The organism is Marinobacter sp., from assembly GCF_035268745.1.
In the GTDB taxonomy this organism is placed as follows: domain Bacteria; phylum Pseudomonadota; class Gammaproteobacteria; order Pseudomonadales; family Oleiphilaceae; genus Marinobacter.
The window spans coordinates 57,672-115,342 of sequence record NZ_DATFKH010000053.1 but is presented as its reverse complement, the minus strand read 5'-3'; the positions used below and the strand labels follow the sequence as shown (position 1 = coordinate 115,342).

At 57.4% G+C, this 57,671-nt stretch carries 52 protein-coding genes and 2 tRNA genes (2 of these 54 cut by a window edge); 17 read left to right on the top strand and 37 right to left on the bottom strand.

Annotated elements, in window-relative coordinates; genetic code table 11:
- Window positions 1–212, top strand: the end of a protein-coding gene (locus tag VJ956_RS04630; RefSeq protein WP_324082136.1) for a FecR domain-containing protein. 1,267 nt of this gene lie to the left of the window's left edge; the window shows 212 of its 1,479 coding nt (coding positions 1,268–1,479); the start codon falls outside the window, past its left edge; it ends in the stop codon at window positions 210–212.
- A gap of 23 nt (window positions 213–235) precedes the next feature.
- Window positions 236–2,791 carry a CHASE2 domain-containing protein gene (locus tag VJ956_RS04625; protein WP_324082134.1) on the top strand — a complete coding sequence of 852 codons (2,556 nt, stop codon included), beginning with the start codon at window positions 236–238 and terminating at the stop codon, window positions 2,789–2,791.
- Window positions 2,792–2,851: 60 nt separating this feature from the next.
- On the opposite strand, the gene VJ956_RS04620 is transcribed toward VJ956_RS04625, so the two are convergent.
- The 4 genes from VJ956_RS04620 to VJ956_RS04605 form a co-directional block, all read right to left on the bottom strand.
- Entirely contained in the window at window positions 2,852–3,280 is a 429-nt protein-coding gene (locus VJ956_RS04620; RefSeq protein ID WP_324082132.1) for a fibronectin type III domain-containing protein, read from the bottom strand.
- 228 nt (window positions 3,281–3,508) lie between these two features.
- Window positions 3,509–5,689, bottom strand: a complete 2,181-nt coding sequence (locus tag VJ956_RS04615) for a malate synthase G (RefSeq protein ID WP_324082130.1) — start codon at window positions 5,687–5,689, stop codon at window positions 3,509–3,511.
- Between the two features lie 146 nt (window positions 5,690–5,835).
- On the bottom strand, window positions 5,836–7,218 hold the full coding sequence (gene cysS, locus VJ956_RS04610) for a cysteine--tRNA ligase (protein ID WP_324082128.1): 1,383 nt from the start codon (window positions 7,216–7,218) through the stop codon (window positions 5,836–5,838).
- A 172-nt stretch (window positions 7,219–7,390) separates the two neighbouring features.
- Window positions 7,391–9,067 (bottom strand): glutamine--tRNA ligase/YqeY domain fusion protein, encoded by a 1,677-nt coding sequence (locus VJ956_RS04605; RefSeq protein ID WP_324082126.1) that lies wholly within the window; start codon window positions 9,065–9,067, stop codon window positions 7,391–7,393.
- A 133-nt stretch (window positions 9,068–9,200) separates the two neighbouring features.
- Between VJ956_RS04605 and VJ956_RS04600 the strand changes: the two genes are divergently transcribed.
- Both VJ956_RS04600 and VJ956_RS04595 read left to right on the top strand, forming a co-directional pair.
- Window positions 9,201–9,710, top strand: coding sequence for a peptidylprolyl isomerase (locus VJ956_RS04600; protein WP_324082124.1), 510 nt, complete (start codon window positions 9,201–9,203; stop codon window positions 9,708–9,710).
- Window positions 9,707–10,432: a UDP-2,3-diacylglucosamine diphosphatase gene (locus tag VJ956_RS04595; RefSeq protein WP_324082122.1), complete on the top strand. Its 726-nt coding sequence runs from the start codon at window positions 9,707–9,709 to the stop codon at window positions 10,430–10,432. The genes VJ956_RS04600 and VJ956_RS04595 overlap by 4 nt, the downstream gene beginning before the upstream one ends.
- Window positions 10,433–10,486: 54 nt before the next feature.
- Here the strand turns inward: VJ956_RS04595 and VJ956_RS04590 are convergent, their stop codons facing one another.
- The 8 genes from VJ956_RS04590 to VJ956_RS04555 all read right to left on the bottom strand — a co-directional run bounded on the left by VJ956_RS04590 (window position 10,487) and on the right by VJ956_RS04555 (window position 18,111).
- The gene (locus VJ956_RS04590) at window positions 10,487–11,197 is read right to left on the bottom strand and encodes an amino acid ABC transporter ATP-binding protein (RefSeq protein ID WP_324082187.1); all 711 of its coding nucleotides are present in this window, start codon (window positions 11,195–11,197) and stop codon (window positions 10,487–10,489) included.
- 98 nt (window positions 11,198–11,295) lie between these two features.
- Complete coding sequence (locus VJ956_RS04585) at window positions 11,296–12,381, bottom strand: amino acid ABC transporter permease (RefSeq protein ID WP_324082120.1); 1,086 nt, start codon at window positions 12,379–12,381, stop codon at window positions 11,296–11,298.
- A complete protein-coding gene (locus tag VJ956_RS04580) occupies window positions 12,381–13,568 on the bottom strand; it encodes an amino acid ABC transporter permease (protein WP_324082118.1) in 1,188 nt (395 codons plus the stop codon). The genes VJ956_RS04585 and VJ956_RS04580 overlap by 1 nt, the downstream gene beginning before the upstream one ends.
- Before the next feature lie 95 nt (window positions 13,569–13,663).
- On the bottom strand, window positions 13,664–14,689 hold the full coding sequence (locus VJ956_RS04575; protein WP_324082117.1) for an amino acid ABC transporter substrate-binding protein: 1,026 nt from the start codon (window positions 14,687–14,689) through the stop codon (window positions 13,664–13,666).
- A gap of 300 nt (window positions 14,690–14,989) precedes the next feature.
- Window positions 14,990–15,820 (bottom strand): hypothetical protein, encoded by an 831-nt coding sequence (locus VJ956_RS04570; protein WP_324082113.1) that lies wholly within the window; start codon window positions 15,818–15,820, stop codon window positions 14,990–14,992.
- A complete protein-coding gene (locus VJ956_RS04565; RefSeq protein ID WP_324082111.1) occupies window positions 15,807–16,910 on the bottom strand; it encodes a hypothetical protein in 1,104 nt (367 codons plus the stop codon). The genes VJ956_RS04570 and VJ956_RS04565 overlap by 14 nt, the downstream gene beginning before the upstream one ends.
- A gap of 13 nt (window positions 16,911–16,923) precedes the next feature.
- A complete protein-coding gene (locus tag VJ956_RS04560; protein WP_324082109.1) occupies window positions 16,924–17,250 on the bottom strand; it encodes a DMT family transporter in 327 nt (108 codons plus the stop codon).
- A 90-nt stretch (window positions 17,251–17,340) separates the two neighbouring features.
- Complete coding sequence (locus VJ956_RS04555; protein ID WP_324082107.1) at window positions 17,341–18,111, bottom strand: ferredoxin--NADP reductase; 771 nt, start codon at window positions 18,109–18,111, stop codon at window positions 17,341–17,343.
- Between the two features lie 132 nt (window positions 18,112–18,243).
- On the opposite strand from VJ956_RS04555, the gene VJ956_RS04550 reads away from it, so the two are divergent.
- Window positions 18,244–19,125 (top strand): LysR family transcriptional regulator, encoded by an 882-nt coding sequence (locus VJ956_RS04550; protein WP_324082105.1) that lies wholly within the window; start codon window positions 18,244–18,246, stop codon window positions 19,123–19,125.
- Window positions 19,126–19,271: 146 nt separating this feature from the next.
- Here VJ956_RS04550 and VJ956_RS04545 read toward each other — a convergent pair whose 3' ends face one another.
- Window positions 19,272–19,877: a tRNA-(ms[2]io[6]A)-hydroxylase gene (locus tag VJ956_RS04545; RefSeq protein WP_324082103.1), complete on the bottom strand. Its 606-nt coding sequence runs from the start codon at window positions 19,875–19,877 to the stop codon at window positions 19,272–19,274.
- Between the two features lie 194 nt (window positions 19,878–20,071).
- Between VJ956_RS04545 and VJ956_RS04540 the strand changes: the two genes are divergently transcribed.
- Window positions 20,072–22,666 (top strand): bifunctional aconitate hydratase 2/2-methylisocitrate dehydratase, encoded by a 2,595-nt coding sequence (locus VJ956_RS04540; protein WP_324082101.1) that lies wholly within the window; start codon window positions 20,072–20,074, stop codon window positions 22,664–22,666.
- 143 nt (window positions 22,667–22,809) lie between these two features.
- On the opposite strand, the gene putP is transcribed toward VJ956_RS04540, so the two are convergent.
- The 11 genes from putP to VJ956_RS04485 all read right to left on the bottom strand — a co-directional run bounded on the left by putP (window position 22,810) and on the right by VJ956_RS04485 (window position 32,817).
- Complete coding sequence (gene putP, locus VJ956_RS04535) at window positions 22,810–24,300, bottom strand: sodium/proline symporter PutP (protein WP_324082100.1); 1,491 nt, start codon at window positions 24,298–24,300, stop codon at window positions 22,810–22,812.
- Between the two features lie 479 nt (window positions 24,301–24,779).
- Window positions 24,780–25,409 carry a dTMP kinase gene (gene tmk, locus VJ956_RS04530; RefSeq protein ID WP_324082099.1) on the bottom strand — a complete coding sequence of 210 codons (630 nt, stop codon included), beginning with the start codon at window positions 25,407–25,409 and terminating at the stop codon, window positions 24,780–24,782.
- The gene (gene mltG / locus VJ956_RS04525) at window positions 25,406–26,482 is read right to left on the bottom strand and encodes an endolytic transglycosylase MltG (protein WP_324082098.1); all 1,077 of its coding nucleotides are present in this window, start codon (window positions 26,480–26,482) and stop codon (window positions 25,406–25,408) included. The genes tmk and mltG overlap by 4 nt, the downstream gene beginning before the upstream one ends.
- A gap of 5 nt (window positions 26,483–26,487) precedes the next feature.
- Window positions 26,488–27,306, bottom strand: coding sequence for an aminodeoxychorismate lyase (gene pabC, locus VJ956_RS04520; protein ID WP_324082095.1), 819 nt, complete (start codon window positions 27,304–27,306; stop codon window positions 26,488–26,490).
- 8 nt (window positions 27,307–27,314) lie between these two features.
- Entirely contained in the window at window positions 27,315–28,562 is a 1,248-nt protein-coding gene (fabF, locus tag VJ956_RS04515; protein WP_324082093.1) for a beta-ketoacyl-ACP synthase II, read from the bottom strand.
- A 110-nt stretch (window positions 28,563–28,672) separates the two neighbouring features.
- The gene (gene acpP, locus VJ956_RS04510; RefSeq protein ID WP_012136033.1) at window positions 28,673–28,906 is read right to left on the bottom strand and encodes an acyl carrier protein; all 234 of its coding nucleotides are present in this window, start codon (window positions 28,904–28,906) and stop codon (window positions 28,673–28,675) included.
- 133 nt (window positions 28,907–29,039) lie between these two features.
- The gene (gene fabG, locus VJ956_RS04505; protein WP_324082079.1) at window positions 29,040–29,777 is read right to left on the bottom strand and encodes a 3-oxoacyl-ACP reductase FabG; all 738 of its coding nucleotides are present in this window, start codon (window positions 29,775–29,777) and stop codon (window positions 29,040–29,042) included.
- Between the two features lie 74 nt (window positions 29,778–29,851).
- The gene (gene fabD, locus VJ956_RS04500) at window positions 29,852–30,781 is read right to left on the bottom strand and encodes an ACP S-malonyltransferase (RefSeq protein ID WP_324082077.1); all 930 of its coding nucleotides are present in this window, start codon (window positions 30,779–30,781) and stop codon (window positions 29,852–29,854) included.
- A 170-nt stretch (window positions 30,782–30,951) separates the two neighbouring features.
- Window positions 30,952–31,977: a phosphate acyltransferase PlsX gene (gene plsX, locus VJ956_RS04495; RefSeq protein WP_324082075.1), complete on the bottom strand. Its 1,026-nt coding sequence runs from the start codon at window positions 31,975–31,977 to the stop codon at window positions 30,952–30,954.
- A gap of 35 nt (window positions 31,978–32,012) precedes the next feature.
- Window positions 32,013–32,192: a 50S ribosomal protein L32 gene (rpmF, locus tag VJ956_RS04490; protein WP_292049765.1), complete on the bottom strand. Its 180-nt coding sequence runs from the start codon at window positions 32,190–32,192 to the stop codon at window positions 32,013–32,015.
- A gap of 70 nt (window positions 32,193–32,262) precedes the next feature.
- Complete coding sequence (locus tag VJ956_RS04485; protein ID WP_324082071.1) at window positions 32,263–32,817, bottom strand: YceD family protein; 555 nt, start codon at window positions 32,815–32,817, stop codon at window positions 32,263–32,265.
- 116 nt (window positions 32,818–32,933) lie between these two features.
- Between VJ956_RS04485 and VJ956_RS04480 the strand changes: the two genes are divergently transcribed.
- Window positions 32,934–33,542: a Maf family protein gene (locus VJ956_RS04480; protein ID WP_324082070.1), complete on the top strand. Its 609-nt coding sequence runs from the start codon at window positions 32,934–32,936 to the stop codon at window positions 33,540–33,542.
- A gap of 74 nt (window positions 33,543–33,616) precedes the next feature.
- On the opposite strand, the gene VJ956_RS04475 is transcribed toward VJ956_RS04480, so the two are convergent.
- The 3 genes from VJ956_RS04475 to rluC are packed head-to-tail and all read right to left on the bottom strand — an operon-like array spanning window position 33,617 to window position 36,450.
- Window positions 33,617–34,654, bottom strand: coding sequence for a S49 family peptidase (locus VJ956_RS04475; RefSeq protein WP_324082068.1), 1,038 nt, complete (start codon window positions 34,652–34,654; stop codon window positions 33,617–33,619).
- Window positions 34,655–34,698: 44 nt separating this feature from the next.
- Entirely contained in the window at window positions 34,699–35,346 is a 648-nt protein-coding gene (locus VJ956_RS04470; RefSeq protein WP_324082066.1) for an HAD-IA family hydrolase, read from the bottom strand.
- Window positions 35,347–35,406: 60 nt separating this feature from the next.
- The gene (gene rluC / locus VJ956_RS04465; protein WP_324082064.1) at window positions 35,407–36,450 is read right to left on the bottom strand and encodes a 23S rRNA pseudouridine(955/2504/2580) synthase RluC; all 1,044 of its coding nucleotides are present in this window, start codon (window positions 36,448–36,450) and stop codon (window positions 35,407–35,409) included.
- A 609-nt stretch (window positions 36,451–37,059) separates the two neighbouring features.
- Between rluC and rne the strand changes: the two genes are divergently transcribed.
- Both rne and VJ956_RS04455 read left to right on the top strand, forming a co-directional pair.
- Complete coding sequence (gene rne / locus VJ956_RS04460) at window positions 37,060–40,296, top strand: ribonuclease E (protein WP_324082062.1); 3,237 nt, start codon at window positions 37,060–37,062, stop codon at window positions 40,294–40,296.
- Window positions 40,297–40,299: 3 nt separating this feature from the next.
- A complete protein-coding gene (locus VJ956_RS04455; RefSeq protein ID WP_324082060.1) occupies window positions 40,300–40,839 on the top strand; it encodes a YecA family protein in 540 nt (179 codons plus the stop codon).
- Here the strand turns inward: VJ956_RS04455 and VJ956_RS04450 are convergent.
- A complete protein-coding gene (locus tag VJ956_RS04450; protein ID WP_324082058.1) occupies window positions 40,836–41,702 on the bottom strand; it encodes a PHP domain-containing protein in 867 nt (288 codons plus the stop codon). The two genes, VJ956_RS04455 and VJ956_RS04450, sit on opposite strands and share 4 nt — an antisense overlap.
- Before the next feature lie 81 nt (window positions 41,703–41,783).
- Here VJ956_RS04450 and VJ956_RS04445 point away from each other — a divergent pair, with 81 nt between their 5' ends.
- The 3 genes from VJ956_RS04445 (at window position 41,784) to VJ956_RS04435 (ending at window position 43,236) form a co-directional block, all read left to right on the top strand.
- The gene (locus VJ956_RS04445; protein WP_324082056.1) at window positions 41,784–42,083 is read left to right on the top strand and encodes a YciI family protein; all 300 of its coding nucleotides are present in this window, start codon (window positions 41,784–41,786) and stop codon (window positions 42,081–42,083) included.
- Window positions 42,084–42,283: 200 nt separating this feature from the next.
- The gene (locus VJ956_RS04440; protein WP_324082054.1) at window positions 42,284–42,877 is read left to right on the top strand and encodes a TIGR04211 family SH3 domain-containing protein; all 594 of its coding nucleotides are present in this window, start codon (window positions 42,284–42,286) and stop codon (window positions 42,875–42,877) included.
- Window positions 42,878–42,945: 68 nt separating this feature from the next.
- Complete coding sequence (locus VJ956_RS04435; protein ID WP_324082053.1) at window positions 42,946–43,236, top strand: PilZ domain-containing protein; 291 nt, start codon at window positions 42,946–42,948, stop codon at window positions 43,234–43,236.
- Window positions 43,237–43,254: 18 nt separating this feature from the next.
- Here VJ956_RS04435 and rraA read toward each other — a convergent pair whose 3' ends face one another.
- The gene (rraA, locus tag VJ956_RS04430; protein WP_414674379.1) at window positions 43,255–43,737 is read right to left on the bottom strand and encodes a ribonuclease E activity regulator RraA; all 483 of its coding nucleotides are present in this window, start codon (window positions 43,735–43,737) and stop codon (window positions 43,255–43,257) included.
- Window positions 43,738–43,764: 27 nt separating this feature from the next.
- Window positions 43,765–46,158: a phosphoenolpyruvate synthase gene (gene ppsA, locus VJ956_RS04425; RefSeq protein ID WP_414674378.1), complete on the bottom strand. Its 2,394-nt coding sequence runs from the start codon at window positions 46,156–46,158 to the stop codon at window positions 43,765–43,767.
- A gap of 94 nt (window positions 46,159–46,252) precedes the next feature.
- Between ppsA and ppsR the strand changes: the two genes are divergently transcribed.
- Entirely contained in the window at window positions 46,253–47,068 is an 816-nt protein-coding gene (gene ppsR / locus VJ956_RS04420; protein WP_324082049.1) for a posphoenolpyruvate synthetase regulatory kinase/phosphorylase PpsR, read from the top strand.
- 9 nt (window positions 47,069–47,077) lie between these two features.
- Here the strand turns inward: ppsR and VJ956_RS04415 are convergent, their stop codons facing one another.
- The gene (locus tag VJ956_RS04415) at window positions 47,078–50,032 is read right to left on the bottom strand and encodes an insulinase family protein (RefSeq protein WP_324082048.1); all 2,955 of its coding nucleotides are present in this window, start codon (window positions 50,030–50,032) and stop codon (window positions 47,078–47,080) included.
- Window positions 50,033–50,131: 99 nt separating this feature from the next.
- Between VJ956_RS04415 and VJ956_RS04410 the strand changes: the two genes are divergently transcribed.
- Complete coding sequence (locus VJ956_RS04410) at window positions 50,132–50,647, top strand: hypothetical protein (protein WP_324082046.1); 516 nt, start codon at window positions 50,132–50,134, stop codon at window positions 50,645–50,647.
- A 34-nt stretch (window positions 50,648–50,681) separates the two neighbouring features.
- Here VJ956_RS04410 and VJ956_RS04405 read toward each other — a convergent pair whose 3' ends face one another.
- Window positions 50,682–51,296, bottom strand: a complete 615-nt coding sequence (locus VJ956_RS04405) for a nucleotidyltransferase family protein (RefSeq protein ID WP_324082044.1) — start codon at window positions 51,294–51,296, stop codon at window positions 50,682–50,684.
- A gap of 130 nt (window positions 51,297–51,426) precedes the next feature.
- Here VJ956_RS04405 and VJ956_RS04400 point away from each other — a divergent pair, with 130 nt between their 5' ends.
- On the top strand, window positions 51,427–52,293 hold the full coding sequence (locus VJ956_RS04400; RefSeq protein WP_324082042.1) for a 6-pyruvoyl trahydropterin synthase family protein: 867 nt from the start codon (window positions 51,427–51,429) through the stop codon (window positions 52,291–52,293).
- Window positions 52,294–52,366: 73 nt separating this feature from the next.
- Here VJ956_RS04400 and VJ956_RS04395 read toward each other — a convergent pair.
- From VJ956_RS04395 to gltX, 3 genes are all read right to left on the bottom strand, one after another.
- Window positions 52,367–52,442: transfer RNA gene (locus VJ956_RS04395), tRNA-Glu, on the bottom strand.
- An 8-nt stretch (window positions 52,443–52,450) separates the two neighbouring features.
- Window positions 52,451–52,526: transfer RNA gene (locus tag VJ956_RS04390), tRNA-Ala, on the bottom strand.
- 116 nt (window positions 52,527–52,642) lie between these two features.
- Entirely contained in the window at window positions 52,643–54,127 is a 1,485-nt protein-coding gene (gene gltX, locus VJ956_RS04385; RefSeq protein WP_324082040.1) for a glutamate--tRNA ligase, read from the bottom strand.
- 173 nt (window positions 54,128–54,300) lie between these two features.
- Here gltX and VJ956_RS04380 point away from each other — a divergent pair, with 173 nt between their 5' ends.
- Complete coding sequence (locus VJ956_RS04380) at window positions 54,301–55,245, top strand: zinc ABC transporter substrate-binding protein (RefSeq protein WP_324082038.1); 945 nt, start codon at window positions 54,301–54,303, stop codon at window positions 55,243–55,245.
- A gap of 270 nt (window positions 55,246–55,515) precedes the next feature.
- Here the strand turns inward: VJ956_RS04380 and VJ956_RS04375 are convergent, their stop codons facing one another.
- Window positions 55,516–56,433, bottom strand: coding sequence for an AEC family transporter (locus VJ956_RS04375; RefSeq protein ID WP_324082183.1), 918 nt, complete (start codon window positions 56,431–56,433; stop codon window positions 55,516–55,518).
- A complete protein-coding gene (locus tag VJ956_RS04370; RefSeq protein ID WP_324082037.1) occupies window positions 56,424–57,191 on the bottom strand; it encodes an SDR family oxidoreductase in 768 nt (255 codons plus the stop codon). Before VJ956_RS04370 ends, VJ956_RS04375 begins: the two co-directional genes overlap by 10 nt.
- A 175-nt stretch (window positions 57,192–57,366) precedes the next feature.
- On the opposite strand from VJ956_RS04370, the gene dusA reads away from it, so the two are divergent.
- Window positions 57,367–57,671, top strand: the 5' end (the start) of a protein-coding gene (gene dusA / locus VJ956_RS04365) for a tRNA dihydrouridine(20/20a) synthase DusA (protein WP_324082035.1). 754 nt of this gene lie beyond the right edge of the window; 305 of the gene's 1,059 nt are visible here — the first part of the coding sequence; it begins with the start codon at window positions 57,367–57,369; the stop codon falls past the right edge of the window.

Sequence of the window (57,671 nt, the reverse complement as noted above, 5' to 3'; positions counted from 1 at the left end):
TCTGGCAGAATGTCGACACTGCCAACGGGTACCTGATTCAACTGTCCGAAGAGCCTGGTTTCCGCAACATTATCAAAGAGGCGGAAATTGCCGATACCACAGCGGCCTTGCGACTTATTCCCGGAAGGCGTTATTTTGTACGCCTGAAAGCACAGTCGGATGGTCCGCTGGAAAGTCGCTGGGGACCGGGGCGTGAACTCTTCCTTGAATAGTAGTCCTCATGACACGGAACTGGTTGCCAATCAGAACGAACCCATGGACGCTGGGACTACCGCTGCTGCTGATGCTGTGGCTTCTTAACGCCTTCGACGTCCCCCAGCGCCTGAACTTCTGGACTTACGACACCCTCATTACCAGCTTCCCCGGCGAAATGCGCCCGGACATCGCCCTGGTTGCCATTGACGAAAAGAGCCTCGATCTCCTGGGACGATGGCCCTGGAGCAGAGCTGTGCACGGCAGGCTGATTGACAAGCTCGAAGCCGCCGGAGCCCGCACGATTGTTCTCGATATTCTGTTTGCCGAGCCGACACCGGACGATTCCTCCCTCGCTTCTGCCATGCGCGCCCATGGCGGCGTGATTCTGCCCTTACATCTGTCACCAGCCTCCGGGCCGCTGCTCACCACTCACTTGCCCGCGCCGGAACTGGCAGAAGCTGCCGCTGAGCTGGGTCATACTCACGTTGCACTGGACCGGGATGGCATCGCACGAGGCACCTACCTGCGCAGCGGATTGGGCAACCGGCTCTGGCCCAGCCTGGCCCTGGCAACGGCAGGGGGCAGCCTGGTCGCGGACACGGACCTACAGGCTGCCCCCTATGTCAACATCCGCCAGGGTTACCGGGCGGTGCCCTTGGCCGGCCCGGCAGGATCCGTGACCACCTACTCCTATGCGGATGTCTTGTCGGCGCCGCCGTCACCGGACCGATTCCGCAACAAGACCATCTTTGTGGGTGCCACTGCGGCCGGCCTGGGCGATATCCTGCCAACGCCCTTTGCGGGATCCGGGCAACCGCTTTCCGGCGTCGAGTTTCATGCTAACGCCTACTCGGCCCTCGCCGACAACACCTTGATAAGCCGGGCACCGCTGGGCCTGTCCCTGTTACTGGCGGCCGCTGCATTGGTCGCTCTGGTGCTGACATTGCCCAGGGTCTGGCCGGGGCAGGCGTTCGGGCTCTGCCTGTTGCTGGCGTTTTCACTACTTGCGGCCCAGGCCACTCTGCTTGTTACCGCCAACCTCTGGCTATCGGTTGCCCACGCTGTGATCATCGCCATTCTGGCCATTCCGGTATCCACCGCTCTGCGCCTTGCCATGGCCAACCGCTTTCTGAACCGGCAACTCGACGAACTGGCCCTGGGCCCCGCGGTGGCATTGCCGTCACCTGCCGCCAGACATCCGGAGCAACTGATGTCTGATTTTCGGGCCCTGCTGCAGCCGCGGAGCTGGCTGCTGGCCAAGGATGAGCAAACCGTTCATGGTGAGGGGCTGAGCCTGTGTGAAGCGCCGGAACTCGAATCACCGGGGCACTGGGTCCACCGCAACAACGAAAGCTGGGTCCGCATTGACCGCGACGGCCAGCACTACACCCTGGGGCTGAGGTTTGCCAACGATCTTAACCGCGAAGCCGTCCAGCGCTACCTGCAGAAGCTCCACCTGGCTGAACCCGATACCCGGGCTCCCGACAGCCATCCCCGGGAAAAAATGTCCGCCCAGATTGAACGGGTCCGCAAGGCAACGGCGCAGATGAGCCAGATGCAGCAGTTCATCCACCGTAGTTTTGAGAGCATGCCTGACGGCATTATCATCACCGACGAACTCGGGGTTATCCGGTTTGCCAACAGTCACATCAAAGCATGGTTCGGCGAACCCACACCGAGCCTGAACGGCCTGCCCCTGGCCCGCCTGCTGGATGGCCATGACCCGCGGGAAAGTGCGCCCTGGCACGAAACCGTATCCGAAACCCTTACTCTGGCGCAGGCGCGCACCGTCGACCTGCAACTGGCCAGCAAGGCATTCCTTATCCATTTTGCCCCCTTCGCGCTGCCGGGTAGCGACCAGAGCGGCATTATTGCCAATGTATCGGATGTGTCCGAACGCTGGGAGCAACAGCGTCAGCATCGCGAGGCCATCGACTTCATTTCCCACGATGTGCGTTCTCCGCTGGTCTCCCAGCTTGCGCTTATCGAACAGCTCAAACGCCATCAGGGCCAGATTGAAAGCGGGCAACTGGACCAGCTCGGCAAGCTGGCCCGCCGCAGCTACCATCTGGCAGAGGAGTTCGTGCAGCTTGCCCGGGCCGAGCAACTCACCGAAACACGTTTCTATGAATGCGAATTCCTGGCCATCGTTGAAAACGCCCGGGACAGCGTCATTGAGCAGGCCGCCGAAAAGGATATACAGCTGGTGCTGAGCGGCGAGGAAGAGCTGTGGCTGAAAGGCAATGCGGAATTACTGGAACGGGCGGTGATCAATCTGATTACCAATGCCGTCCAGTACAGCCCCTGCGGTTCGGTGGTTACGGCGCAGGTATTCAGTGCCGGTCACGAAGCGTGTCTGACCATCGCCGACGAGGGTGAAGGGATCGCCGAACATGAACTACCGCATCTGTTCAGCCCTTACTGGCGTCAGAGGAGCAACGAGCTTTCCGGCAATCACGGCACCGGTCTCGGCCTGTCTTTCGTGGCTGTTGTGACCGAAAAACATCATGGTGTGATTGCCGTCGATTCGCGGCTGGGAGAAGGCTCAGCGTTCAGGCTGAGACTGCCAATGATAACCCGGGTAAACAACTCATAACCGGAACAGCCAGCGGACTGACCGCTGGCTTTCGAGTCCCGTACTGCCCTGCCCCGAAACTCAGCTCTCAATGGTTTTGCTGACCACTTCCGACGGGGGACTCAGCAGGCCATTGTTGTCCTCTGCCTGCACGCTGAAATACCACGTCCCCGCGGACAGGTTCTCCACGGTATACTGCAGGGTCGCGGGATAGTTATTACCCTGATCACTGCTCACATGGACAGTCTGGTCAAGATTCGCGGGGTCCTGACCATAACTTATGATGTAACTGGTCAGATCGTAAAGTTCCAGCGAATCCCCATTCTGGCGCTGACCGGGCGCATTCCAGCTCAGTGCCGCCGAACGTTCGGCAGCCTGGGAGCCTGAGGCCTGGGAACCAGCCTGGGGGTCTGACCCCGGTGAATCGGAACCGCCACCACATCCGGTCAGGACGATCCCGAATACCAACGCGGCAATCCATACCTTTGACAGGTTAATGATGCGTTTCATAGTAGTTCCACACCGAGTTATCGTTGAGTTCGTAAAAGTCTACAAAACCTACGACTCGAAGGCTGTGAAACCCATCATCCGGCGCGCTATTTTTCCGCCAATTTCTTGACAGATCAGGGCGCTCAAGCTGGCAACCGCAAGATATTTGCGGGCCGTCCCTGCGCCATGCCTGAGCCAGCACTGAAAAACCCCGCGACCAGGGCGGGGTTCCAGCAGTCCAACCACAGGTTACTGGCCGAATTTCGCTTTCGCTTTAAGGCGGTAGGCGTGCAAAAGCGGCTCGGTATAGCCATTCGGCTGTTCGCGGCCTTTCAGCACCAGATCCATGGCGGCCTGGAAGGCAATGCTGCTGTCGAAGTCCGGTGCCATGCTGCGGTAGGACGGGTCCTTCGCGTTCTGACGATCCACAACCGCCGCCATGCGCTTCATGGTCTCGTGGATCTGCGCTTCGGTGCAGATACCGTGATAGACCCAGTTGGTCAGCAACTGCGAGGCGATACGCAGGGTGGCACGATCTTCCATCAGACCGACATCGTTGATATCCGGCACCTTGGAACAGCCCACACCACTATCGATCCAGCGCACCACATAACCAAGAATACCCTGGGCGTTGTTGTCCAGTTCCTGCTGGATATCTTCCGCTGACAGGGACTTCGGATCGTCCATCACCGGTACGGCCAGGATGTCATCCAGGTTGGCGCGGGTGCGGCTTTCCAGTTGTTTCTGGAGATCGGCAACGCTGACCTGGTGATAGTGGATTGCGTGCAGGGTAGCAGCGGTCGGCGATGGTACCCAGGCGGTGTTGGCACCGGCCTTGGGATGGCCGATTTTTGCTTCCAGCATGTCCGCCATCAGGTCCGGCATGGCCCACATGCCCTTGCCGATCTGGGCGACGCCACGGAAACCTGTTTCCAGGCCGACATCCACATTCCATTGCTCGTAGGCCTGGATCCAGGTGGCCTGCTTCATAGCGCCCTTGCGCATGAACGGCCCGAGCTCCATGGAGGTATGAATTTCATCGCCAGTGCGATCGAGGAAGCCGGTGTTGATAAACACAGCGCGTTCTTTCGCGGCCTTGATACAGGCCTTGAGATTAACCGTTGTGCGACGCTCTTCGTCCATGATGCCCACTTTCAGGGTGTATGCCGGCAGACCGAGCGCGTCCTCGACGCGGCCGAAAAAGTCGTTGGTAAACGCCACTTCGTCAGGGCCATGCATCTTCGGCTTGACAATGTAGACCGAGCCGGTGGTGCTGTTCCGAAGCTTGCCGGTGCCTTTCAGATCGTGAATCGCCACCAGCGCTGTCACGATGCCGTCCATCAGGCCTTCAGGCACTTCACTGCCATCTTTCAGCAGGATGGCCGGGTTAGTCATCAGATGGCCGACATTGCGCACAAACATCAGGCTGCGGCCCTTCAGGACCAGCTCACCGCCTTCAGGCTTGTGGTAGCTGCGGTCGCTGTGCATCTTGCGGGTCATCTGCTGCCCGCCTTTTTCAAAGCTTTCTTCCAGATCGCCCTTCATCAGGCCCAGCCAGTTGCGATAGGCCAGTGCCTTGTCATCGGCGTCTACAGCGGCGACGGAGTCTTCGCAGTCCATTATGGTGGTCAGAGCGGATTCCATCAGCACGTCTTTCACGTGCGCACCGTCGTCTTTACCGATCGGATGGGTGGCGTCAACCTGGATTTCGAAGTGCATGCCGTTCCTGACCAGCAGGATACCGGTAGGCGCATCGGCATCGCCGGTGTAGCCGACAAAACCGGATTCGTCTTCAAGGCCAGTGGTTTCGCCATTCTGCAGTTTTACTGCCAGCTTGCCACTCGCAACGCTGTACAGAGCCGCATCTTTATGGCTGCCGGAGGCCAGTGGTGCCGAGCTGTCCAGCAGATCACGGGCAAATTCAATGACCCTGGCACCGCGCACCGGGTTGTATTCAGCGGTTTTCTCCGCACCGTCTTGTTCAGAGATAACATCAGTGCCGTAGAGCGCATCGTAAAGACTGCCCCAGCGCGAGTTGGCGGCATTCAGGGCAAAGCGGGCATTCATCACCGGCACAACCAGCTGGGGACCGGCCATAGTGGCTACTTCCGGATCGACATTCGAGGTGGAGATTTTGAACTCGCCCGGCTCATCGACCAGGTAACCGATCTCCTTCAGGAAGCTTTTATACTCGGTCATGTCCAGCTTCTGACCCTTGTGGTCACGGTTCCAGCTGTCCATCTTCTCCTGAATCGTGTCGCGCCTGGCGAGCAGCTCTTTATTCCTGGGCGCCAGGTCGTGGACGATCCTGTCAAAATCCGCCCAGAATTTGTCGGCGTCAACACCGGTACCGGGAATCGCTTCGTTGTTAATGAAGTCAAGCAGGTTCTTTGCAACCTGCAGGCTGCCGATCTGTACGCGTTCTGTCATTGTTGTGTGCCTCGATAAGTGACTTTTCAGCTGACCTGCTCCCGGTATTTCCGGGCAGACCCTTATTATTGGGAGCGAGTATTGTACGAGAAATTGTCAATCAGGTCATTCCCGTGCCCGGGCCTGAGCGGCTGCGACCATAACATTCAGCCGCGACGCCAACTGGTTCCTTCCCGGCTATCGTCCAGAATCACACCTTTTTCCAGAAGTTCATCGCGGATACGATCTGCTTCGGCGAAATCCCTGTTCTTGCGGGCGTCGGTTCTGGCCTGGATCATCGCCTCAATGTGCTCTGCACTCAACTCTCCGGCAAGCCCTGCCTGGAAGTATGCTTCCGGGTCCTGCTGAAGCAGCCCGAGAACGCCGCCGAGTCGGACCAGAACCGCAGCCTTTTCTGCGGCGGCCACGTCATTCCCGTCGCGCCTGTGCTGATTGATCTCGTTGGCGGCACTGTGCAGAACCGCCATAGCACCTGCGGTGTTGAAATCATCATCCATGGCATCAGCAAATTCCCGGTCATGGGCTGACTCGGGCACATCTTTGGCCGGAACCAGCCCACGCAATGCCTGGTAAAGCCGGTTGAGCACGCGCCCTGCTTCCGCCAGATTCTCTTCTGAATAATCGACCTGACTGCGGTAATGGCTGGACACCAGAAAATATCGAACCACCTCCGGCGAGTAGTCTTCGAAGATCTCGCGAATGGTGAAGAAATTGCCCAGGGACTTGGACATTTTTTCCTTGTTCACGCGGATGGCGCCAGCATGCATCCACAGATTCGCGAAGGTACAGCCGTTAGCGCACTCGGACTGGGCAATTTCATTCTCATGATGAGGGAACAGCAGATCCGGTCCGCCCCCATGGATATCGAAGGTCTCACCCAGGCAGGAATTCGACATCGCCGAGCATTCAATATGCCAGCCCGGCCGGCCGTCTCCCCAGGGCGATGGCCAGCTCACCTCGCCTGGCTTGGCGGCCTTCCAGAGCACGAAATCCGCCGGGCTGCGTTTGGCTTCCTGAACATCCACCCGGGCACCGGCGACAAGGTCTTCGAGCTTTTTCTTGCTGAGCTTGCCGTAATCGGGATAGGAGTCCACCGAGAAGTACACATCACCGTTATCAGCCGCATAGGCATACCCGGCAGTCACCAGCTTCTGGATCATTGCCAGCATTTCGTCTATATAAGCTGTCGCACGCGGCTCTTCCGTTGGCGCCCTGACACCCAACTTACCCTCGTCCTCGTGCATGGCCGTGATCATCCGATCCGTCAGATCGGTATAAACTTCTCCGTTCTCCTCGGCTCTGCGCAAAATCTTGTCATCAATATCGGTGATGTTCCGAATGTATTGAACGTCAAACCCCTGATGGCGCAGGTAACCCGTGATCACGTCAAAAGCCACCAGCACCCTGGCGTGGCCAAGATGACAATAGTCGTAGACCGTCATCCCACACACATACATGCGAACCTTTCCCGGCTCTATGGGTTTGAATTCTTCCTTTTCCTGACTGAGGGTGTTGTAAATTTTAATCACATTACGCTCGTTCAAAGATCAAATGAATGTATCACCGGAGTATGACGGGCCGGGCGGGCAGGGTCTTCCGGGAACGTAAAAAACAGGGATGTTTTTTCCGAGCCTACAGGGATGTATCTACGGCGTGTCCCGGAAGGCCCTGCCCGCCCGGACCCTGCACCGCTGCCTGACTTTATTTGCCCTTGCCCCAGGAGTCACGCAGGGTCACCGTGCGATTGAACACCGGCCGACCGGCGGCACGGCTCAGTTCCTGATCACAGAAAAAATAGCCCTCGCGCTCGAACTGATAGGGCAAATCCGTGTTCGGAGTGGCGAGGCTTTTTTCCACTCTTGCGCCCTTGAGGACCACCAGCGATTGCGGATTGATCGACTCGACGAAATCCGTGTCTTTATCACCATCCGGGGACTCGTTGTTGAACAGGCGGTCATACTGATTGATATCAGTGGCAACGCTGTCCGATGCCGACACCCAGTGCAGGACACCGTTGGGTTTGTAGCCTTCGGGGTTCACCCCCAGAGTGGCGGGATCATACTCACACTTGAGCTCGACGATCTCGCCGCGGTCGTCACGAATAACCTCGCGACAGGTCATCACATAGCCACCACGCAGCCGCACCGCCTGATCCGGAGCCAGGCGTTTCCATTTCCGGGGCGGGTCCACCGCAAAGTCTTCATGGTCGATATACAGGGTCTGGCTCCAGGTGACTTCCCGCTCACCCATATCCGGGTTCTGGGGATGGACCGGCAGTACCAGGGTCTCGGTCCGGTCTGCCGGGTAGTTGGTCAGCGTCACTTTCAGCGGGCGCATCACACACATGGCGCGGGGTGCGCGGATGTTCAGATCCTCGCGGATGGCGTGCTCCAGCATGCCCATATCGACGGTGCCACCCGCCTTGTTCACACCGATCATGTCACAAAAAGTCCGGAGCGATTCCGGGGTATAGCCACGACGGCGCATGCCCGAGATGGTGGGCATACGAGGGTCGTCCCAGCCGTCTACAAAACCCTCATCCACCAGTCGTTTCAGTTTCCGTTTGCTGGTAATGGTGTAATTCAGGTTCAACCGGGCGAACTCAATCTGCCGTGGCTGGCAGGGTGCGGATATGTTTTCCAGCACCCAGTCGTAGAGCGGGCGATGATCCTCAAATTCCAGGGTGCACAGGGAATGGGTAATCCCTTCCATGGCATCGGAGATAGGGTGGGTGAAGTCGTACATCGGGTAGATGCACCACTTGTCACCGGTCTGGTGGTGATCGGCGTAGCGAATCCGGTACAGAATCGGGTCCCGCAAATTGATGTTCGGAGACGCCATGTCGATTTTTGCTCGCAGTACCAGCTCACCATTGTGATACTTGCCGTCACGCATGTCTGCGAAAAGCTGAAGGTTTTCTTCCACGGGCCGATCCCGGTACGGGCTGTTCTGCCCCGGTTCTTTCAGCGTGCCGCGATACTCGGCCATCTGGTCTGCCGATAGCGCGCACACATAGGCCTTGCCCTTTTCGATCAGTTCGACGGCAAAGTCGTGAATACTGTCGAAATAATCGGAGGCATATCGCACCTCACCGGCCCACTCAAAGCCCAGCCAATGGACGTCCTTTTTGATGGCGTCGATATATTCCTGGGATTCCTTTTCCGGATTGGTATCGTCAAACCGCAGGGTGCACACGCCATTAAAGGTTTCGGCAATGCCGAAGTTCAGGCAGATCGACTTGGCGTGGCCGATGTGCAGGTAACCGTTAGGCTCCGGAGGAAACCGGGTCACCACCTGACCTGTGTGCTCGCCTCTGGCAACAGCATCGGCAATCAGGCTCTGGATAAAATTATGGGCTTTCTTGGACTCAGCGCTCATACAGTCTCAATTGTCGGGTTGTCTCTGAAACCGCGTATTATACGCATAAATGCAGCTGCAGCTCATGCATAGCCGCAAACTCTTGCGTACAATAAAGTCAAACCGCTATCCCTTAAATTGACAGGAAGCCCAGATGATTCTGCTGAAAACCTCGCACGGTGATATCAATATCGAACTGGATTACGACAAAGCCCCGGAAACCGCCAGAAATTTCGAACAGTACGTTCGCGACGGTTTTTACGACGGGCTGATTTTTCACCGCGTTATCGGCAATTTCATGATTCAGGGTGGGGGTTTTGAGCCAGGCATGAGACCGAAAAAAACCCGCGAAGCCATTCGCAACGAAGCCAACAATGGCCTCAGCAATATGAAGGGCACCGTTGCCATGGCCCGCACCATGGACCCACATTCCGCCACCGCCCAGTTTTTCATCAACGTGGAGAACAACGGCTTCCTGGACCATACCGCCGAAAATGCTGAAGGCTGGGGTTACTGCGTGTTCGGAAAAGTGGTGGATAGCACGGACACAGTGAACGCCATCCGCTCAGTCCCCACCATCATGCGGGACGAACATCAGGACGTGCCTGCTGAAGATGTGGTTATCATCAGCGCTGAAGTTTCCGGGGATGGAGAGCCCGCGTGACCACGCTGTTTATTTCCGACCTGCACCTGGAAGAATCCCGACCGGATATCACCGGGGCCTTTCTGGACTTTGTAAAAGCCAGGGCCATGGGAATAGATGCCCTCTATATTCTCGGTGATTTTTTTGAGGCCTGGATCGGAGACGACGAGCATACGCCCTTGCAGGAAACGGTGGCCGCAGCATTGAGCGAAGTGAAAGCCAGTGGCACGGCGATTTATTTCATGCACGGCAACCGCGACTTCCTGATTGGCGAAGACTACTGCAACCGGGCCGGCGCTGTGCTGCTGGACGACCCCTCGGTGGTTGAGATTTATGGCACCTCTTACCTGCTGATGCACGGCGACAGCCTCTGTACCGCCGATGTGGAATATCAGAAGTTCCGCGCCAATATGCGCAACCCCCAGTGGCAGCAGATGATGCTTCAGCGACCGCTGGAAGACCGCAAGCAGATGGCGCGCCAGCTGCGGGAAATCAGCATGGCAAAGAATCAGGGCAAGGAAGAGTCCATTATGGATGTGACGCCGGAGGAAGTGGTGCGTGAACTTGAGGCCCATGGAGTCCAGAACATGATTCATGGCCACACCCACCGCCCGGCGGAACACGATCTGATGGCAAACGGAGCACCGGCCAGGCGCATCGTGCTGGGGGACTGGCACGAGAATGTCTGGTGGCTGGAAGCAGAGCCGGATCAGAAGCCGATTCTGAAAAAGTATCCGCTATAAAAAAAGCCGGTGCTGTCCGGCTTTTTAACACTCGCCTGCTTCTGTCCTGGCTGATCAGTGAGCCAGTATCTGCTGCAGGAAGGACTGGGTTCTGGGCTCCTGAGGATTGGTAAAGAACTCGTGAGGCGGAGCCTCTTCCACAATTTCACCACCATCCATAAAGATCACACGGTCTGCCACGGTTTTCGCAAAGCCCATTTCGTGAGTTACGCAAATCATGGTCATACCGCTACCTGCCAACTCGATCATGACATCAAGCACTTCCTTGATCATTTCCGGGTCGAGGGCCGACGTTGGCTCGTCGAACAGCATGATCTTTGGCTTCATGCACAGTGCACGGGCAATCGCGACACGCTGCTGCTGGCCGCCCGATAACTGACCGGGATACTTGTTCGCCTGGTCAGGAATCTTGACGCGCTTCAGGTATTCCATGGCATCTGCCTCGGCTTCCTTTCTCGGCGTTTTACGAACCCAGATTGGCGAAAGACAGCAATTTTCAAGCACTGTCAGATGCGGGAACAGATTGAAGTGCTGGAACACCATTCCAACTTCACGGCGAACCGTGTCGATATGGCGAACGTCGTCCGTAAGCTCGATGTCATCAACAATAATCTTGCCCTGCTGATGCTCTTCCAGACGATTGATACAGCGAATGAACGTGGATTTGCCCGACCCCGAGGGCCCACAGATGACAATCCGCTCACCCTGACGCACGTTCAGGTTCAGGTCCTTCAATACGTGAAATTCGCCGTACCACTTATGCATCCCCTCCACCCGGATGATGTCAGGCTGGTTGGCGGTCTGGCTGGGAACCGGCTCTTGCGAATCAGTGTCTTGGGTCTGGTCTGTCATAGTGTTACCCATCAGGTCTTGTGACCGGTGTCTAGTTTACGTTCAAGATTCTGGCTATAGCGGGAGATGCCAAAGCAGAAAACCCAGAAGCAGAAGGCGACGAAGACATAGCCCTCGATAGCAACGTTTTGCCAGGCAGGGTCCGTTACCGTTGACTGCACCGTGCCAAGGATGTCGAACAGGCCAATGATCAGCACCAGGGTTGTATCCTTGAACAGCGAAATAAAGGTGTTAACGATGCCAGGAATAACCATTTTCAGCGCCTGCGGCAGGATGATCAGACCGGTTTTCTTCCAGTAGCCCAATCCCAGCGCATCAGCTGCTTCGTACTGCCCTCTCGGAATGGCCTGCAGGCCACCCCGGATAACCTCTGCCATATAGGCAGACTGCCAGAGCGTGATGCCAATCAGTGCACGCGACAGTTTCTCGAAATTCATTCCGTCCGGGAGAAACAGCGGCAGCATAACCGACGCCATAAAAAGTACCGTAATCAACGGAACCGCCCGCCATACCTCGATGAACACGACACAGAGACCACGGACAATGGGCATTTCGGACCGTCGGCCAAGCGCAAGCACGATGCCAATCGGCAGGGACGCGAGTATCCCGATATAGGCAAGAATGAGAGTCAGCATCAGGCCGCCCCACTTGGTACTTTCCACCACTTCCAGGCCAAAGGTTCCGCCAGGAATCAGGAAATAGCCAATGAGCGGCAGGCCGGTCAGACCAAAGATGCCGAACCACTTGCGCGCAGGAAAGCGCTCGATGAATTGCGGAACAAAGGCAACAGCGAGCAGCAAGAATATAAGGTTCACGCGCCATTGCAACTCGTCCGGGTAGAACCCGTAGATGAAGAAATTCAGCCGCTCATTAATGAACAGCCAACAGGCACCTCCACCATCACACTGACTGGGTTCGGTGCCACGAAAACTGGCATCAAAGAATAACCAGCTGAACAAGGGCCCGACGCTGGTCACAACCAGATAGCCAACAACCAGCGTGAGCAGACTGTTATACCAGCTCGAAAACAGATGCTGACGCATCCAGGCGACCGGCCCGATGCTTATTTTGGGTGGTCTCATCATTGACTCAGCCATCATCGCTCCTTAATCGCTACAGCCCGGTTATAGATATTCATCAACAGGGAGATTGACAGACTGATGGTGAGATACACCGCCATGGTAATTGCCACCACTTCCACTGCCTGACCGGTCTGGTTGAGGGTTGTGCCCATAAATACGGCGACAAGATCCGGATAACCAATCGCGGTCGCGAGCGAGGAGTTCTTGGCAAGGTTGAGGTATTGGCTGGTCAGCGGAGGAATAATCACTCGCATGGCCTGGGGAATAACAACCAGTCGCAGGGTCAAGCCGTTAGGCAGGCCCAATGCCTTGGCTGCCTCAGTCTGGCCCTTGCTGACCGAGACGATACCCGAGCGGACTATCTCGGCAATGAAGCTTGCCGTATAGAGCGACAGAGCAATCCACAGAGCGGCCAACTCGGGAATGATGGAAATCCCGCCACCAAAGTTAAAGCCTTTGAGCGCAGGCAAGTCCCACTCCAGTGGGCCCCCGGCCACAACATAAGCCAGTATCGGCAACACCACCAGAACGGCGACACTGACTTTAAAAACAGGAAAAATCTGACCGGTGGCCAACTGACGTTTCTTGGCCCACTTTTTCAATACAACGACACCGACAATCGCAGAGATGAGTGCGCCCCAGACCAGGCCAAAACCGTCCTGAGTCAGCGGCTCGGGCACATAAAGCCCCCGGTTGTTCAGGAACAGGGCCCCGCCCACATCAATGCTCTGCCGTGGTGAGGGCAAGCTGCTCAAAACGGCGAAATACCAGAAGAAAATCTGCAGAAGCAACGGGATGTTCCGGATGATCTCGACGTAAACCAGTGCCACCTTTGCAACAAGCCAGTTGCTGGACAGTCGTGCTACACCGAGAATAAAGCCGATGATCGTTGCGGTAACGATACCCATCGCAGAAACCAATAATGTATTGGTAAGACCAACCCAGAAGGTCCGTCCATAAGTCATGGTGGCATCATAAGGCACCATTGACATGATGATGCCGAACCCGGCTGTTTCATCAAGGAATCCGAAGCCGGTGCTGATACCACGGCTTTCCATGTTAGAAAGCGTGTTGTCGACCAGTGTCCAGCCACCCCAGAAAACAAGGGCGATGACGACTGTCTGGAAGAAGATCGCGCGAATCCTCGGGTCGTACCAGGGTTTAGGACTCGCAGGTCTTGAATCTATCTTCTGTTTGTTCATGCATGTTCCCTGAAAGCTTGACCGCGAAGAAACAAATCACAGAAAACAACGGCCGGCCCGGCTGGGCCGAACCGGCCACTGCACGCTTTCAGGTCTTAGCGAACGGGTGGCGCATAAAGAACGCCGCCATCGGTCCACAGTGCGTTAACGCCGCGATCCAGCCCCAGCGGGGTGTCCGGACCAACGTTACGGTCGTACATTTCACCATAGTTACCGACCAGTTTGATTGCCTGGTAGCCAAAGTCATCCGGCAGACCAAGCTTGGCGCCCATGTCACCATCGGTACCCAGCAGGCGTGCGATGCCCGGGTTGTCAGATTTCAGCATTTCGTCTGCATTGGCGCTGGTCACGCCCATTTCTTCAGCGTTGATCTGCACTGACAACACCCATTTGACAATATTGAACCACTGGTCGTCGCCCTGACGGACAACCGGCCCAAGGGGCTCCTTGGAAATGGTATTGGGCAGAATCTTGGCTGAGTCCGGGTTGGACAGCTTTGATCGCAGAGCCGCCAGTTGTGAGCGATCTGAAGTCAGAACGTCGCAACGACCTGCCGAGAAGCCCTGAACGGTTTGCTCAGATGTATCAAATACAATCGGCTTGTACTCCATGCCTTTGGCACGGAAGTAGTCGGACAGGTTCAGTTCGGTGGTCGTACCAGACTGTATGCAGACAGTTGCACCGTCCAGCTGAGTGGCGTCATCCACGCCGATACCCTTGTTGATCAGGAAACCCTGACCGTCATAGTAGTTAACGCCGGCAAAGTTAAGACCCAGAGATGCATCGCGGGTCAGTGTCCAGGTGGTGTTCCGGGACAGCATGTCGATCTCACCGGACTGCAGTGCGGTGAAACGCTCCTTTGCGGTCAACGGAGTGAACTCAACCGCTTGTGCGTCACCGAAGATAGCAGCAGCAACGGCGCGGCAGGTATCGACGTCTATGCCGGTCCAGTTGCCCTTGTCATCCGGCTGGGAGAAGCCCGGCAGACCACTGGTAACGCCACACTGCAAATGTCCCTTTTCTTTAACGCTTTCAAGGGTAGTGGCTGCGCTGGTAAATGGCGCTGCAAGGACGCCGCACAGCAGCGCTGCACCGACGGCAATTGACTTGGTGTTGTTCATTATCTTGTCTCCGAAATCCATGAGTTTGAGAAACATCGAATCAATCAGCAAATTATGAGCCAACGATTTAACTTATTGTTTTTTAATTTCTTTTCTTTCTGAGCCGCATTCAGCGACACTTCCAGGCCACAAAATGGAGCGCCGAATGCCTTAATTCGGTGCGCACTGGTCTGTAGCTCACGAGTCGCCGAAAACGTCTTATTAGAAAGTAGAAGCCGAAAGTCGAATCAACCAGTTTTCTGGAACTTTTCTTTGCACTTGCTTGCGCTGACCCTGTTTCCCTCAGGGAACAGGGCTCTGTTATCCGGGTTCGCGATAACTATCCAGGCGATTAAGCCATCCCGGCAGCCAGCGCTCTTTTTCAATGGGCCTGTCGGCATTGTCAGCACGCCGCGCAAGCACCTGTGCGGCCGACTCACGAAACGCCACCAGTGCAGGTTTACCGGTGCCGTCAGCCATGGCCTGAAGCACCTGCAGCAACCCCCAGCCCTGGCCATTGTAGCGCTCGGTAACGGCGAGTCCTTCACCTTTGAAATTGACATAGTCGATCACCGCATAGATACCACCGGGGGTACTGACAAGGGCTTCCAGCCTGCGTGAAAGTGCTTCCCTGTCCGGCTCCGGGGCAGCTGCAATGACACGGCCCAGTGCTGCCCTTGCCCGCTGTACCAGAAATCCGGCCTGGAGGCCCCTGGTGGTATAAAGGAAGTGTCGCAATTCCTGTACAGCGCCGGTATCAGCGGCTGTAAGAAACGACTCCCGGTCTGCCCAGGGGGCATTGAATGGATGCAGTCCGGCGAGCCATTCCGGCAGCACCGCACCCTGATCAGACAGGTAGTCGATCATCGCCGGAAAACTCTCGACGAAAGGTCCATCGCTCTTCCCTGGATACCAGATGAAGTGACCGATACCGAGAGACGGAAATGCTTCGCCCTCGTTCCAGTGCACCAGACACGCTTCCCGCCCTGCGCATTCGTTACGGAAAACCTGATCGGCAATCCAGTCGAGTGACGCCTGATCAAGTGCCGCCCCCGCCGGTCCGAAGTCACGAGGACCCTGGCTGGAACTTTCCGAGCACCCGGCCAGAACCAGCATCAGTATTAGCAGGAGGGCGGGCTCAGAGCGCTGCATGTCGGCGCGAACCTCTCAGCCAGATAACGAACCCCGTCAGCCCTCGCAGCAGCCCCGTCAGAGGCACCAGCAGCCAGCTGAGGACGTAGAATGCGGGAACCAGTAACAGTGTCCAGCCGGCCACCTGCACGGCCAGGGGCGGAAACCCCAGCACCTCCGCAGCGGAGGCAAAAAAATCATTGATAACACTCGGGTGGGTGATCACCAGATAACCCATGCCAATCACGGCCGGCCATTTGGCGTAACGGGCACTGCCAAGCAGTAAACGCGCACTGCCGGACACCCTTGCCGCAAGTGCCGCCGAACGGGTAGAAACCTGGGCACCCCGGGCAGTTTTTGCGGCAGCACGCCCTGCCCGTAAAATTTTGACCGCACTGGCAAACACCAGAACATCCACCGAAGCCCAGCCAATATCACTCGCGGTTACCTCGCCATACATCCGGTAGCCTGATTCAAGCTGACGAATTCCGCCGGTAAAAAACTGGCTCAGCCCTTCGGTGATTCGCTCGGTCTGAATCCACTGGGTCTCTCCCCCCGGAGTCACCTGAAACTGCCCCAGAAAGTCGGCACCCTCACGGTCGATAAAATTTACCGCGTACCAGCCCCGCTCGGCAGGCGACAGCGAATCCGCCCCCGGCTGCGGAAGTTGCGGCTCGGTCGGGTGGCCACGGAGCCCGTTAAAATACTTGAGGGCCCTCTCATACTGCAGCCAGGCGGTGTTCATCCACTCCACAGTGCTGACAGGATTGTGCAGAAAATAATAGATCGGTGGCAGAGCATGCTCTCCATGGCGCCGGAGAACGCGCCGGAACTCAGGTTCGGAGGCATACAGGGGAAATATGGAGCGGGCCATCTCCGGATAGACCATCAGGGCTGCCTCGGCCTTCAGAAGAACCAGGGGATCATCTCCGAGATCAATCAATGCAGCCTGAAGCTCGACAGGTTCGTGCTTCAGCCCACTGAAGCCCGGCAATTTTTCCTGGGCCCGAATCGAAATCAGCTTGTGATCCACCGGCACCGGCGCTGACTGGTAGCTCACCAGACCAGCCACCAGCAGAGCCAACAGGAACATCCAGAACGCTTTCTTCAAAGCTCTCCTCCGGTCAGACCGCTGATGAAAAGAGGTTGATGACAGCAACACCCGCCACAATAAGTCCGATCCCGATCAACGCCGGCCCGTCCAGCTCCTGGCCTAAAAATACAAACCCGACAAGGGCAATCAGCGCCACTCCGGCGCCCGCCCAGACCGCATAAGCAATGCCTATCGGCAGAGTTCTAAGAGTAAGCGACAGGAAATAGAACGCAACTATATAGGATACGATAACGGTTACCGAAGGCCAGAGGCGGGTGAAGCCCTCCGCCTGTTTGAGAAAAGAGGTACCAAGAACCTCGGCAAGGATGGCGATGGCCAGATAGGCCCAGTGAATCATGATCAAACCTCTTCTGACACCGGGAACAAAAAAACCCCGGAGTGAATGCTCCGGGGTTTCGGGGATGGCGGACAGCAGTTCCTGTGAACTTTACTTCTCCACAAACGCCCGTTCAATCACATAGTGTCCCTGATGGCCCTGACGCGCTTCCTGAAAGCCCATGCTGTCAAGTATTGCACAGGTGTCCTTCAACATGGCAGGACTGCCGCACACCATGAAACGGTCATCCTCGAGGCTGAATTCCGGCAGACCCAGATCGCTGGTCAGCTTGCCGTTTTTCATGGCATCGGTCAGGCGACCGGTGGTATGGAATTCTTCACGGGTCACCGTCGGGTAATACTTGAGCTTGCCTTCAACCATTTCACCAAAAAATTCGTTGTTGGGCAGTTCCTCAATTTCAGTCTGGTACGCCAGTTCTGACCGGTATCTCACCCCGTGGGTCAAAATCACATTATCAAAAGTCTCGTAAATCTCGGGGTCCTTTATGATGCTGATAAATGGCGCCAGACCGGTACCGGTGCTGATCATCCACAGGTTCCTGCCCGGCAGCAGATTGTCCGCAATAAGGGTACCGGTCGGCTTGCGGCTGACCATGATTTCATCGCCCACTTCGATTTTCTGCAGTCGGGAGGTCAAAGGACCGTCCTGAACCTTGATCGAGAAGAACTCGAGTTCGTCCTCATAATTCGGGCTGGCGATGCTGTAGGCGCGCATCAGGGGCTTGCCGTCAGTCTCCAGGCCGATCATGGTGAAATGACCGTTCTTGAAACGGAACCCGGGATCCCGGGTCGTGGTGAAACTGAAGAGGGTGTCGTTCCAGTGTCGAACACTTGTTACACGCTCTTTATTGAGGTTGCTCATGATGCTGTCCGTATGGTTTCTGCAAAATGTGTTGCGACAAGTATATTGAAATTCGATTGAAGTAATAATAACCCGGGAGTAACCTATCGACAAAATGGGATATTTTCATAACCTTATTCGGAAATACCGATTATGAAGTTCAGTTTTCGCCAGCTTGAAGTATTTCTGGCCGCGGCTCACTACCAGAACATCACCAAAGCCGCCGAGTATCTGGCCATGTCCCAATCCGCCGCCAGCAGCGCCCTGAAAGAGCTGGAAACCCAGTTCGACATCCAGCTTTTTGACCGGGTCGGAAAGCGGCTCCAGCTTAATGAGCTGGGGCGTCTGTACCGGCCCAAAGCGGAGGCCCTTCTGGCCCAGTCCCGCGAGCTGGAGCAGGCTTTCAGCCAGCACAGTGAAGTCGGAGCCCTGAAAGTCGGTGCCACTCTCACTATCGGTAACTATCTGGCCGTGGGCGTTATGGCCCAATACATGAATACCCCTACTCACCCGAAGGTGTCCCTGGAGGTGGCCAACACCCGCACCATCGCCCAGCGGGTCAGTGACTTTGAGCTGGATATCGGCCTGATTGAGGGGGAATTACAGTCTTCTGAGCTGGAGGTCATCCCGTGGCGAGGCGATGAACTGGTGGCGTTCTGCTCGCCAGATCACCCCTTTGCCCAACGAAAAATGCTGACCGACAGAGATCTGCGCTCGGCCACATGGGTTATGAGAGAGCCGGGGTCAGGGACACGCCAGACCTTTGAGAGGGGCATGCACGGCCTGCTGCCAGACCTGGACATCCTGCTTGAACTGGAACATACAGAGGCAATCAAGCGAGCCGTGGAAGCCAACCTGGGCATCGGCTGCCTGTCACAGGTGTGCCTCGCGGACGCATTCCGACGGGGATCACTGGTGCCGCTGGCGGTACCTCAGCATCGGCAGTTCGACCGCCAGTTCTACTTCATTCTCCACCGGCAGAAATACCGAAGCGCGGGCATTGACCGATGGATGGAGCTCTGCCGGGAGCTGTAATCGCTGCCATGAAGCTGGCAGGCAGATACACTTTGATGAGCCACGGAAAACCCGGAATTGCACGGACAAAAAAAATCTTTTTATTGTTCTATTTTCCGTGTCTTCCGTGTTTTCCGTGGCAAATCTTCTTTCGCCTTTTTCAGTGGTCAGGGCAGCGGCCCACTATGAAAGCGGAACTCGGTATCGGGTTCGATGATCAACCGCTGTTCGATTTCCAGGAATACCCCCACCCGCTCGTCCACCGGGCCATCGTTTGCCTGTTCTGCCAGCTTCAGGTAATCGCGATAATGCCGTGCCTCGGATTTGAGTAGTCCGCGGTAGAAATCCGCCAGTTTGTTGTCAAGGTGTGGCGCCAGGGCGGCGAAGCGCTCACAGGATCGGGCCTCGATCACAGCTCCGACAATCAACATATCCACCAGCCTGCCGGGGTCCTCTGCCCTCACCGCTTTACGCAGACCCGCCGCATAACGGGCAGGCGCCAGATGGCCGTAAGTGACACCCCGTTCTTTCATGATCGCCAGCACCTGTTCGAAATGGCGCAACTCTTCACGGGCCAGGCGCGACATCCGGTTCAGCAGGTCAGGATTGTCGACGTAGCGATACATCAGGCTGAGCGCGGTAGAGGCTGCCTTTTTCTCGCAATGGGCATGATCAATCAGCATCAGATCCTGATTGGCCAGGGCATTTTCAATCCAGCGCCGGGGAGTTCGGCAGGGCAGAAAATCGTGGATGGCAGTCAGTGCGTCGGTCATGGCTCACAACAGGTCGATAATGCAGGTGCGACAGTGTACACGATCTGGCGGCCCTTCGACTTCTGTCCAGCTTAACTTTAGGTGGGGTTTCCTATAGTATACAGCGCCAACTTAACGCCTTTTCCACCATAAGACTTCCCGCCAGGCAACAATGCCGAGGGCGCGAACCTTTCCAACTGACGAGGGTCCATATCGTGTTAGAAGCCTACCGTGAACACGTTGCAGAACGCGAGGCTCTGGGCATCCCCCCGAAGCCTCTGAATGCCGAGCAGACCGCCGCACTGGTCGATCTCCTGAAAAACCCGCCGGCTGATGAAAAGGACACGCTGGTCTATCTGCTGGAAAACCGCATCCCGCCGGGTGTTGACGAAGCCGCCTATGTGAAAGCTGCCTTCCTGTCTGCCATTGTCAAAGGTGAAGCGACCTCCCCGCTGATCGACAAGAACAAGGCCGTGCAGCTGCTGGGCATGATGCAGGGTGGCTATAATATCGCCACTCTGGTTGACCTTCTGGACGACAGTGAACTGGCGGAACTGGCCGGCGAGGAACTCAAGCACACACTGCTGATGTTTGACGCCTTCAATGATGTCAAGGAAAAAATGGATGCCGGCAACACGGTCGCCAAATCCGTCATTGAATCCTGGGCCAACGCCGAGTGGTTCACCAACCGGAAAAAGGTTCCCGAAAGCACCACTATGGTGGTGTTCAAGGTTACCGGTGAAACCAACACCGACGATCTGTCTCCGGCACCGGATGCCTGGTCCCGCCCCGATATCCCGCTGCACGCCCGTGCGGCCTACAAAATGGAGCGTGATGGCCTGAAGCCGGACGAGCCCGGCGTAACCGGCCCCATGAGCCAGATTGACGAAATCAAATCCAGAGGCCTGCCGGTCGCTTTTGTCGGTGACGTTGTCGGCACCGGCTCTTCCCGTAAATCTGCCACCAACTCGGTACTGTGGTTCTTCGGCGAGGATGTTCCCGGCGTGCCCAACAAGCGTGCTGGTGGCATCTGTATCGGTAACAAGGTTGCCCCGATTTTCTTCAACACCATGGAAGACGCCGGCGCCCTGGTCTTCGAGGCGCCAGTTGACAATATGAACATGGGCGACGTGATTGAAGTCCGCCCTTATGATGGCAAGATCCTCAACGAAGCCGGAGAGACCATCTCCGAATTCGATTTCAAATCCGACGTCATCCTCGACGAAGTGCAGGCCGGCGGCCGCATCCCGCTGATCATTGGCCGTGGTCTTACCGCCAAGGCCCGCGCCGCACTGGGCATGGGCGCAACCGACCTGTTCCGGTTGCCGAATGATCCGGAAGAAGGTACCAGAGGCTTTACCCTGGGTCAGAAGATGGTCGGCAAGGCCTGTGGCCTGGAAGAAGGCCAGGGTGTTCGTCCCGGTACCTACTGCGAGCCGCACATGACTACCGTTGGCTCCCAGGACACCACCGGTCCGATGACCCGTGACGAACTGAAAGACCTGGCGTGTCTGGGCTTCCAGGCGGACCTGGTCATGCAGTCATTCTGCCACACCGCCGCTTACCCGAAGCCGGTGGACGTGGAAATGCAGCACACCATGCCGGACTTTATCCGCACTCGTGGTGGTGTTTCCCTGCGCCCCGGCGATGGCATCATCCATTCCTGGCTGAACCGTATGCTGCTGCCCGACACCGTCGGCACCGGTGGCGACTCCCACACCCGCTTCCCCATGGGCATTTCGTTCCCGGCCGGCTCCGGCCTGGTGGCCTTTGCCGCTGCCACCGGTGTTATGCCGCTGGATATGCCGGAATCTGTCCTGGTCCGCTTCAAGGGCGAAATGCAGCCAGGCATTACCCTGCGTGACCTGGTGCATGCTATCCCGCTGTATGGCATCAAGCAGGGCCTGCTGACCGTTGAAAAGAAAGGCAAGATCAACGAATTCTCGGGTCGCATCCTGGAAATCGAAGGCCTCGAACATCTCACCGTTGAGCAGGCGTTCGAACTGTCTGATGCTTCCGCAGAGCGTTCCGCAGCCGGCTGTACCATCAACCTGTCCGAAGAATCCGTGGCTGAATACCTGCGTTCCAACATCACCATGCTGCGCTGGATGATTGCCGAAGGTTACGGCGACCCGCGCACTCTGGAGCGCCGCGCCCAGCAGATGGAAGAGTGGATTGCTGATCCCAAGCTGATGCGTGCCGACAAAGACGCCGAGTATGCCCACGTGGTGGAAATCGATCTCGCCGAAATCAAGGAGCCGATCGTCTGCTGCCCGAACGACCCCGACGATGCCCGCACCCTGTCTGAAGTCGCTGGCGACAAGGTAGACGAAGTATTCATCGGATCCTGCATGACCAACATCGGTCATTTCCGTGCCGCTGGCAAGCTGCTGGCACAGAACAAGGAGCCGCTGAAGACCCGGCTGTGGATGTCACCGCCCACCAAGATGGACCAGGCCCAGTTGATGGAAGAAGGTTACTTCAACATCTACGGTACAGCCGGTGTACGCACCGAAATGCCGGGCTGCTCCCTGTGCATGGGTAACCAGGCCCGTGTTGCCGCCAAGAGCACCGTGCTGTCCACGTCCACCCGTAACTTCCCCAACCGTCTGGGCGACGGTGCCAACGTGTACCTGACCTCAGCGGAGCTGGCGGCCGTTGGTGCGGTACTGGGCAAACTCCCCTCCGCCGAGGAATACATGGAGTACGCCAAGGACCTGAACAGCATGTCGAAAGAGATCTACAAGTATCTCAACTTCGACCAGATGGAGAACTACACCAGCAAGGCGTCTGAAGCGAGCGTTGCTTAAGAACAGACCTTCTGCGTTCACCTGAATGAAAAGCCAGCCCGAGGGCTGGCTTTTTTGTTGCCCCGGGGCCGTGCCGGGCGCACAAAAAAAGGGGCTCCCGAAGGAGCCCCTGTCACTCATCAGAGCAGTGTTCCTGCTCCTGTTTACCGGGTGATATGCTGATACTCACCAGCGTCGGCAGTCACGTTGCTTACCAGCACAATCGCAATGAAGGCAAGAATGAAGCCGGGAATGATCTCGTAAACTCCCGGGCCACCCATGAACGAACCATTCCAGCCCAGTGAAATCCAGATTATGACTGTGGCAGCACCAACAACCATACCTGCGATAGCACCAGCGCCGTTGGTGCGCGGCCACATCAGCGACAGGATAATCAGCGGGCCGAATGCCGAACCAAAGCCTGCCCAGGCGTTACTGACCAGAGCCAGAACCTGCGAGTCCGGATCAGAGGCAATGATTACTGCAACAATGCCAACCAACACTACGCAGACCCGGCCTACGGTCACACATTCCTTGTCAGTTGCGTCCTTACGCAGGAACAGACGGTAGAAATCTTCGGTCAGTGAGGAAGACGACACCAGCAGCTGACTGGAAATGGTACTCATCACAGCGGCAAGCAGCGCAGCGTAGAGGAAACCGGTGATCAGCGGATGGAACAGCAGGTTAGACAGAACGATAAAGATGGTTTCCGGATCCGCGACATCCATACCGTTGCGGACCGCGTAAGCGCGGCCAAAGATGCCCAGAGAAACAGCACCAATCAGGGAGATCAGCATCCAGCTCATGCCGATGTTACGGGCAATAGGCACATCTTTCAGAGTACGAATCGCCATGAATCGTACGATGATATGGGGCTGACCGAAATAACCCAGGCCCCAGGTAACCGCAGACAACCAGCCGATAAAGGTCAGTCCCTCCGTCCAGGACAACAGGGTGGGATCAACTTCATTCAGGGTCTGTGACGCCTGAGCGTAACCGCCACCACCTTCGCCAAAGAGAACAACCGCCGGCATGATGACCAGTGCCAGCATCATTATGCAGCCCTGGACAAAGTCCGTCATGCTCACAGCCAGGAAGCCACCTACAACGGTGTAGATCAGAACCACGCCCAGAGTAATGGAAATACCTGCTGCATAGTCACTCAGGCCACCAAAATTGAAGATACCGGCAAAGGCGCTTTCAAAAAGCTTGCCGCCAGCAACCAGGCCGGATGCGGTGTAAACCGCGAAAAAAATCACGATAACGATAGCTGACACCGTGCGCAGAGACAGCGCCTGGGTCGGGAACCGGTTCGCAAGGAAGGACGGAATGGTAATGGCGTTGCCATAATGAACGGTCTGTTCACGAAGACGTGGTGCGACCAGCGTCCAGTTGAAGAACGCACCGACCAGGAGGCCAATACCGATCCAGGCCGAACCCAGGCCAGATACAAACATTGCCCCGGGCAGGCCCAGCAGCAACCAGCCACTCATGTCCGAAGCACCAGCCGACAGAGCTGCTACTTTTGGACTGAGAGATCGACCACCCAACATATAGTCTTCAGATGACGACGTCGATGTGCGCATGGCATAAACACCGATGGCGATCATGAGCGCAAAGTAACCAATAAGACTAATCCAAACACCAATAGCCATGAAATTCCTCCAGTACTATGGGCCGGAATCGATTCCGACCTGTTGGTACGCTCACCGCGCCATGGCCGGCGGTCGCACTCTTTGTTTTTCTTGACTCTTTTTCCGACTCCTGCACCAGGTTTCGGACCTCACTAAATTCAGCCCCACTGCTCAGTATTTACCTCCTTACTTTTCCAGTGTTATTTGACGGCATTCCCAGCGCCTTGAGTGCTTTAATCGTGTTCCATACCCGGAGACAACAAAACGCGTTGCCTCCCACTGCCGTTTGTCTTGTTCGCTATGTTCATTATGACCTGAAGCGTAGCAGGTATTCCGGACCTACGGATCAGGCCTCGTTGTATCGGATTACCTGAAGGATAGTGCAACATCGTCATTTTTCAGGTATTTCACGAATTTAATTTTTGCGGCAGCCAGTTTGGCCGGCAACAAACCGGAGATTTTTTGCAAACCCCGGGCGCGGAGACAGTCCTGTTGGCACGTCAACGCCCGACCAGAGTTTTGAGCAGTTCTGATACACTTTCGCTGACCTGCTCTTCGGTTCGCGATGCATCTACAATGTGATAGCGCGCGGGCATCTCAGCGGCCCGCTCAAGGTAGATCTGCCGGACACGCTCGAAAAAAGCCAAGGCCTCCTGCTCGAAGCGATCCAGCCCGCCCCGGTGCCTTGCTCTTGCCATTCCGGTCGCTACCGGCGCATCCAGCAGAACCACGTGATCCGGACGTACATGCCCCTGTACCAGGGTTTCCAGCGTCTGAATGGTCTGCGCCGGGACACCACGGCCGCCGCCCTGATAGGCAAAGGTTGCATCCGTGAAACGATCACAGAGTATCCAGCGCCCGGCAGTCAGCTCGGGGAGAATGAGCGAGTGCAGGTGCTGGGCCCTTGCGGCAAACATCAGCAACAGTTCAGTAATGTCGTTCACTGGTTCTGTTCTGGGCGCCAGCAGAAGCTCGCGGATTGCTTCGGCCATCGGAGTTCCGCCGGGCTCACGGGTTACAATGACTTCCACGCCCGCTTCCCGCAGCACCATCGCGGCATTTCGCAACTGGGTGGATTTACCAACGCCCTCAGTGCCCTCAAAGGTAATGAACTGGCCCCGTGCACTCATGGTTTATCCTGCTCGCCGGGTTCACTGTCGGGCTCTGGAACCGCGACCGATGAACGGTAATCCGGGCGCCGGTTCAACTGGAACTCACGAACCGCTTGCTGATGCTCGTCCAGAGTCCTTGAAAACTTGTGAGTGCCATCTCCCCTTGCGACAAAGTAGAGGGTGTCGCCCGCTGCCGGATGCAGGGAGGCATGGATAGCCTCGCGGCCCGGCAAGGCTATGGGTGTCGGCGGCAATCCGTTGATTCTGTAGGTGTTGTAATCCGTGTAAGCGCGCAGATCCTGGCGCGTAATGCGGCCTTTATACTTATCGCCCATGCCATAGATAACGGTGGGATCAGTCTGAAGTCTCATGCCCTTGTTCAGTCGCCTGACGAATACCCCCGCCACTTCGTCGCGCTCATGGGGCGCACCGGTTTCCCGCTCGACAATCGAAGCCATGATAAGTGCCTGGTAGGGGCTGTCATAGGGCAGGTCTTCTGATCGGTTCTCCCATTCTTGCGCAAGCACCCGCTGCATTCTCGAGAAGGCGCGCCGGTAAAGATCCAGGTCCGTTTCGAGGCTGGTGTAAAGGTAGGTATCGGGGAAAAAACGACCTTCAGGGTGCATGCCTTCTGCCCCCACAGCGGCCATGATGTCGGCATCCGTCCAGTCTGCGGTAACGACCTTTTCCAGCCGCTGGTTGTCAGCGATCGCACGCCGCATGTCACTGAATGTCCAGCCTTCAATAAACTGGATCTGCCATTGCTTGGTGTCGCCGGATGCCATCTGCTGAATCATCTGGAGGTGTGACATACCATCCGTAAATTCGTACTCTCCAGCCTTAAGGCGCATCTGCTCCGGGTTCAGCCGCCCGTGAATGCGCATCCAGAGACTGTCCTCGATATATCCGGTCTGCTCCAGCGAACGCGCAACCTGGTCATACCCTGCCCCGGCTGGCACAACGAACAGCACAGGCTCCTCCAGGGAAACCGGCTGCTCAAGGGTCTGCAGCCCCTGCCAGAGCCAGATCCCCAGAGCGGAACCGACCAGCACGGCAAACGAAGCGATAATGACAAGTAACTTCTTGAACAAGCGATTTATTCCAAGGTTTCGATAGGGTCACAGATTGTCGCAAGTGCGTCGTCAACTGGCAAATCGTGGGCATCGAATGAGCGCACAGCTACGATGCCAAAAACGCTGTTCAGCAGGTACAGGCCGCGAAATCCGGGCAAAGAATCTATCGCGGTGGGCAGGGTCTGCTCTACCACCCTTTCACCGACCTTCTGCAGGCACTCGAGGACGTATTGACGCATGACTCCGGCAACGGCAATCGAACTGACCGGAGGCGTTAGCCATTCATCACCCACCCGGGCCAGCAGGTTGGTACGCGTGCCTTCCACCAGATCGCCGGTGGTATCGGACATAATCAGCTCCCACTCCTCACCGGTGAACTCGCTACTGGCCATAACCTGTTCCAGGCGATTCAGGGTTTTGATGCCTGCAAGCCGGGGATTGACCGTTAATGGAAAGCGGGAGCGCCGCACCACCACACCAGTCGGCTCGGGCATCGGAGGCATCGCGGCAGCAGCAAAAACCAGGTGTTGCTGCGCCGAGCCGGGCGGGCGATAGCCACGTCCACCGCTGCCACGGGTCAGAATCATCTTCAGGATCCAGGCATCAGTCCTGCCTGCCGGCATCAGCCGGGAAGTCGCCCGGGTCAGCTCCTGGTCAAGTTCCGCGTAGCCAACCTTGATGCCAATGCGCTCCGCATCAGACACCATTCGATTCAGGTGGTAACGGCGGAGCACAGCCTTGGGTCCACACATCCGGATGGTTTCAAACAGCCCGTCGCCATAGGCCAGGCCACGATCGGTGGCAGGCACACCTTCCCGATCCGCATAAAGGACTTTCAGCACGGCGGCAGTCAGCCCTCAAAGCGCTGGAAAATCAGCGTTCCATTGGTGCCACCAAAACCGAAGGAATTGGACAGAACGGTACGGATATCGGCTTTCCGGCTGCCGTCAGCAACGAAATCCAGGTCGCAACCGTCTTCCGGGTTTTCCAGGTTAATGGTGGGTGGCAGAACCCCGTCACGGATTGCCAGTATTGAGAAAATTGCTTCCACAGCGCCAGCCGCGCCCAACAGGTGCCCCGTCATTGATTTGGTACTGCTGACAGCCAGCCTGGAAGCATGCTGGCTGAAAACCGATTTCACGGCGGCAACTTCGGCCACGTCACCTACCTGGGTGGAGGTCCCGTGGGCATTGATGTAGTCAATATCCGCTGGTGAAAGGCCGGCATCAGCAATGGCATTAACCATTGAGCGGGCCGCACCGGCACCGTCTTGAGGTGGCGAGGTAATGTGAAAGGCGTCATCACTCATGCCGAAACCCACTACCTCGCCCAATATCGTCGCACCGCGGCGCTGCGCATGCTCGAGATCCTCCAGTACCACTACCCCCGCACCATCACTCAGCACGAAGCCATCACGCCCTTTGTCCCAGGGGCGGCTGGCTTTTTCCGGTTCGTCATTACGGGTAGACAGTGCCCGGGCCATGGAAAACGCGGCAATGGAACTGCGGGTGGTGGCCATTTCCGAGCCACCCGCCAGCATCACATCGGCGTCACCATAGGCGATGGTGCGGGCGGCATAACCAATATTATGGGTGCCGGTGGTGCAGGCAGTGACGATCGCAATATTCGGACCCTGATAGCCGAACCGGATCGCCACGTTGCCAGAGATCATATTGATCACTGACGCAGGCACGAAAAAGGGCGACACCTTTCGCGGGCCGGCATTCTCCATATTGATGATATTCTTTTCGATAAATTCCAGGCCGCCGATTCCGGACCCGATGGCTACACCCACGCGCTCCTTGTCCAGTTCGGAAAACTCGCCCAGGCCACTTGATTGAACCGCCTGTTCAGCGGCAACCAGGCCGTAATGGATAAACGCGTCCAGCTTCCTGGCATCTTTGACAGTCAGGTAGGATTCCAGGTCCAGATTACGCACAGCTCCACCGATACGGGTGCTGTATCCGGTGGTGTCGAAACGGTCGATGGCCGTTATCCCACTGCTGCCCTTGATGACGGCATCCCAGGAGGATACGACGTCATTGCCAAGGGGCGTAAGCATTCCCATGCCGGTGATCACAACCCGTCGTTTTGCCATAGTCCCTCACCTGAAGCGGCGTTACTGGTTTCAGCGTAGCCATTAAAAAAGCCGCCCAGTGCATTTTCACATGGACGGCTCTTTGCCTGGTCTACAGACTGTTCGGAGTATCAGGTGTGCGCGACGATGTAATCAATCGCATCCTGGACACTGGCCAGTTTTTCAGCTTCCTCGTCGGGAATTTCAGTTTCAAACTCTTCTTCCAGTGCCATGACGAGCTCAACGGTGTCCAGTGAGTCAGCGCCAAGATCCTCTACAAAAGAAGATGAATTCTGAACTTCGGACTCTTTAACGCCCAACTGCTCACAAACAATCTTCTTAACGCGCTCTTCAACTGTACTCATAATGTCCTCACTTTTTGTGTCAACCAGGCAACCTTGATGCTGCCAGTCTAGTTTAAACCCAACCTGCGAACAAGCAGGGATCCTTTGGTACCTTGCCCAACAAGGGCCCAGGAAATCAGCCACCCCGACAGGGTTAGCCCATGTACATGCCGCCGTTTACGTTTATTGTCTCACCTGTCACGTACGCAGCCGCATCCGAGGCCAGAAACGCAACAACCGCTGCCACTTCCTCCGGCTCACCCAGGCGACCCGCGGGTATGACTTCCATCATAGCCCCGCGTTGCTTGTCGTCCAGTTTTCGGGTCATATCCGTGTCAATAAAACCTGGAGCTACGCAGTTAGCCGTAATACCCCGGTTTGACATCTCTTTGGCCAGACTCCGGGTAAATCCTTCAATGCCAGCCTTTGCAGCACAGTAATTGGCCTGGCCGGGGTTCCCCATTCCGGCCACCACTGAACTGATATTGATAATCCGTCCCCACCGGGCCTTGGCCATGCCACGCAACACCGCCTTACTGGTGCGGTAAACGCTGGACAGATTGGTTTCGATAACCGATTCCCAGTCATCATCTTTCAGACGCATCAGCAGGTTATCCCTGGTGATGCCGGCATTATTGACCAGGATGACCGGCGCTTCCGACTGCTCGGCAACCTGCTTGAGACCGGCCTCGATGCTGGCCGGATCGGAAACGTCCATAACCAGCCCGAAGCCGCCGGATGGCTTCAGGTCTGCCGCAATCGATTCGGCACCCTGTTCACTGGTGGCCGTGCCGAAAACCGTCGCACCCTGATCTGCCAGGGCGATGGCAATCGCTTTGCCAATTCCTCGCGTGGCCCCGGTAACTAACGCAGTCTTACCTGAAAGCGACATGTTTCACTCCCCTGATCTTGCGGAAAATATGGGTACCCGATGCAGTTGCAGCTATCACAGTCGGCCATTTCATACTAGAAGGCACCAAGAGCCTTTGCCAGCGCTTCAGGATCTTCCAGACCATAGACCTGAAGGTCACGATCAATACGCTTGACCAGACCAGCAAGTACCTTGCCTGCGCCACACTCCACTGCCACGGTTACTGATTTCCCGGACATCGTGCGCACTGAATCTGTCCACAACACCGGCGAATATAACTGCCTGACCAGATTTGCCTTCAGTCTGGCGCTGTCAGTTTCCGGCTGCGCCGTGACATTCTGAACGACCGGGATGACCGCATCGCCAAACCCAACCTCATCCAGCTCTTTTGCCAGTTCTTCAGCGGCATGCTTCATCAATGCGCAATGAGACGGCACGCTGACCGGCAAAGGCATGGCCTTGCGCGCGCCTTTTGACTTGCAGGCCTCAATAGCGCGATCGACCGCGGCAGTGGAACCCGCGATCACAACCTGGCCTGGCGCGTTAAAGTTGACAGCCGATACCACATCGGATTCGGCGGCTTCCTCGCAGGCTGCTATGACCTGGGCGTCTTCCAGGCCAATGATTGCGGCCATTTTGCCAGAACCCGCCGGCACGGCGGTCTGCATCAGCTCACCGCGCAACCTGACCAGTCTGATCGCATCGAAAAAGTTCAGACTCTCGGCCGCCACCAGTGCGCTGTATTCACCCAGGCTATGGCCAGCCAGAAAATCCGGTGCGCTTCCACCTTCCTGGAACCACTGGCGCCAGAGCGCCACGCTGGCCGTCAGCATTGCGGGCTGGGTTACCGTAGTCTGGTTAAGTTCTTCCGCCGGACCCTGCTGACACAGATGCCAGAGATCATAGCCCAGCAATGCCGAGGCCTCTGCGAAGGTTTTTTCGATCATCGGCCAGCTCTCAGCCGCTTTCGCAAGCATGCCAACAGACTGGGAACCCTGGCCAGGGAAAATGAACGCTGTTTTCATAGCAAAGAGCTTACCGTTTAACCGGATGACTTGAGATTAGCCAATAGTACAACCCGCCCTGGTTGGGGGCCAATCACGAACTTCAGTATGGTGCCGACTCTAGTCGGAAATTGATGTTCCTGCCACCTGATGGCAGCGGGTTGTGCAATTATTTGCCGCCCCGAACCATGTCAGTACGTCAGATCATCGAGGCGCTCGTTAATCCGCCCCGGAACTTGCCGCTGAACTTCGCACACGGCCTGCCGGATAGCCGCGAGCATGGCCCGCTCATTGGCGTTACCGTGGCTTTTGATAACAACCCCCTGCAACCCCAGCAAACTGGCCCCGTTATGACGTGAAGGATCCATGAGACGTAACAGCCGCCCCATGATCGGCCGTGCCAGAAAACCGATGGCCCTGCCGTACAAGGTTCTGGTGAACTCCTGTTCCAGCAGCTCGATTAACAGCCCCGCCACACCCTCGCCGGTCTTGAGCGCAATATTCCCCACAAATCCGTCGCAGACCACGACATCTGCCACGTCCCGGAACAGGTCACTGCCCTCAACGTAGCCAATGTAATTAATGATGTCGCACTGGGCCAGCAGGTGAGATGCCAGTCGCACCTGCTCATTGCCCTTGATTTCCTCTTCCCCCACATTCAGCAGCGCCACCCTGGGCTCGGCCTGATCGCAGATGGCCGAGGCCATCAACGAACCCATAAGCGCATACTGGTAAAGATTTTCTGCCGAGGAATCAACGTTCGCGCCGAGATCAAGAACGTGACAGCGACCTCGCAGAGAGGGAATCAGCTTGGCGATGGCCGGACGTTCAATGCCGGGATACATACGAATAACGGAACGCCCGAAGGCCATCAGCGCTCCGGTATTACCCGCGCTTACACAGCCCTGTGCGACCTGGTCCCGCACCAGCCCCAGCGCAATCGCCATGGAGCAGTTACGTTTGTGACGGAGTGCGTGGGACGGGCGCTCATGCATACCGACCACATCCGCCGCTTCAACAATACGGATGCGCTCATGGCCCTGGCGCAACAAAGCCTCGATTTCGCTCCGGATACCCACCAGAACGATCGTCAAGGCTTCGTTTTCATTCACCGCAGACAGTGCCGCCGGGACAACCACAGAAGGCCCGCGATCCCCGCTCATGGCATCAATCGCGATGGTGACCGGTTGCACCGCTCCGCCATCCTGATCGGACATTATCGGACTCTCACGGGGACCTCGCTCGCTGACGTTTATTCGTCGCCTGCTTCAATCACCTGCTTGCCACGGTAAAAACCGTCAGGCGAAACATGATGACGGCGGTGAACTTCACCGGTGGTGGTATCGGTGGACAGTGCCGCCGTGCTCAGGGCATCGTGTGAACGACGCATACCGCGCTTTGAGCGGGTCTTTCGGTTTTTCTGTACAGCCATGGTTTTGCTCCTGACCTGGTCTTCGTATATTCGAAAAACACGTGGCCTGCCAGTTTCTGGCCACGTCGGTTTAGTGTTTCTTTTTTTTGAGGTCCGCCAGCACACTGAACGGATTATCCCCGGGTGCCTGTGCCGGCTCTTCGACCTCATCCCCGGATTCCAGACTTGCCAGAATCTCCGAGGCGACGCACTCACTCCTGTCATGCAACGGGAACGGCGGCAGAACCAGCAGCAGTTCATCTTCCGTCATTGACCACAGATCAGCGCTGAAGTCATCGGTCAGAAACGGCTCAAGCTCTTTTGGCAACTGCTGGGCCTGACGGTCACTGGTCACCAGCCCCAGGGCAAACCGGGACACCAGAGTGTAAGGCATCGGGCCCATGCACCGCTGACATTCCAGAATAACCGGTGCTTCAAGCTCGCCGGCCACCATCCGACGCCGTTCACTGTCCAGCGAGAACGACAACTTTACCCGGCACCGGCTGGTCTCTTCCAAAGCATGCACTGCATCCCTGAACCGGGACAACGCCATCAGAGGAACTTCTCCCTCCAGAACGACGGCTTGCGCCGCCAGCTTAAACGGATCGACGGATCTGGGTAGTTCGGCAATCGGCGCTTTTGACATAGGCGCGCAATTCTAGGGGCCCGGCCCGCCACTGTCAAAGATTTCCTCGGCTTTTTGGGCTGATTCAGACACACCAACCGGTGTATCCTGCAACAGCCCAACAGCAGGAGCCGACAATGGTACATCCACCCATATTACTGGCCTCATCATCACCCTATCGACAGACACTGCTGGCAAAGCTTGGCCTGCCTTTCAGAATGGCATCGCCCGATATCGATGAGTCCCCGGCCCCGGGGGAAACCGCCCGGGAGCTGGCCTTGCGGCTTGCCCGGGAAAAAGCAACAGCGCTTGCAGCTGCCTGGCCCGGCCACTGGATTATCGGCTCTGATCAGGTCGCAAGCCTGGCAGATGGCGAAAACCTGTCCAAACCCGGCAATTACGCCACGGCCTTTGACCAGCTATCCCGCAGCAGTGGCGGGACCGTTACATTTTTTACCGGCCTGGCGCTGCTGAATGCGGACACCGGCCAGCTCCAGACTCACTGCGAGATCTTCAATGCCCATTTCCGCGAACTGTCAGTGGAGGAAATTGACCACTATCTGAGAGCCGACAAGCCCTTCGATTGCGCTGGCAGCTTTAAAATGGAAGGTCTGGGCATAGCCCTGTTCGATTTTCTTGAGGGCAGAGACCCCGACAGCCTGGTCGGTCTGCCAATGATTGCGCTGACCGACATGCTGCGCAACTGGGGCCTGAACCCGCTGCTGGCCGCAAAAGCGGGCTGCTGACTCAAGGCGCGCGGCAACGCCGCAGATGCAACGTGCAGCTCGCGCAGAGGCGATTCAGGAGTTGCTAGTGTCCCTTAACGAAGTTGCAGTCGTGATTCCATCAGGTAATCGGCGATACCACTGCCAACCGAAACACCAAACTGGTCAACAATGTTCTCGAACGCTGACCTGCGGTGGCTGTAGTCTACCAGTTCCTCCTGACCGACAATCTGCCGGGCAACGTGGGACGTGCTGCCCAGTCCATCGATCAGACCCAACTCCAGTGCCTGCTCTCCGCTCCAGACCAGACCCGAAAACAGCTGCTCGTCATCCGCAAGGCGATCACCCCGACCCTCGCGAACACTTTCGATGAACTGGCGGTGGGTGGTTTCCAGCACATCCTCCCAGAATTGCACCTCCTGCTCTTCCTCGGGGGAGAAAGGATCGAGAAAGGCCTTGTTTTCGCCAGCGGTATAAAGGCGTCGGTCAATGCCGAGTTTTTCCATGGCACCGGTAAACCCGAAGCCACCGGCCACAACGCCAATCGAACCCACAAGACTGGCCTTGTCCGCGTATATTTCATCGGCAGCGGCGGCAATATAGTAGGCACCCGAGGCTCCGACATCGGAGATCACCGCGTACAGCTTTTTGTCCGGGTGCTTGTCTCTCAACCGCAGCATCTCGTCATACACATAACCGGACTGGACGGGACTGCCACCGGAACTGTTGATTCTCATGATCACAGCAACAGAATTATCGTCCTCGAATGCACGGCGCAGCGACCCGACAATGTTATCGGCACTGGCCAGTTCGTCCGCGGCAATGGTGCCCCTCACCTCAACCACTGCGGTATGTTTACCGGTAGCACCTTCAAGGCCGGATGAAATCGGAAACTGGATCATGAAAAACAGGGCGAAAAGATAGGTGAATGTCAGAAGTTTGAAAAAAATGCCCCAGCGGCGGCTTTTGCGCTGCTCCGACTGCATCGACATGACCAGTTTTTCGATGAGCTTCCAGTCCCGGGAGGACTCGGGCGGCATAGCCGGTGATCGGCGTCCGGCTTTCGGCGCTTCACCACGTTTGACCGGCTCATCGCCCCACTGCGGTTGCTGATCTGGATCCCATTCACTCATTAAAACGTCCTGCCTCTTGTTAACTGGATGCGGGGTCGGAAAAATCAGATACCGAGAACATCGCGAAGGTCCGCCACCGTGTCGACAATGGCATGAGGATCATAATGCCGGAGCACGTCGCGCTGATGCACCCCCCACTCGACTCCGATGGCAGGCATGCCGATCCGCTGCGCCATCTCCAGATCATAACGGGTGTCGCCGATCATCACCGCCTGATCCGGCCGGATCCGGTAATACTCGATAATTTCACAAAGCATGCGCGGGTCCGGCTTTGACCGGGTTTCATCGGCGCAACGGGTGGTATCAAAATGCGGACCCAGCCCACTGGAAACCAGAGCGCCATCAAGACCCCTGCGGCTTTTGCCGGTGGCCACCGAACAGCCGCGATCAGCGCCGCGGAGGTCCGTTATTACATCCGCCATTCCCGCAAACACGTTCTGGGGCGTGGTTGTTTTGGCAAAGAAGTAGCTGGCGTAACCCTCACGAATCCGCGTCATCTCGTCGTGACTGATTCCCGGGTAGAGTTTGTCCAGCGCCTCTACCATCCCGAGGCCGATAATGTCCCGGTAAGCTTCCCGCTCAAGCCGGGGGTAACCCAGATCAGTGGCTGCCTGATGCAGGCTTTCAGCGATATGCTCCACCGAATCGATCAGTGTTCCGTCCCAGTCAAAAATCACTACCTTTATGTCCATGGAATTGGTCCTGACAGATGGTCGCCACCCACGCCCGGGTGGCCTGTAAACACTCACCGGTTAGCCGGAAGTCTCGAGCCTGGCGCTCAGTTTCGCCACAATCCTGGCGAAGGCTTCATCATAAGGTGCCTCAAGGTGCATCGCCTCTCCCGTCGACGGCAGGGTGAAGTCCAGCGCCCGGGCGTGCAACATCAACCTGTCACCGCCCACGGAGCGGAACGCCTTGAGGCTGACATCATCCATATACTTGTCATCACCCGCAATCGGATGACCGGCCCAGCAACTGTGAACCCTTATCTGGTGGGTGCGGCCAGTCACGGGTGAGGCCTCAACCAGACTGTAACCGCCGAACTGCCGGAGGCAGCGGAACAGGGTCAGCGACTCCTTGCCGGCCGCATCCACCCTGACTCTCCGCTCGCCGGACCTGAGCTCAAACCGCAGCAGCGGCTCCTTGACCCTGACAAGTTCCTGACTCCACTGGCCGGAAACCAGCGCATGATAGTGCTTGCGTATCCGCTTGTGGCGCAATTCATCCTGCAGGAACCTGAGCGCCGACCGCTTTTTGGCCACCATGATCAGACCCGACGTATCGCGGTCCAGCCGATGCACCAGCTCCAGAAACCTTGCCTGCGGTCGCGCGGCACGAAGCACCTCAATCAGACCGAAATTCAGACCACTGCCACCGTGAACTGCAATACCCGAAGGTTTGTTAACCACCATCATCTGGTCATTCTCAAACACAACCGCATTTTCCATTACGCTCTGAACACGGGACCCGGGAACCACCTGATCCGGCTTTGGCTTCCGGGTAACCGGCGGAATACGAACTTCATCGCCAGCTCTCAGCCGGGTGTCCGGCCTGACCCTGCCCTTGTTTACGCGCACCTCGCCCTTGCGGATGATGCGGTAGACAATACTGCGCGGCAGGTCGCGAACCTGGGCCATCAGATAGTTATCCACTCGCTGTCCGGCGTTGTCTTCATCCACAACCACCTTCCGGACCCCTTGCCGTACCCCGGCTGCTGATCCTGAATTGGCGGCCGGTGCAGCGGGCGAGTCGGGCCCGGTTGCAGAAGAACGCCTGTGTCCTGAAGACCGTGACATATACTGCCTCTGGTGCTGAATAACATGCGGGATTGAACGGCTGGAGCAATACTGTTATATTCCGACGCTCTGCCGTTTGTCTACGGCCTGGCCAACATGCCAGCAGCCGGAGCGACAGAAGTATACCGACACTATTGAACAGTTTGAACGCCGCTGGCCCGAACATTAACCGGGCACGGCGATTGAAAATAACCTGGCGGGCTCAGGGGAATTGCCTCATAAACGATTGCCAGAGCCAGTCGGGACTTGAAACCGTACGGAAAACCGTAGGGCGACATCGCGAAAAACCTTTGCCAGCACGCAGGGCCAGGCCGTCCAGCTTACGAATACGACGTGAGACCCAAGGCGCCAGCGTGAACCTGAAAACGGATAACATGCGTCTACAGACATCGACCTCTTCCGACCCTTCCCTGCACTTATCGCAGTCGAAGCGTTGGCGGTAGACCCGGACTGACAGGAAGTTTACCTGTCAGGATCTGATCTGTCTGGCCGTCGGCCTGCTTCTCAACAGGGAGCCCCACGGCACGCACGTTCTGCTTCGCTGATCTTCGTTGATGTAGTTCCCCCGTGTTTTCTGTCATCACAAAACGACAGGAACCTTTTTTTCCCATGAAAAGAATGTTGATAAATGCAACTCACCCCGAAGAGTTGCGCGTAGCTCTGGTCGACGGACAGCGACTGTTTGATCTGGATATCGAGTCCAGCTCGCGGGAACAGAAAAAAGCCAACATCTACAAAGGCCGTATCACTCGCGTTGAACCCAGCCTTGAAGCCGCTTTTGTTGACTTCGGCGCCGAGCGTCATGGCTTCCTGCCCCTGAAAGAAATTTCCAAGGAATACTTCAAGAAGTCCCCCGGCCAGATTGAAGGCAAGGTCAACATCCGGGATGTGATCGCCGAGGGTCAGGAGGTCATCATCCAGGTGGATAAAGAAGAGCGCGGCAATAAAGGGGCTGCGCTTACAACCTTTATCTCGCTGGCGGGTCGTTATCTGGTACTGATGCCCAACAATCCGCGCGCAGGTGGTATTTCCCGCCGCATCGAAGGTGACGAGCGCGCCCACCTGAAGGAAGCCATGAGCGATGTCCATGTCCCGAAATCCATGGGAATCATCGTGCGTACCGCGGGGATCGGCCGCTCCACTGAAGAACTGCAATGGGATCTCGATTATCTGGTCCAGTTCTGGGAAGCCATCTCCCAGGCCGCCGGTGAGCGCAAGGCACCTTTCCTGATTCATCAGGAAAGTAACGTCATCATCCGGGCCGTTCGGGACTACCTGCGTCAGGACATCGGCGAAGTGCTGATAGATGCAGACACGGTTTATGAAGATGTCCTCAATTTTGTGCGGGCGGTCATGCCCACGTTTGAGAACAAAATCAAGGTTTACAAGGACGAAATCCCCCTGTTCAGCCGTTATCAGATCGAAGCGCAGATCGAGACAGCATTTCAGCGTGAAGTGAAGCTGCCGTCTGGCGGTTCCATTGTGATCGACCCCACCGAGGCGCTGGTATCCATTGATATCAACTCTTCCCGGGCAACCAAGGGCCAGGATATCGAGGAAACCGCACGCCAGACCAACCTGGAAGCGGCAGAGGAAATCGCCCGCCAGCTTCGCCTCCGGGATATGGGCGGCCTGATTGTCATCGACTTCATCGATATGACACCGGCAAAACACCAGCGGGAAGTTGAACAGAAAGTTCGCGAAGCGCTGGAAATAGACCGGGCCAGGGTGCAGGTCGGGAAAATTTCCCGCTTCGGACTGCTGGAAATGTCACGTCAGCGCCTGCGTCCGTCGCTGGGCGAGACCCGCAGCGAAGTCTGCCCCCGCTGTGAGGGGCAGGGCACCATCCGTGGTATCGAATCGCTGGCGCTCAGTATTATGCGCCTGATCTTCGAGGAGTGTTCCAAGGAAAAAACCGGCGAAGTTCGGGCAATCGTGCCGGTCGCGGTCGCCACTTTCCTGCTTAACGAAAAACGCAAGCAGCTTGCAGACATCGAAGCCCGCCAGGAAGTTCAGGTAGTGGTTGTACCGGCGCCGCATATGGAAACGCCGCATTTTGAAATCGTCCGCATGCGTGACGATGAAACCGGCGCTGAACATGTCTCGAGCTATCAGGTTGCCCAGGAATATAGCGAGCGCGAGGAGGAAATCCTGGAGGCTCCCGCAACACCGCCACCGGCCCGGGAACAGGCCGCGGTGAAAGCCATTCGTCCGGTTGCCCCGGCGCCGGCTCCGGTCCCCGCTCAGGGGCCGGCAGTGCAGGCAGATGACACCCCGAAAGAGCAGACTGAGGGCCTGTTCAGCAGACTTGGTCGCAAAATTGCCGAGTTCTTCAGTGGCGAAGAAATCATCGGCGACCCCACACCCTATCAGCAGGGCCCCGAACGCCCGCAACGGAATGACCAGCGCCGGGCGCAGGATCGTCGCAAAGCCAATGGCGCGCGGGACGATAACAGCCCGGACGATGGCGGAAACCGTTCCGGCAATGATCGGCGCCAGGGCGGCGGCCAGGCCCGCAAAGACGATAATCGCGGGCGTAACCGCGGTGACAATCGCAACCGCAACCGCAACAGCGAAACGGCTGATGGCGGCCAGAAGTCCGGTGCCGGAACCGACAACCGCAGGGAAAATGGCAGGAAAGAAGGCCAGACACCGGCACGGGGACGCGGCAGACCGCAAACCGGCGATGCCAGGGACGATAGCGATGTAACGCAATCGAAGGCTGGGGGAAAGAGCGCTGAAAAGAGTGCCGATAAGCCGCAGACTGCAGAGAAAGCGCCAGCCCGGGAAAGCGGCGTCAGCAGCCCGGAAAAATCCGATACTACCCAGGACAGAACCAGTGGCGGCGAAAAACGCCGCAAACCCCGGCGCAGCCGCAACCGTGACGGATCTGCTGCCGAAACACCGACCACAACACCTGCAGGCAGGAAAGATGCCCGCAGCGAGCGCCACCAGAAAGATACCCAGCCGGAAGAAAGTGCCGGGACCTCTGCCCGGTCAGTAACGGCTGTCGCCGCTGAAGAAGGGCCCGGAGTGGCGGCGACCCGGGAGCCTGAAGCAGCGCCTGAGCCAAAGGCAGAGGCAACGACTGAGCCAAAGGCAGAGGCAACGGCCGAAGCCGGCAGCGAACCGGCAAAGCCACGGGTAAAAGCGTCGGATATCCTGCCGGAAGCCTCACCATCTCCGGAAGAGTCGGAGTCCGTCGACGGCCATTCGCCAGAGCCCACGCCCGTGGTGTCATCGCCGGCAGTTTCCGAGCGCGCTGAGAACGACGGCAACGTGGAAAAAGGCGAAGCAGCAGGAAGTCCGGAAAGTACAGAGGATACCGGGACTGCAGAGAATCCGGAGATTGCGGAGCCTGCAGAGACAGCAGAGGCTACAGAGAATGCCGGAAACCGGCCAGAGCCTGTACCCTCCACCGACGAGCGTCGACCCTCCAGACCTCGCCGGACATCGGCCCGCAAAGCACCGCAGACAGCACCCGATCAGCCTGCGGCAGAACAAACGCCGGAGACCCGGGAACTGCAGCAGCAGCCAGAAAAGCCGGAGCCCGAAGAGTCGGCTGCGCCAGCAGAGGCGACGCCGTCAGCAGTTGAGGAATCCATCCCGGAGCCAGCAAAGCCGGAACCGGAGACGCCTCAGCCTCAGCCCGAGCCCGAGCAGTCTGCCCGGGAGGCACCGGCGAGGGAGGGAGCCAGTGCTCAACCAGTGGCGCCGGAGCAAACAGAAACAGCCGAGCCAACCGAAGCGCCGGTAACGCCAGGCCGGGCCTATAATGATCCGCGCGAGGTTCGCAAACGTCAGCGAGCGGCGGAAGAGGCCCAGAAAACCGCCGGGAGCAATTAACTAATGCTTTCCGATCCGGATATTGAGGCACTCGAAGACATTCTGTTTGCGGAGCCCTGGGGTGATGAGGCCGTTGATTTCTTCGGCTTCCACGGGATTGTCTGCGCCAGCGTGGTTGGCCCGGTTGCACTTGATGCGGATGATATTTTCGCCCTGGCGACTGGGGTTGAACCGACATCCGCGGTGAAAACGCCAGAAGCCTTCAGGGCATCAGTGGACCAACTGGCCCGGAAAATGGCCCGGGCACTGGATATGGGCCAGGCCCTGGAACTTCCCGAGCCCGAAGACGGCGATCCGATGAGCGCACTGGAAAACTGGTGCGCGGGTTTCGTGGACACCTTCATCGAACATGAAGATGCCTGGCTGGCAGTCGACGAGCAAGAAGCGGCAGACCTCCTCGTTCCCATGCTGACACTGTCCGGACTGTTCGAGGACGAAGACTTTCAGAAAGTGCGGAATGACGAGACGCTGGCCGGCCAGATGGCCGCCGCCATTCCCGATTCCCTGACCGATCTTTACCTGCTGTTCCATTCAGCAGACTAGTGTCCCACCGGGCTTTTGAAATGATGCCAGACAGGTTCGATACCGTCTGGCATCTTTGCAATACGGCCCAGCTCACACCAGGGCGCGCCCGGGAAGTGAAAATCACTGCCCTGGGAAGCCAGCAACTTCTCCCGACGGCACAACTCGGCAAGAAATCCCAGATCACCACTGGACTGGCCGGAGGTTGAAACTTCCATGGCCTTACCGCCCGCCTGCTTGAAGTCCGACACCAGTGCTCTCAGCCTGCTGGCTGTCATTTTATACTTTCGCGGATGGGCCAGCACGGCCACACCACCGGCGCCCAGAATCCACTGGACGACCTCCCCAAGCCCGGGCCAATAGGCCCTGACATCGCCGGGCTTGCCCTGCCCCAGATAGCGCTTGAATGCCTGTGCCGAGTCCCTGACCACACCTTCATCCATGAGCACACGGGCGAAATGTGGCCGCCCTGGAACATCCCCGTCTGCTTTTGCGGTGGCCTTGCCCAGCAGGTCATCAACACCCGTTTTACCCAGCTTGTCTGCTATGGCTCTGGCCCTTGCCCAGCGATTGGCATTCTGCACCGCAAGAGCGTCCCGGAAATCCCGGTTCTCAGGATCAAAATCCAGACCCACGATGTGAATGGTATGGCTGCGCCAGACACAGGACAGCTCTGTTCCGGTAATCAGGGTAACCCCCTTCTGCGCGGCCGAAAGCGCGGCGGCTGACAAGCCCGCCACGGTATCGTGGTCGGTCAGAGCCAGATGGGTGACACCCTGGGTCGCGGCGCGCTCCACGAGTTCCTGTGGCGAGAGCGCACCGTCCGAAGCCGTACTGTGGCAGTGCAGATCAATGCAGAAATCGGTTTCTTGGGTTATAGTCACGAGGATTCCGGAAGCTCGGCAAATACACGTTCAATCATACCAGTCGGCGCCTTTCCACACGAATGCCAGACGGAGAACAGGATGTACTACGCCATCATCAGTGAAGACATCGAAAACAGCCTGCCACTGCGGGCACAGGCGCGCCCCGCGCACATTGACAGACTCAACCGGTTAAAGGATGAAGGCCGGCTACTGGTGGCCGGACCACACCCTGCGCTTGATACCCCGGAGCCGGGCGACGCCGGCTTTACCGGCAGCCTGGTCATTGCCGAATTCGATTCGCTGGACGCGGCACAGGCGTGGGCGGATGCTGACCCATACGTGGAAGCCGGTGTCTACCGGAAGGTGACCGTAAAGCCCTTCAAGGCGGTACTTCCCTGACCTTTACCGCCGTGGCTGAAACCATATCGCTGAATGAGAGTTTTGTAATGAAACCAGCCTTGTATAGACAGGCAACTGTGACAGAATTGCGCGCTAAAATATTGTTTAAGGGAATAATACCGGTGCTGTATTTTCGATTATTACTTGGTGGGGTACTTCTGGTCTTAACCGCTGCATCCGCGTCTGCGGAAACTGTTTACGTGGACGATGTCCTGTATGCGCCCATCCGCAGTGGCGAAGGCACACAGTACCGTATACTCCATTCTGGTGTCCGCAGTGGTACCGCACTGGAGCTGATCGAACGCTCCGAATCCGGCTATTCCCGGGTGCGGACGCCGGACGGCATAGAGGGATGGATGGTCTCCCGCTATTTGACCGATACCCCGATCGCCCGACAGCGACTTGAAAGTGCCACTCGCCAGCTTGCTCAGGCCAAAGAGACAGTTTCCGGGCTCCGCAGCCAGGTGGCGGAACTCACTGAAGAGCGGAACACCCTGCGCAGTTCGGAAGCAAATCTTGAGGCCAGAGCCGGAAGATTGAGCGAGGAGCTCAGAGAGATCAAGGCTGTTGCGGCTGATGCCCTCAACCTTAAACGGCGTAATGAGGAATTGAACAACGAGAACCAGAAGCTCCGGAATGACCTGGAAGTGCTTACTGCGGAGAAGGAAAGGCTTGAAGCCAACAAGGAATCCGATTTCATGCTTATCGGCGCAGGCCTGGTGCTGTTGGGCATCATTCTCGCACTGGTCGTTCCGGCGCTGAAACCAACCAGAAAAACAGACAACTGGGCCTGATTAATTCTTTGACGACCGGGCCCGGACGTTTTATAAATATCAAAACAGCGGGCGGGACACTAGCCACGATGAAGGACTACTCAGAGAAACGGGATTTCCATCGGATGCGAATGAACTCCGAGATGGAGCTGACGGACAGCGACAGCGTCACGTTCGCCGGCGTTTGCCGCGACCTCAGTGGCACCGGCATGCGGATTTTCGTTGAACGGGAGTTTGCACAGGGCGACGAAATTCATGCCCATCTGCCCTCAGGCAGTGACCAGTGTCTGCCTTTCGACGCCCTGTGCCGGGTTCTGAGGTGCGACCCGGAACCCGAAGGTTATCTGCTGGGCGTTGAAATTGTGGAAATCAAGCGCTGACCGGCCCCTGAAGCCGGCTTAATCAGTTTCAAGAGGTTTGCCGGCAACGACGATGCCGTTATTGTCGGCATAAACGTAATGGCCCGGGTAAAAGGTCACCCCACCAAACGTGACCGGCACGTTCAACTGGCCTACACCATGTTTTTCGGTTTTTCTGGGGTGAGTGCCCAGCGCCTGCACGCCAAGCGCCGTCCTGCCGATAACATCAACGTCGCGAATGCAGCCGTAGATAATCAAGCCCGCCCAGCCATTACTGGCCGCCTGCTCCGCCAGCATATCACCCAGCAGAGCGGCACGCTTTGACCCACCACCATCGACAACCATGACCCTGCCCTGGCCCGGGAGTGCCACCTGCTCTTTGACCACAGAATTGTCTTCGAAGCACTTGACGGTAACTATTTCACCGCCAAAGTTGTCGATGCCGCCAAAGTTCTGGAATCCGGGATCGACAGCCAGTATTTCAGGATACTCATCACAAAGGTCGGGAGTTACGACAGGCACGATAGCGGCCCTCCTACGGGTCTGTGATTAATCAATTTTTTCGTCCGCCAGGAAAAACCAGGTATCCAGCACCGAATCCGGATTGAGCGAGACAGTATCAATACCCTGATCCATCAGCCATTTGGCCAGGTCCGGATGATCAGAAGGCCCCTGGCCACAGATGCCAATGTACTTTCCGGCTTTCCTGCAGGCCTGAATCGCACTGGCAAGCAGTGCTTTAACGGCCTCATTCCGCTCGTCGAACAGGTGCGCAATAATGCCGGAATCCCGGTCCAGCCCCAGAGTAAGCTGGGTCAGATCGTTGGACCCGATCGAGAAGCCGTCAAAATGTTCAAGGAACTGCTCCGCCAGCAGGGCGTTGGCCGGCAGCTCGCACATCATGATCACCCGCAGCCCGTTATCGCCCCGCTTCAGGCCATTCTCCGCCAGCAGCTCCACAACCTGTGCAGCCTCACCCACGGTGCGAACAAACGGCACCATGATCTCGACGTTGGTCAGGCCCATGTCGTTACGGACCTTCCTCAGGGCACGACATTCAAGCTCGAAACAGTCACGGAAAGTCTCGGAGATATAGCGTGAAGCGCCGCGGAACCCGAGCATCGGGTTTTCTTCGTCCGGCTCGTAAAGAGTACCGCCAATCAGATTGGCGTATTCATTGGATTTAAAGTCGGACAGCCGGACGATCACCTTCTTCGGCCAGAAAGCGGCGGCCAGCGTGGAGATGCCCTCGACCAGCTTGTCGACATAAAAATCGACCGGCGAGCTGTAACCGGCAATGCGCTTTTCAACGGTCTGGCGGACATCCCGCGGCAAGCCCTCGAAGTTCAGCAGCGCTTTCGGGTGCACTCCGATCATCCGGTTAATAATGAATTCAAGCCGGGCAAGGCCCACACCCTCGTTCGGCAGGCTCTGGAAATCAAATGCCCGGTCCGGGTTGCCCACGTTCATCATGATCTTGAACGGAATCGCGGGCATGGATTCAACGGTGTTTTCTTTCAGTTCAAAATCAAGATTGCCTTCGTAGATCAGGCCGGTATCACCCTCGGCGCAGGATACCGTAACTTCCTGACCGTCTTTCAGCAGTTCACTTGCATCGCCACAGCCAACCACCGCGGGAATACCAAGCTCTCTGGCAATAATGGCGGCATGACAGGTGCGCCCGCCGCGATCGGTCACAATGGCGGACGACCGTTTCATGACCGGCTCCCAGTCCGGGTCGGTCATGTCGGTAACCAGTACATCGCCAGCCTGGACCCGGTCCATTTCCTTGATACTGGTGACGATTTTCACCGGTCCACTGCCGATTTTATGGCCGATGCTTCGCCCTTCCACCAGCACCTTGCCGGTTTCTTTCAGCAGATAGCGTTCCATGACATTGGCGCTGGTCCGGCTTTTAACCGTTTCCGGGCGGGCCTGCACGATATAGATACGACCATCGTCACCGTCCTTTGCCCACTCGATATCCATCGGACGCTGGTAGTGTTTTTCAATGATAACTGCCTGCCGGGACAACTCTTCCACCTCTGCATCGCTGATGCAGAAGCGATTTCTGTCTTCCTGATCAACCTTCACCGTTTCCACAAACTGCCCCGCCGAGGGGTCCGTCTGGTAAACCATCTTGATGGCTTTACTACCGAGATTGCGGCGCAGCACTGATGGACGCCCGGCTGCCAGTGTCGGCTTGTGGACATAGAATTCGTCGGGATTGACCGCGCCCTGGACGACTGTTTCACCGAGTCCGTAGGAGCCAGTGACAAACACCACTTCCCGGAAACCTGACTCGGTGTCCAGGGTGAACATCACGCCGGAGGCTGCAGTTTCACTGCGGACCATCTTCTGGATGCCGGCGGAAAGCGCCACCAGTTTGTGGTCAAAACCATGATGAACCCGGTAGGAAATAGCGCGGTCATTGAACAGTGAGGCAAATACCTCTTTCACCGAAGTGCGTACCTGCTCTAGGCCGACAACGTTCAGAAAGGTTTCCTGCTGACCGGCAAACGACGCATCAGGCAGGTCCTCGGCTGTGGCGGACGAACGCACGGCAACGGCCATGTTGTCGTTGCCGGCCCTGAGCGCCATATAGGCATCTTCCAGCGGCTTTGCCAGCGCCTCCGGGAATGGCATATCGATTATCCATTGACGGATCTGGGCACCAACCCTTGCCAACTCATTGACGTCGTTTACATCAAGCTCGTCGAGGGTCGCATCGATCTTCTCCCTGAGCCCATCCTTTTCCAGAAATTCCCGGTAGGCATGGGCAGTGGTGGCAAAACCGCCGGGCACTGTCACACCCGCATTGGCAAGATTACTGATCATCTCGCCGAGAGAGGCATTTTTACCGCCAACCCGGTCCACGTCAGACATTCCCAGGTGATCAAACCAGATAATGTAATCTTCCAAAGCAGGTCTCCCTTGATTCATTGCAGTGCGAGCTATCGGACTTCGCCAGCATGATACTGTAACCTGTGAAAATTACCTAGGGGAACCCGGCAATTACGGAGGCTCAACAGACACCATGAAACGTACCGCCTTTTTCATTTCCGACGGCACTGGCCTCACCGCCGAAGCGCTCGGACACAGCCTTCTTGCCCAATTCGAGAAAATCGATTTCGAGCGGATCACCGTGCCGTATATTGACGACACCACCAAGGCCACGGAAATGGCCAAACGCATCAATCAGGCCGAGGCAACTGACGGCGCCCGGCCACTGGTATTCGATACCATCGTCAACAGTGATATCCGGGAGGTCATTGCCGGTGCAAACGGCTTCATGGTGGACATTTTCGGCACTTTTCTGAGTCCGCTGGAGCAGGAGCTGCAGTCGTCTTCGTCCTACTCGGTTGGGAAATCCCATGCCATCAACAATGCAGGACGCTATGAACAGCGCATCCACGCCGTTAATTTTGCCCTTGATAATGATGACGGTGCGCGGACCCGCCATTACGATGAAGCAGACCTGATTCTTGTCGGTGCCTCCCGCAGTGGCAAAACCCCTACCTGCCTGTATCTTGCGCTGCAATACGGTGTCAAGGCGGCCAACTACCCGATAACGGAAGAGGACCTGAATGACCAGAGTATTCCGGGAGTACTGCGCCCCCACAAACAGAAAATCTTCGGGCTGACCATTGATCCGGAGCGGCTGGCAACCATCCGCAATGAGCGCAAACCCAACTCCCGCTATTCATCCGCCAAGCAGTGTATGCACGAGATTGAGGAAATCGAGCTGATGTACCGGCGCGAGCGGATTCCCTACCTGAACACCACTGACTACTCAGTGGAAGAAATTTCAACCCGGATCATGATGAGCGCCGGGCTGAAACGAAACCGATAGCTTCGGCGCTTACAGCTCCCTGAGCTCAAGCCCCAGCTTCTGGGCCAGTTCCCGGTTGTCATGGCTGGTGACGACCGCTGTACTGGCGTTCTCCGGGGCCAGCCAGGTGCGGGCCACCCGTTGCATGTCGGCAATGGTCACAGCCAGCACCCGCTCACGGAAACGCGAACGCTGCTCCGGCGTACGACCGAACAGGCGGTTGTGGAACGCGTGGCGGGCGGCGCCAGCCGGGGATCGGGGTCTGTCGAGCTGGCCGATAACCCCCAGAATGGATTCCTCCAGGTCCTGCGCTTCATGATTTTCTTCCTCCAGCCAGCGCAGTGACTGATCGAAGTCATCCAGGGTCTCGCTGAGCCTCGGGTCGCGATAGGAGAAGAACCGGAAGGTGCCGTTTACACTGTCCTGACCTGCGCCACCACCATAGGCACCACCCTTCTCCCGAATGGCGCGATGCAGGTAGCCATTGCGCAGGAAACCGCCAAGAACGCTCAGTGGCGCCGCATCGGGATGATCCACGGCAACGGTCGGAAACGCTCTTGAACAGAAGTTGACCTGGGTCGAGGTCAGCCAGGCCTGGTGCACCTGATAGGGCCTGTGGCTCAGTCTCCACTGCTCACCGGTGGCGGCTGGCTGGCCGCTCCAGAGCTCTTTGACGTCATCCAGCATGGGCTCAAGCTGCTCGTCTTCCGCGACCAGCAGAAACTGACGGCTCTGCTGCCTGATTCTGCCATGGAGCCTGGCCAGACTGTCACAGAATGTCGCCAGATCCTCGGGGTCGTCCAGTGACTTGTCCAGCACCCTTGCGCCACGGATTGCTTCCAGCCCGCCAAGGCGGAATGCGAGCCATGCACCCGGACTTATACCCTGGGATGCTGCGCCCATGGCCAGGCTGTGGCCGCTTCCGGTGACGGCCTGATCACGACGGGTACGTACCTGGGCAACCAGTTCCCGGATTCGCTCCTGTTCATCAAAGCGTGCGCTGTTGAACACATCGGCCAGCAGCCGGGTCAGCTCCGCCCTGTTACGGGCCAGGGCTTTACCGCTGAATACCAGATAGCCACTGAGGTTCTGGGCATCATCAATCCCGCCCTTGGCGGAAAATGACACACTGATACCACCAGACTCGGCAGAAATGCGGTCCTGCATCCCCAGATAATCCAGGTCGCCACAGCCAACCTCGGTAATCAGGGTGGTGTAGTATGGCAGCAGCACCAGATCGTCCTGGGAAAGGTCCGGCACCGGCACTATGATCTGTTCATAGACCAGTCCGTTGGTGCCACGGGCATAGAGTGATGTCGACGAGTCGCCATCGTAGCGACATTCCGGTTCTGGCAGCTGCAGGGGTACATCGCTCAGATCCACTTTCGGCAGCATGGAATCATCATCCTTGCGGGCCTGACGATCTTCCAGAGCCCTGGCCCGGTCAATGATTTCCTGCGTTTCCTGTTCGGTCAGGGCCGCTTTGCGACGGGCAAGCGCCTCGCGGATGGCTTGCTGACGCCGGGGTTCGAGTTTGTCGTCGGGACGCAGAGTCAGCGTTACCCGGTGGGGATTTTCCAGTATTTTGCGGCGGATGAGATCTGGCACATAGCCAGGGTCGCGGATTTTCTCACGCATTTTTTCCAGCACGGGCTCCAGGTCCAGAAGCTCGACCGGGTCGCCACCGTGAATCATCGGCGAGATAGCGCTCATGATCAGTTGCAGACCGTAGGGAAACTGATCACCGGCGATCTCCCGCTGCTGCAGTTCGAGCTGATGCAGGATGGCCTCCAGACGTTCCTCGCTGACACCCTCACTCACTACCCGTGCCAGGGTTTCTTCAATCAGCGTCTCCAGGGCGCCCTGTTGACCGGGTTCGCTGCCCTCTATACCGCAGACAAAGGTCATTTCCCGGTTGGAATCCTCGATGCCACACATAGGTGATGGCGCGTGGCCTATATCGGTGGTTTCGAGCGCCCTCATCAACGGCGATGCACTGTTTTCCAGCAGCACGCTGGCCAGCAGCTGAGCTTCCAGATTTTCCTGCAGGTCAAAGCTGTGGCCCAGCAGCCAGCCCATTACGATATGGGTTTTGCCGGCCGTGTCTTCCTGTTCGCTGATGGCATACCCCTGCTCTACCCGTACCGGCGAAAACAGTCGTTTTTCATCGTGCACCGGCAGCTCGATTTCAAGGCGGTCAAAGCGTTTCAGGGCCAGCTCTTCAAAACGCGCATGGTGCTCATGGGCCGGAATATTGCCGTAAGTTGCAAAGGTGGCATTGCTGGGATGGTAATGATGACGATAGAAGCTGAGCATGTCCTGGTAGCTCAGATCCACAATCTGGTCAGGCTCGCCGCCACTGTTGTAGTGATAGGTGGTGGTCGGAAACAGATGACTCGAGAGGTTCTGCCACAACTGGGACGTGGGCGAGCTCATGGCTCCTTTCATTTCATTGTACACCACACCGCGGTAGACCAGATCGGTCGCCGGATCCGTCGGGGTATCAAACTCCAGCCGGTGACCCTCCTGGGCAAAATCCAGGGGGTCGAGCGTCGAAAAGAACACCGAATCCAGGTAGACCGTCAGCAGATTATCGAAGTCCTTGCGGTTCATGCTGGCAAACGGATAGGCCGTCCAGTCACTGCTGGTAAATGCGTTCATGAAGGTATTGAGAGACCGGTGAATCATCATGAAAAACGGATCACGAACCGGAAACCGTTCACTGCCGCAAAGCGCCGTGTGCTCCAGAATGTGAGCAACGCCGGTGGAATCCATCGGGAAAGTGCGCAACGCAACAAAGAACACGTTTTCATCGTTGTCGGCGGCGAGATGAAGGTGGCGGGCACCGGTTTTTCTGTGACGATACTCTTCGACAGTGATATTCAGTGTCTCTATACGGTGGCTCCGGAGTTGTTCAAAGGCCGGGTGGACCTTATGCTCGACACTACCACTACCCCCGACGGTACTCCCGATAACTGCAGCCATTTATTGATGTCCTGTCTTTACTGAAAAAGGATTTGTAGAGTAACACGTAGTTTCAACTATCATGCACAAACGCGAAGCAACACACTGGTGCCAGATGCCATGACAAGTATTACGCCAGACGAATCATCCGGATCAACCCCGGCCGCAGCCAATACGTCCGCTGCAGCAAGCCGGCACGAGAAGCTGCATGCACCGGAAGTGGCCGCTTACTGGGCCGAACGGAGACATTACCTGGAGAAAATCCGCAAAGTGCCAGAGATTCGTCAACGCTTCTGGCGGGAGATGGGCATTTATCTGCTGCGGCGGGTGCTCTGGTCGTTCGGCTTTTTTCCGGTGTTCATCGCTTTCTGGCTGCCGTTTGTGCTTTCCAGCTTCAACCCGGTGGTCATGGCCAGCGATCTGATCCCGATCCTGCAGGAATTCGTGCAGGCCAATCCCGAGGAGCAGGCCAACGCTCTGAGTACGGTCGCCATTGCCTGGGCCTCCATCGGCTTCTTCTTTCTGGTGTTCGACTTCGTACTGACGCCCTTCAAATCACCTTACGAGTACGAAGCGGATGTCTATATGCGGTCGTGGGAGCAGCTTAACCATGATCAGCTCCCGGACCGGGTGTGACTTGTCCGGCATTGCCGGCAGGCCCGACTCCCGGTTACCTGAACTGGTTCTGATAACGCACCGCTAACCGGCGCCAGTCATCCGGTGTATCAACATCACTGACTGCGCCGGCGACCGGAAGTGTGATTGCACCATGACGTGCGAGTACGCCGGCAGCACCGCGATCGCCCTCTAGCTGCAGGACTTCAGGCCACAGATATCGCGGAATATAGGCTGGAGCGGCAGGCCGGCCATGAATGTCCGCAGCGACCGGAACCCCCGGCGCCTTTCTCGCTGCCCTGGCCAGATGCGCCAGATCGTCGCCGGTGATCAGCGGCTGGTCCAGCAACACAATGAAAACACCCCTGGCCCGGGGCCTGAGCGACTCAATGCCCGAGCGCAGGGAAGCGGCCATGCCCTCTTCCCAGTGTGATGCGTAATGCCAGGCCGACACCGACCGCTGACAACGAAAACGGATCAGCGGATACCCGCCACCCGTGACCACCGTGATCCGTGTGCCGAGATGTCTGGCCTGATCAATAGCCCGGTCCAGCATGATGCCATTGCCTATTGGCAGCATAGCCTTGGGGCGTCCCAGACGTCGGGATGCGCCGGCCGCCAGTACCAGTACGGGAAACGCCTCATGGTCCCGATATAACTTCTTGCGCATTATGGCGCCCCGGGGTGGAAAGAAAGTTCTGTCATCGCGCAACACAGCGTCGAATGCGCAAGGCTGCTCGCGACTCCCGATTTTTGCTAGAATCCGCCCATCATTCAAGCCACCCGTGTGGACCCGTTCAATGAACCATCTGTTTATCGACAATCTCACCGTGATTGATTTCGCCTACCTTGATGCCTCCCGGGGTCTGGTCGGCGAAAGCTGGATTGTGGATGTAATCCTGGGCGGCGAGCTGGATGAACAGGGCATGGTCTTCGACTTCGGCAACGTCAAACGCACGATCAAACGGGTGATCGACGAACGCGTGGATCATCGCCTGGTCATTCCCCGCGGCTACAGTGGGCTGCAGTGGGACCAGACCGACCCTCAGGCCTTTGCCTGGACCCTCACCGACGGCACGGTTATCAGCCACCGTTCGCCGGATGAAGCCGTCGTCTGGCTGTCGTCCGAGCAGCTGGTTCCATCCGCTGTGGCGGACCTTCTGCAGCAGGAGTTGCGGGCGGTGCTGCCCGGCAATGTCACGGATATCGCCATCCGCCTGCGCGAGGAAGTCATTGAAGGCGCCTACTATCACTACGTGCACGGGCTCAAAAAGCACCGGGGCAACTGCCAGCGCATTGCCCACGGCCACCGCTCGTCGATACGGATTGATCGCAATGGCCAGCGTGACCGGCACCTGGAACATCACTGGGCCGGGTTATGGCAGGACATTTACGTGGGAACCCGGGAAGACATCACCCGCCGCTGGGTTGCCGAGGACGGCACTGGCTACATCCGCTTCGAGTACGAGGCGGAGCAGGGCGAGTTTTCACTGACCCTGCCGGAAAAGCGGGTCTACATGCTCGACTCGGACACCACCGTTGAACTGATTGCGGCCCATATCGCCGATCGTCTGAAAACCGATTTCCCCGCCGACGCTATTGTGGTCAGGGCCTACGAGGGCGTGGGCAAAGGCTCTATCGCTGAAAGGGGTCTGAAAGGGGTCTGACCCCAGAACAAAAAAACCGCCGGAAGGCGGTTTTTTTGCTGGCCAGCCGGTGGGCTGTACCGGCTGGCCGTATTGGCGTCCCCTACCGGGTTCGAACCGGTGTTGCCGCCGTGAAAGGGCGGAGTCCTAGGCCACTAGACGAAGGGGACTGAAAACTTGGTGGAGCCAGGCGGGATCGAACCGCCGACCTCAACACTGCCAGTGTTGCGCTCTCCCAGCTGAGCTATGGCCCCACAACGGCTGCGTATATTAAGGATCGCTCCATGGCAGGTCAACCTTTTTCCCAGGAATTTTCCGGATTCTGCCAGCAGGCTGCCTGGCCTGTTGACCAGACGCTGTTGCCGCGACCCTATTGCCCCGCCAGAGCCGCGAACTCTTTCTCCACCCGCTTGGTTTCCTTCTTGGAGAAACCGCCCATCACTGCAAGCGCATGGCGAAGACGGGAACGGGTCATATCCGGCCCGATCATCGCCATCGAGTCCATTACCGACCAGGAATTGGGGGTACCAGCGATAGCAATGAAAATGGCGAACATGAAATCCCCCATCTTCAGATCCATGGCGTTGGCCAGGAATTTGATGTCGGCGAAGATATTTTCCTTGCTCCAGTGCCGCTGCGCTTCCAGTTTCCAGAGCGTGAACTGCAGTATGCGTCTGATCTGCCCTTCATCCAGCTTGTTGTGGGCAAAATCTTCCGGGCTCAGATCCAGCATGCCGGAGAACATGAAAGACGCCATGGGAGCCACGTCGGTGAAGACCTCGGCACGACCCTTGATATGGGGGACCAGATTTTTCAGGGCCTGCTCATTGAACCACCACTGACGCATGCGCTCGATAAACTGCTCCTCACTGAGCTCGTCCCGGATCCACTGACCGTTGAGCCAGCGCAGTTTTTCGACGTCAAACACCGGACCACCCAGCGACATGCGCTGGATATCGAAATCAGCAATCATTTCAGACAGCGTGAATTTTTCCCGTTCATCGGGCATCGACCAGCCCATTCTTCCAAGGTAGTTGGTGACGGCTTCAGGCAGAAACCCCATGCGCTCATAGAAATTGATGCTGGTTGGATTCTTGCGCTTGGACAATTTGCTCTTGTCCGGATTGCGAAGCAGCGGAAGATGACACAGCACCGGCATCTGCCAGCCAAAATACTCGTAAAGCAACTTGTGCTTGGGCGCTGAGTTGATCCATTCCTCACCCCGCAGAACATGGGTTATCCTCATCTCGTGGTCGTCTACCACGTTGGCCAGGTGGTAGGTGGGCATACCGTCGGATTTCAGCAGAATCTGGCAATCGACCTGCCCCCAGTCAATTTCAATGGTGCCCCGCAGCATGTCTTCAATCTCACAAACGCCATGCTCCGGCACCTTCATCCGGATCACATGGGGATCCCCGGCCGCGAGGCGGCGATCCACTTCTTCCGGCGACAACTCCAGATCGCCTTTAATCCCCGGGTTCAGGCCCTGTGCCTTGCGCTCCTCCCGAATTGCATCCAGCTCCTCCGGTGTGCGGAAGCAATAGAAGGCGTGGCCGTTCGTTACCAGATCTTCGGCATACTGACGATAGGAGTCCTTGCGCTCTGATTGCCGATAGGGCCCATAAGGGCCTCCCACATCCGGGCCTTCGTCCCATTCCAGGCCAAGCCAGCGCAGTGCGCCCAGAATGTCGTTTTCTGATTCGCCGGTGCTGCGGGCCTGATCGGTGTCCTCGATTCGCAGAATGAACTGGCCCCCGTGCTGGCGTGCGAAACACAGATTGAAAAGCGCCACGAAAGCGGTGCCAACGTGAGGATCACCGGTGGGTGACGGTGCAATTCGGGTACGTACTGTCATGAAGGCATCCTGATGGTTTAGGCCTGAAAGCGTGTTCGCCTGAAACAGGCCTTGCTCTGAAAAACCGGCATTATAACGGGCTCAGAGCAGATTCGCATGAAAGTGGTCACGGTGGTTTAATCAGGACTTGTTAATGTTATATTATAACGTACCACTGACAAGGAACCTGCAATATGCACCGTACAAGGTCTTCCCGTTTCGCCTTCCGCGCTGCCGTCCTGGCGCTGGCTTTACTGCCTGTTTCCCTGCTGGCAGCGCCAAGGGTCGTGGTGTCTCTCAAACCGCTGGAGCTGCTGGTTCGGGCCGTTGCCACTGAGGACACGATCGTGACCACGCTGATTGAGCCCGGCGGTAATCCACACAACTATTCGTTGAAACCCTCACAACGCAGGGCTCTCGGCGAAGCCGACGCCATCTTCTGGATCGGGCCGGAAATGGAAACCTTTCTGACCCGACTGCTCAATGGCGAAGACTTCCGTTCCCGCTCCCACGCCATGATGACCATTGAAGACTCCGGCAAGCATGACTCTGATGACCGGAAAAATGATGAAGCTCACGGTCACCATCACGACCATGACCACGGCCACAGCCACGATGGTGACGCGACAGGAGCTGACCCCCACATCTGGCTGGATCCCGCCATCGCCGGCGACATTGCCCGCAGAATCCACGCTGTCCTGGCGGCGCAGCCGCAAGCGGAAAAAGCCGCTCTGGACAGGAACCTTGCAGGATTCGAGCAGTCCCTGAGTGCGGCCGAGGCTGAGATAAAAAAGCAACTGGAACCAACCCGGGCGATTTCCCTGTTCACCTATCACAACGCCTTTACACATTTTGCCGAACACTATGACCTGGCGGTGGCAGGCGTGCTCTCCCTCAACCCGGAACTGGCTCCCGGCGCCCGCCACATTGCCGAAGTTCAGGACACACTGCGCAATGCCCAGCGGCCCTGCCTGATGACCGAAGAGCCCTTTGATGAGCAGAGCTGGGATTCGATTGTCGGCAATACCAAGGTTACCTTCAGTCGCTGGGACCCGCTGGCTTCAGATATAGAAGCCTCCGCCGACGGGTATGTGGCGTTTCAGAAATCGCTGGCACAGTCGGTTCTGGACTGTCTTTAGTGTCCCGTCTGGTTAATTCGCTGCTCTACTGAGCCCCTGAAAGCCTTGAGAGCAAGGCGCGGTGGCGAAGGTTTGGTGGTTCCAAATCGAGCCGACGCAACACCGCTCTCAAGGCTTTCAGAGGCTCCCGAAGGGCTAGTCGCTCGGGCCTCTGGACCTGTGTTGCCAGCCCTTGATGTAGAACCACTACACCTGCGGACTGGCGCCTCGGCCAGAGGCCCGAGCGGCAAGCAGTAGGTCAACGAATTAACCAGACGGGACACTCGGTTGTTACCAGAGCAACTCCAGGATCAGCGGAATAGTGACGATCGCCAGCAGGGTCTGGCCACTGATGATAGCCGCCATCAGTGGCGCATCACCGCCCAGCTGGCGCGCCAGAATATAGGAAGACGTTGCCGTGGGTAGCGTTGCGAGCAGAATGCCTGCCTGGACAAGTATTCCGTCCAGGCCAAGCGCCAGCGCCAGTCCCATTGTCATTAATGGAAATCCGACCAGTTTCAGACCCGACGACACCAGCAACGGCAACGATGTGCCCCGCAGTGCTTTCAACTGCAGACCGGCTCCTACCGTCATCAGCCCCAGTGGCAGGGCGAGATCACTTAAAGGTTCGAGCACTCCCGCCAGCAAAGGATGAAATCCGACCCTGAAATAACCCCAGAGGGCACCGATAACCGAGCCGATGATCAGCGGGTTGGTCATGATTGCCCGGGCGACGGGTCGCCAGCGCACCCCACCATCCTGCCCGACCGCCAGCGAAAACATCAGGATGCACAGCAGATTGATCAACGGGATTTTTACTGCAATCACAATGGCCATGGTAGACAGACCATCATCGCCCAGAAGCATCCCGGCAGTGGCAATGGCTACAAACGAGTTGAACCGTATACCACCCTGATAGACCGAGGAAAAAACCGGGCCGGACCAGCGGAACAACCACTGCACAGCGAGCAGTGCCAGAGTCATTGCCGCCAGCATCGCCAGCACCAGCACAAACACGTCACCATAGGCTGAAACCGGAACCCGGGCCTGCCCCAGCTTGAAGATCAGCATGGCCGGAAACAGCACGTAATAGGAAAACCGCTCGGCCTGCAGCCAGAAGCTGTCACCGGGAAACTGGAAGCGCCTGAACAGGTAACCGGTCAGAATAAGAATAAAGACCGGCGCAAGTGCCTGAGTCATCATTGCCAGAGGCGCCTTATCACTGTCCGGGTTACTGCGGAGGGCGCAGACCTGATCATGAGCCACAGCAATGAGAACTGGACCGACAACGGGCGGTGCAACCGGGGATGGCGGGCCTGATTCCAGACCGCTGCTGCCACTCCCTCTGGCCCGAGATTGATACCCAGATTACCAAACAAGGCGGATTTCCCCGTATTGGACCGCACCATCCCGGTGTTTACAAACGGCGGCATCAGATCTCCGACCTGAATATCATGGTGCTCCCATTCTATGCTGAGGGCTTCGGTCATCGCCCGCACCGCGTGCTTGCTGGCCGAGTATGAAGCAAAATCCGGAATGCCGAAGGAGGCCGAGGCCGAGCTCATATTGATCACCTGAGCGCCAGGGGTGGCTTTGAGGTAGGGAAATGCGGCATGAAGCACAGTCATCAGCCCGATCACATTAATCTCGACAATGTCCCGGTGTGACGCCATATTGATTTCTTCGAATCGCCCGACCTTCAGGATACCGGCATTATTATGCAGAAGCCGCAACTGGCCGTCCGTCCGTCTGGCGAAATCGGCCAACCCCTGGCTTACTGAGAGTTCATCCACGACATCCATGACATGGATACTGCAGTGATCCGCGCCCAGCTCTTCCGCCAGCGACATCAGGGCTGGCTCGTCCCGATCCGCCGCACCCACAAACCAGCCCCGGGAGGCAAACAAGCGCGCGGTTTCCCGGCCGATGCCGGCGCCCGCACCCGTGATGAAGATGGATTCCTTCATAAGACTTTCCTTGACGGCGGTGAACACGGTTAGCAAAAGGCTCACCGCAAGTTTCCCGATCGCAGGCCCCAAGCCAACGAAATAATGCCGATAAATGGTGGATCTGCCTACCACCGGGAGCCAAAAACCGGCATTTCCTGATAAAATACCCTTATTTGAGGCCAAAGAGCAGTACATGAGTAACCAGATATTCCGCAAAAGCTGCCCCGGAACAGATCCAGCCCCGGGAGGCCCGGTACCTTCGCCCTCACGCCGCTTCTGCGTGGCCCCGATGATGGACTGGACCACCAGCCACTATCGCTTTTTCGCCCGTGTGCTCAGTCGTCGCGCCCTGCTCTACACCGAGATGGTCACCACCGGCGCGCTGATTCACGGTGATACTGCCCGCTTGCTGAGACACAACCCGGAAGAATACCCGCTGGCCCTGCAACTGGGCGGCAGTGTCCCGGAAGAACTGGCCCAGTGTGCGCAACTGGCAGA

Excerpts from the sequence above, each read along its gene's own strand:
- fabF (WP_324082093.1), bottom strand. The coding sequence starts at position 28,562 with ATGGCAAAACGACGGGTTGTGATCACCGGCATGGGAATGCTTACGCCC.
- fabD (WP_324082077.1), bottom strand. The coding sequence starts at position 30,781 with ATGAAAACAGCGTTCATTTTCCCTGGCCAGGGTTCCCAGTCTGTTGGC.
- VJ956_RS04590 (WP_324082187.1), bottom strand. The coding sequence starts at position 11,197 with ATGCATAAGTGGTACGGCGAATTTCACGTATTGAAGGACCTGAACCTG.
- VJ956_RS04560 (WP_324082109.1), bottom strand. The coding sequence starts at position 17,250 with ATGATTCACTGGGCCTATCTGGCCATCGCCATCCTTGCCGAGGTTCTT.
- VJ956_RS04600 (WP_324082124.1), top strand. The coding sequence starts at position 9,201 with ATGATTCTGCTGAAAACCTCGCACGGTGATATCAATATCGAACTGGAT.
- VJ956_RS04400 (WP_324082042.1), top strand. The coding sequence starts at position 51,427 with ATGAACCATCTGTTTATCGACAATCTCACCGTGATTGATTTCGCCTAC.
- ppsR (WP_324082049.1), top strand. The coding sequence starts at position 46,253 with ATGAAACGTACCGCCTTTTTCATTTCCGACGGCACTGGCCTCACCGCC.
- VJ956_RS04410 (WP_324082046.1), top strand. The coding sequence starts at position 50,132 with ATGACAAGTATTACGCCAGACGAATCATCCGGATCAACCCCGGCCGCA.
- VJ956_RS04550 (WP_324082105.1), top strand. The coding sequence starts at position 18,244 with ATGAAGTTCAGTTTTCGCCAGCTTGAAGTATTTCTGGCCGCGGCTCAC.
- rpmF (WP_292049765.1), bottom strand. The coding sequence starts at position 32,192 with ATGGCTGTACAGAAAAACCGAAAGACCCGCTCAAAGCGCGGTATGCGT.
- VJ956_RS04570 (WP_324082113.1), bottom strand. The coding sequence starts at position 15,820 with ATGCAGCGCTCTGAGCCCGCCCTCCTGCTAATACTGATGCTGGTTCTG.
- VJ956_RS04415 (WP_324082048.1), bottom strand. The coding sequence starts at position 50,032 with ATGGCTGCAGTTATCGGGAGTACCGTCGGGGGTAGTGGTAGTGTCGAG.
- VJ956_RS04575 (WP_324082117.1), bottom strand. The coding sequence starts at position 14,689 with ATGAACAACACCAAGTCAATTGCCGTCGGTGCAGCGCTGCTGTGCGGC.
- VJ956_RS04380 (WP_324082038.1), top strand. The coding sequence starts at position 54,301 with ATGCACCGTACAAGGTCTTCCCGTTTCGCCTTCCGCGCTGCCGTCCTG.
- tmk (WP_324082099.1), bottom strand. The coding sequence starts at position 25,409 with ATGAGTGCACGGGGCCAGTTCATTACCTTTGAGGGCACTGAGGGCGTT.
- VJ956_RS04585 (WP_324082120.1), bottom strand. The coding sequence starts at position 12,381 with ATGGCTGAGTCAATGATGAGACCACCCAAAATAAGCATCGGGCCGGTC.
- VJ956_RS04480 (WP_324082070.1), top strand. The coding sequence starts at position 32,934 with ATGGTACATCCACCCATATTACTGGCCTCATCATCACCCTATCGACAG.
- gltX (WP_324082040.1), bottom strand. The coding sequence starts at position 54,127 with ATGACAGTACGTACCCGAATTGCACCGTCACCCACCGGTGATCCTCAC.
- plsX (WP_324082075.1), bottom strand. The coding sequence starts at position 31,977 with ATGTCCGATCAGGATGGCGGAGCGGTGCAACCGGTCACCATCGCGATT.
- VJ956_RS04445 (WP_324082056.1), top strand. The coding sequence starts at position 41,784 with ATGTACTACGCCATCATCAGTGAAGACATCGAAAACAGCCTGCCACTG.
- VJ956_RS04435 (WP_324082053.1), top strand. The coding sequence starts at position 42,946 with ATGAAGGACTACTCAGAGAAACGGGATTTCCATCGGATGCGAATGAAC.
- rne (WP_324082062.1), top strand. The coding sequence starts at position 37,060 with ATGAAAAGAATGTTGATAAATGCAACTCACCCCGAAGAGTTGCGCGTA.
- acpP (WP_012136033.1), bottom strand. The coding sequence starts at position 28,906 with ATGAGTACAGTTGAAGAGCGCGTTAAGAAGATTGTTTGTGAGCAGTTG.
- VJ956_RS04370 (WP_324082037.1), bottom strand. The coding sequence starts at position 57,191 with ATGAAGGAATCCATCTTCATCACGGGTGCGGGCGCCGGCATCGGCCGG.
- VJ956_RS04475 (WP_324082068.1), bottom strand. The coding sequence starts at position 34,654 with ATGAGTGAATGGGATCCAGATCAGCAACCGCAGTGGGGCGATGAGCCG.
- putP (WP_324082100.1), bottom strand. The coding sequence starts at position 24,300 with ATGGCTATTGGTGTTTGGATTAGTCTTATTGGTTACTTTGCGCTCATG.
- VJ956_RS04470 (WP_324082066.1), bottom strand. The coding sequence starts at position 35,346 with ATGGACATAAAGGTAGTGATTTTTGACTGGGACGGAACACTGATCGAT.
- VJ956_RS04455 (WP_324082060.1), top strand. The coding sequence starts at position 40,300 with ATGCTTTCCGATCCGGATATTGAGGCACTCGAAGACATTCTGTTTGCG.
- VJ956_RS04620 (WP_324082132.1), bottom strand. The coding sequence starts at position 3,280 with ATGAAACGCATCATTAACCTGTCAAAGGTATGGATTGCCGCGTTGGTA.
- VJ956_RS04580 (WP_324082118.1), bottom strand. The coding sequence starts at position 13,568 with ATGAACAAACAGAAGATAGATTCAAGACCTGCGAGTCCTAAACCCTGG.
- VJ956_RS04615 (WP_324082130.1), bottom strand. The coding sequence starts at position 5,689 with ATGACAGAACGCGTACAGATCGGCAGCCTGCAGGTTGCAAAGAACCTG.
- VJ956_RS04605 (WP_324082126.1), bottom strand. The coding sequence starts at position 9,067 with ATGAGCGCTGAGTCCAAGAAAGCCCATAATTTTATCCAGAGCCTGATT.
- VJ956_RS04485 (WP_324082071.1), bottom strand. The coding sequence starts at position 32,817 with ATGTCAAAAGCGCCGATTGCCGAACTACCCAGATCCGTCGATCCGTTT.
- VJ956_RS04555 (WP_324082107.1), bottom strand. The coding sequence starts at position 18,111 with ATGAGCAACCTCAATAAAGAGCGTGTAACAAGTGTTCGACACTGGAAC.
- VJ956_RS04405 (WP_324082044.1), bottom strand. The coding sequence starts at position 51,296 with ATGCGCAAGAAGTTATATCGGGACCATGAGGCGTTTCCCGTACTGGTA.
- VJ956_RS04545 (WP_324082103.1), bottom strand. The coding sequence starts at position 19,877 with ATGACCGACGCACTGACTGCCATCCACGATTTTCTGCCCTGCCGAACT.
- rluC (WP_324082064.1), bottom strand. The coding sequence starts at position 36,450 with ATGTCACGGTCTTCAGGACACAGGCGTTCTTCTGCAACCGGGCCCGAC.
- fabG (WP_324082079.1), bottom strand. The coding sequence starts at position 29,777 with ATGTCGCTTTCAGGTAAGACTGCGTTAGTTACCGGGGCCACGCGAGGA.
- ppsA (WP_414674378.1), bottom strand. The coding sequence starts at position 46,158 with ATGAATCAAGGGAGACCTGCTTTGGAAGATTACATTATCTGGTTTGAT.